Annotated in this window: 56 protein-coding genes and 4 tRNA genes (1 of these 60 cut by a window edge); 34 read left to right on the top strand and 26 right to left on the bottom strand. The window is 48.1% G+C overall.

The window, feature by feature from the left end; all coding sequences use genetic code 11:
• The 6 genes from AK963_RS00285 to AK963_RS00260 all read left to right on the top strand — a co-directional run.
• Window positions 1–722, top strand: partial view of an amino acid permease gene (locus AK963_RS00285; protein ID WP_066013058.1) — the 3' portion only. Its footprint begins 541 nt before the window's first position; the window shows 722 of its 1263 coding nt (coding positions 542–1263); its start codon lies off the left edge, out of view; its stop codon occupies window positions 720–722.
• A gap of 147 nt (window positions 723–869) precedes the next feature.
• Window positions 870–1961, top strand: a complete 1092-nt coding sequence (gene ychF, locus AK963_RS00280; protein ID WP_066013055.1) for a redox-regulated ATPase YchF — start codon at window positions 870–872, stop codon at window positions 1959–1961.
• A 167-nt stretch (window positions 1962–2128) separates the two neighbouring features.
• Window positions 2129–2205: transfer RNA gene (locus tag AK963_RS00275), tRNA-Met, on the top strand.
• Window positions 2206–2308: 103 nt separating this feature from the next.
• Window positions 2309–2383 (top strand) — tRNA-Gln (locus tag AK963_RS00270).
• Window positions 2384–2474: 91 nt separating this feature from the next.
• Window positions 2475–2551, top strand: a tRNA-Met gene (locus AK963_RS00265).
• Window positions 2552–2582: 31 nt separating this feature from the next.
• Window positions 2583–2657: transfer RNA gene (locus tag AK963_RS00260), tRNA-Gln, on the top strand.
• A gap of 34 nt (window positions 2658–2691) precedes the next feature.
• Here the strand turns inward: AK963_RS00260 and AK963_RS00255 are convergent.
• Window positions 2692–3909, bottom strand: coding sequence for a dipeptidase (locus AK963_RS00255; protein WP_066013054.1), 1218 nt, complete (start codon window positions 3907–3909; stop codon window positions 2692–2694).
• 238 nt (window positions 3910–4147) lie between these two features.
• Here AK963_RS00255 and AK963_RS00250 point away from each other — a divergent pair, with 238 nt between their 5' ends.
• On the top strand, window positions 4148–5020 hold the full coding sequence (locus AK963_RS00250; RefSeq protein WP_066013053.1) for a hypothetical protein: 873 nt from the start codon (window positions 4148–4150) through the stop codon (window positions 5018–5020).
• A 391-nt stretch (window positions 5021–5411) separates the two neighbouring features.
• Here AK963_RS00250 and AK963_RS00245 read toward each other — a convergent pair whose 3' ends face one another.
• Entirely contained in the window at window positions 5412–5888 is a 477-nt protein-coding gene (locus tag AK963_RS00245; RefSeq protein ID WP_066013051.1) for an Lrp/AsnC family transcriptional regulator, read from the bottom strand.
• A gap of 366 nt (window positions 5889–6254) precedes the next feature.
• Window positions 6255–7472, bottom strand: a complete 1218-nt coding sequence (locus AK963_RS00240; protein ID WP_066013049.1) for an OmpP1/FadL family transporter — start codon at window positions 7470–7472, stop codon at window positions 6255–6257.
• A 202-nt stretch (window positions 7473–7674) separates the two neighbouring features.
• Here AK963_RS00240 and AK963_RS00235 point away from each other — a divergent pair, with 202 nt between their 5' ends.
• Entirely contained in the window at window positions 7675–8598 is a 924-nt protein-coding gene (locus AK963_RS00235) for a LysR family transcriptional regulator (RefSeq protein ID WP_066013047.1), read from the top strand.
• Window positions 8599–8629: 31 nt separating this feature from the next.
• Here AK963_RS00235 and AK963_RS00230 read toward each other — a convergent pair whose 3' ends face one another.
• Window positions 8630–10150, bottom strand: coding sequence for a carotenoid oxygenase family protein (locus AK963_RS00230; protein ID WP_066013045.1), 1521 nt, complete (start codon window positions 10148–10150; stop codon window positions 8630–8632).
• 143 nt (window positions 10151–10293) lie between these two features.
• Here AK963_RS00230 and AK963_RS00225 point away from each other — a divergent pair, with 143 nt between their 5' ends.
• The 3 genes from AK963_RS00225 (at window position 10294) to brnQ (ending at window position 14444) form a co-directional block, all read left to right on the top strand.
• The gene (locus AK963_RS00225) at window positions 10294–11070 is read left to right on the top strand and encodes a TSUP family transporter (RefSeq protein ID WP_066013148.1); all 777 of its coding nucleotides are present in this window, start codon (window positions 10294–10296) and stop codon (window positions 11068–11070) included.
• Window positions 11071–11351: 281 nt separating this feature from the next.
• Window positions 11352–12818: a cardiolipin synthase gene (cls, locus tag AK963_RS00220; RefSeq protein WP_066013044.1), complete on the top strand. Its 1467-nt coding sequence runs from the start codon at window positions 11352–11354 to the stop codon at window positions 12816–12818.
• Between the two features lie 294 nt (window positions 12819–13112).
• Entirely contained in the window at window positions 13113–14444 is a 1332-nt protein-coding gene (brnQ, locus tag AK963_RS00215; RefSeq protein ID WP_083232361.1) for a branched-chain amino acid transport system II carrier protein, read from the top strand.
• 54 nt (window positions 14445–14498) lie between these two features.
• Here the strand turns inward: brnQ and AK963_RS00210 are convergent, their stop codons facing one another.
• On the bottom strand, window positions 14499–14789 hold the full coding sequence (locus AK963_RS00210) for a PA4642 family protein (protein WP_066013039.1): 291 nt from the start codon (window positions 14787–14789) through the stop codon (window positions 14499–14501).
• A gap of 302 nt (window positions 14790–15091) precedes the next feature.
• Between AK963_RS00210 and AK963_RS00205 the strand changes: the two genes are divergently transcribed.
• Window positions 15092–16408, top strand: a complete 1317-nt coding sequence (locus AK963_RS00205; RefSeq protein WP_066013037.1) for an amino acid permease — start codon at window positions 15092–15094, stop codon at window positions 16406–16408.
• A gap of 173 nt (window positions 16409–16581) precedes the next feature.
• A complete protein-coding gene (locus tag AK963_RS00200) occupies window positions 16582–17934 on the top strand; it encodes a hypothetical protein (protein WP_066013034.1) in 1353 nt (450 codons plus the stop codon).
• 105 nt (window positions 17935–18039) lie between these two features.
• On the opposite strand, the gene AK963_RS00195 is transcribed toward AK963_RS00200, so the two are convergent.
• Window positions 18040–18597, bottom strand: a complete 558-nt coding sequence (locus AK963_RS00195; protein WP_066013030.1) for a hypoxanthine-guanine phosphoribosyltransferase — start codon at window positions 18595–18597, stop codon at window positions 18040–18042.
• Between the two features lie 511 nt (window positions 18598–19108).
• Here AK963_RS00195 and upp point away from each other — a divergent pair.
• Together upp and AK963_RS00185 are read left to right on the top strand one after the other, a co-directional pair.
• On the top strand, window positions 19109–19735 hold the full coding sequence (gene upp / locus AK963_RS00190) for a uracil phosphoribosyltransferase (protein ID WP_066013028.1): 627 nt from the start codon (window positions 19109–19111) through the stop codon (window positions 19733–19735).
• A 23-nt stretch (window positions 19736–19758) separates the two neighbouring features.
• Window positions 19759–21060, top strand: coding sequence for a uracil-xanthine permease family protein (locus AK963_RS00185; protein WP_083232351.1), 1302 nt, complete (start codon window positions 19759–19761; stop codon window positions 21058–21060).
• 46 nt (window positions 21061–21106) lie between these two features.
• Here the strand turns inward: AK963_RS00185 and AK963_RS00180 are convergent, their stop codons facing one another.
• Window positions 21107–21451 (bottom strand): STAS domain-containing protein, encoded by a 345-nt coding sequence (locus AK963_RS00180; RefSeq protein WP_066013022.1) that lies wholly within the window; start codon window positions 21449–21451, stop codon window positions 21107–21109.
• Between the two features lie 276 nt (window positions 21452–21727).
• Between AK963_RS00180 and AK963_RS31730 the strand changes: the two genes are divergently transcribed.
• Window positions 21728–21910: a hypothetical protein gene (locus AK963_RS31730; RefSeq protein ID WP_139117174.1), complete on the top strand. Its 183-nt coding sequence runs from the start codon at window positions 21728–21730 to the stop codon at window positions 21908–21910.
• Window positions 21911–22131: 221 nt separating this feature from the next.
• On the top strand, window positions 22132–23244 hold the full coding sequence (locus tag AK963_RS00170) for a hypothetical protein (protein WP_066013019.1): 1113 nt from the start codon (window positions 22132–22134) through the stop codon (window positions 23242–23244).
• Between the two features lie 248 nt (window positions 23245–23492).
• On the opposite strand, the gene AK963_RS00165 is transcribed toward AK963_RS00170, so the two are convergent.
• Complete coding sequence (locus tag AK963_RS00165; protein WP_066013017.1) at window positions 23493–24959, bottom strand: PhoPQ-activated protein PqaA family protein; 1467 nt, start codon at window positions 24957–24959, stop codon at window positions 23493–23495.
• A gap of 179 nt (window positions 24960–25138) precedes the next feature.
• On the opposite strand from AK963_RS00165, the gene AK963_RS00160 reads away from it, so the two are divergent.
• The gene (locus tag AK963_RS00160; protein ID WP_066013015.1) at window positions 25139–26179 is read left to right on the top strand and encodes a threonine aldolase family protein; all 1041 of its coding nucleotides are present in this window, start codon (window positions 25139–25141) and stop codon (window positions 26177–26179) included.
• Between the two features lie 264 nt (window positions 26180–26443).
• Entirely contained in the window at window positions 26444–27871 is a 1428-nt protein-coding gene (nhaC, locus tag AK963_RS00155) for a Na+/H+ antiporter NhaC (protein ID WP_066013013.1), read from the top strand.
• Window positions 27872–27913: 42 nt separating this feature from the next.
• Here nhaC and AK963_RS00150 read toward each other — a convergent pair whose 3' ends face one another.
• The 3 genes from AK963_RS00150 to AK963_RS00140 form a co-directional block, all read right to left on the bottom strand.
• Window positions 27914–28918 carry a phospholipase A gene (locus AK963_RS00150; protein WP_066013011.1) on the bottom strand — a complete coding sequence of 335 codons (1005 nt, stop codon included), beginning with the start codon at window positions 28916–28918 and terminating at the stop codon, window positions 27914–27916.
• A gap of 193 nt (window positions 28919–29111) precedes the next feature.
• Window positions 29112–30458 carry an MFS transporter gene (locus AK963_RS00145; RefSeq protein ID WP_083232350.1) on the bottom strand — a complete coding sequence of 449 codons (1347 nt, stop codon included), beginning with the start codon at window positions 30456–30458 and terminating at the stop codon, window positions 29112–29114.
• Window positions 30458–30877, bottom strand: a complete 420-nt coding sequence (locus tag AK963_RS00140) for a YybH family protein (protein WP_066013006.1) — start codon at window positions 30875–30877, stop codon at window positions 30458–30460. The genes AK963_RS00145 and AK963_RS00140 overlap by 1 nt, the downstream gene beginning before the upstream one ends.
• 382 nt (window positions 30878–31259) lie before the next feature.
• Here AK963_RS00140 and AK963_RS00135 point away from each other — a divergent pair, with 382 nt between their 5' ends.
• Window positions 31260–32633 (top strand): hypothetical protein, encoded by a 1374-nt coding sequence (locus AK963_RS00135; protein WP_066013004.1) that lies wholly within the window; start codon window positions 31260–31262, stop codon window positions 32631–32633.
• 48 nt (window positions 32634–32681) lie between these two features.
• Complete coding sequence (locus AK963_RS00130) at window positions 32682–33347, top strand: metallophosphoesterase (RefSeq protein ID WP_066013002.1); 666 nt, start codon at window positions 32682–32684, stop codon at window positions 33345–33347.
• Window positions 33348–33355: 8 nt separating this feature from the next.
• Here AK963_RS00130 and AK963_RS00125 read toward each other — a convergent pair whose 3' ends face one another.
• The gene (locus AK963_RS00125) at window positions 33356–34024 is read right to left on the bottom strand and encodes an NAD(P)H-dependent oxidoreductase (protein WP_066012999.1); all 669 of its coding nucleotides are present in this window, start codon (window positions 34022–34024) and stop codon (window positions 33356–33358) included.
• Between the two features lie 157 nt (window positions 34025–34181).
• Between AK963_RS00125 and AK963_RS00120 the strand changes: the two genes are divergently transcribed.
• The 3 genes from AK963_RS00120 (at window position 34182) to AK963_RS00110 (ending at window position 35711) form a co-directional block, all read left to right on the top strand.
• Window positions 34182–34571, top strand: coding sequence for a winged helix-turn-helix transcriptional regulator (locus tag AK963_RS00120; RefSeq protein ID WP_066012997.1), 390 nt, complete (start codon window positions 34182–34184; stop codon window positions 34569–34571).
• Between the two features lie 28 nt (window positions 34572–34599).
• Window positions 34600–35103: an 8-oxo-dGTP diphosphatase gene (locus tag AK963_RS00115; protein ID WP_066012995.1), complete on the top strand. Its 504-nt coding sequence runs from the start codon at window positions 34600–34602 to the stop codon at window positions 35101–35103.
• Window positions 35104–35246: 143 nt separating this feature from the next.
• Window positions 35247–35711: an Hsp20 family protein gene (locus tag AK963_RS00110; protein ID WP_066012993.1), complete on the top strand. Its 465-nt coding sequence runs from the start codon at window positions 35247–35249 to the stop codon at window positions 35709–35711.
• 3 nt (window positions 35712–35714) lie between these two features.
• On the opposite strand, the gene AK963_RS00105 is transcribed toward AK963_RS00110, so the two are convergent.
• Window positions 35715–36530, bottom strand: a complete 816-nt coding sequence (locus tag AK963_RS00105; protein ID WP_066012990.1) for a TatD family hydrolase — start codon at window positions 36528–36530, stop codon at window positions 35715–35717.
• A gap of 114 nt (window positions 36531–36644) precedes the next feature.
• On the opposite strand from AK963_RS00105, the gene AK963_RS00100 reads away from it, so the two are divergent.
• The gene (locus AK963_RS00100; RefSeq protein ID WP_139117173.1) at window positions 36645–37142 is read left to right on the top strand and encodes a hypothetical protein; all 498 of its coding nucleotides are present in this window, start codon (window positions 36645–36647) and stop codon (window positions 37140–37142) included.
• A 339-nt stretch (window positions 37143–37481) separates the two neighbouring features.
• Window positions 37482–37946, top strand: a complete 465-nt coding sequence (locus AK963_RS00095) for a copper chaperone PCu(A)C (RefSeq protein ID WP_238593600.1) — start codon at window positions 37482–37484, stop codon at window positions 37944–37946.
• Window positions 37947–38041: 95 nt separating this feature from the next.
• Here the strand turns inward: AK963_RS00095 and AK963_RS00090 are convergent, their stop codons facing one another.
• On the bottom strand, window positions 38042–38434 hold the full coding sequence (locus tag AK963_RS00090) for a DUF2750 domain-containing protein (RefSeq protein ID WP_066012983.1): 393 nt from the start codon (window positions 38432–38434) through the stop codon (window positions 38042–38044).
• Between the two features lie 123 nt (window positions 38435–38557).
• Here AK963_RS00090 and AK963_RS00085 point away from each other — a divergent pair, with 123 nt between their 5' ends.
• Window positions 38558–39022: a methyltransferase family protein gene (locus tag AK963_RS00085; RefSeq protein WP_066012981.1), complete on the top strand. Its 465-nt coding sequence runs from the start codon at window positions 38558–38560 to the stop codon at window positions 39020–39022.
• Window positions 39023–39117: 95 nt separating this feature from the next.
• A complete protein-coding gene (locus AK963_RS00080; RefSeq protein WP_066012980.1) occupies window positions 39118–39705 on the top strand; it encodes a hypothetical protein in 588 nt (195 codons plus the stop codon).
• A gap of 134 nt (window positions 39706–39839) precedes the next feature.
• Here AK963_RS00080 and AK963_RS00075 read toward each other — a convergent pair whose 3' ends face one another.
• The 6 genes from AK963_RS00075 to trhO form a co-directional block, all read right to left on the bottom strand.
• Window positions 39840–40379 carry a nuclear transport factor 2 family protein gene (locus AK963_RS00075; RefSeq protein WP_066012979.1) on the bottom strand — a complete coding sequence of 180 codons (540 nt, stop codon included), beginning with the start codon at window positions 40377–40379 and terminating at the stop codon, window positions 39840–39842.
• A 504-nt stretch (window positions 40380–40883) separates the two neighbouring features.
• Entirely contained in the window at window positions 40884–42830 is a 1947-nt protein-coding gene (locus AK963_RS00070) for a hypothetical protein (protein ID WP_066012978.1), read from the bottom strand.
• Window positions 42831–42931: 101 nt separating this feature from the next.
• Entirely contained in the window at window positions 42932–43339 is a 408-nt protein-coding gene (locus AK963_RS00065) for a DUF4345 family protein (RefSeq protein WP_066012976.1), read from the bottom strand.
• Window positions 43340–43543: 204 nt separating this feature from the next.
• Complete coding sequence (locus AK963_RS00060; protein WP_066012974.1) at window positions 43544–44128, bottom strand: TetR/AcrR family transcriptional regulator; 585 nt, start codon at window positions 44126–44128, stop codon at window positions 43544–43546.
• Between the two features lie 264 nt (window positions 44129–44392).
• The gene (locus AK963_RS00055; protein ID WP_066012973.1) at window positions 44393–44587 is read right to left on the bottom strand and encodes a DUF4250 domain-containing protein; all 195 of its coding nucleotides are present in this window, start codon (window positions 44585–44587) and stop codon (window positions 44393–44395) included.
• Window positions 44588–44693: 106 nt separating this feature from the next.
• A complete protein-coding gene (trhO, locus tag AK963_RS00050) occupies window positions 44694–45722 on the bottom strand; it encodes an oxygen-dependent tRNA uridine(34) hydroxylase TrhO (protein ID WP_066012971.1) in 1029 nt (342 codons plus the stop codon).
• 142 nt (window positions 45723–45864) lie between these two features.
• Here trhO and nfsA point away from each other — a divergent pair, with 142 nt between their 5' ends.
• Window positions 45865–46602 (top strand): oxygen-insensitive NADPH nitroreductase, encoded by a 738-nt coding sequence (gene nfsA, locus AK963_RS00045; RefSeq protein ID WP_066013145.1) that lies wholly within the window; start codon window positions 45865–45867, stop codon window positions 46600–46602.
• A 99-nt stretch (window positions 46603–46701) separates the two neighbouring features.
• Here nfsA and AK963_RS33050 read toward each other — a convergent pair whose 3' ends face one another.
• Window positions 46702–46857, bottom strand: a complete 156-nt coding sequence (locus tag AK963_RS33050) for a hypothetical protein (protein WP_175404396.1) — start codon at window positions 46855–46857, stop codon at window positions 46702–46704.
• A gap of 184 nt (window positions 46858–47041) precedes the next feature.
• On the opposite strand from AK963_RS33050, the gene AK963_RS00040 reads away from it, so the two are divergent.
• Both AK963_RS00040 and AK963_RS00035 read left to right on the top strand, forming a co-directional pair.
• Entirely contained in the window at window positions 47042–48247 is a 1206-nt protein-coding gene (locus AK963_RS00040) for an MFS transporter (protein WP_066012969.1), read from the top strand.
• A gap of 125 nt (window positions 48248–48372) precedes the next feature.
• The gene (locus AK963_RS00035) at window positions 48373–49713 is read left to right on the top strand and encodes an amidohydrolase (protein ID WP_066012965.1); all 1341 of its coding nucleotides are present in this window, start codon (window positions 48373–48375) and stop codon (window positions 49711–49713) included.
• Window positions 49714–49785: 72 nt separating this feature from the next.
• On the opposite strand, the gene AK963_RS36520 is transcribed toward AK963_RS00035, so the two are convergent.
• Entirely contained in the window at window positions 49786–49914 is a 129-nt protein-coding gene (locus tag AK963_RS36520) for a hypothetical protein (protein ID WP_274520477.1), read from the bottom strand.
• A 142-nt stretch (window positions 49915–50056) separates the two neighbouring features.
• On the opposite strand from AK963_RS36520, the gene AK963_RS33045 reads away from it, so the two are divergent.
• The 3 genes from AK963_RS33045 (at window position 50057) to AK963_RS00025 (ending at window position 52782) form a co-directional block, all read left to right on the top strand.
• The gene (locus AK963_RS33045) at window positions 50057–50194 is read left to right on the top strand and encodes a hypothetical protein (RefSeq protein WP_175404395.1); all 138 of its coding nucleotides are present in this window, start codon (window positions 50057–50059) and stop codon (window positions 50192–50194) included.
• A gap of 24 nt (window positions 50195–50218) precedes the next feature.
• On the top strand, window positions 50219–51583 hold the full coding sequence (locus AK963_RS00030; RefSeq protein ID WP_066012963.1) for a nucleobase:cation symporter-2 family protein: 1365 nt from the start codon (window positions 50219–50221) through the stop codon (window positions 51581–51583).
• A 305-nt stretch (window positions 51584–51888) separates the two neighbouring features.
• Window positions 51889–52782, top strand: coding sequence for a LysR family transcriptional regulator (locus tag AK963_RS00025; protein ID WP_066012962.1), 894 nt, complete (start codon window positions 51889–51891; stop codon window positions 52780–52782).
• A gap of 79 nt (window positions 52783–52861) precedes the next feature.
• Here AK963_RS00025 and AK963_RS00020 read toward each other — a convergent pair whose 3' ends face one another.
• The 4 genes from AK963_RS00020 to AK963_RS00005 form a co-directional block, all read right to left on the bottom strand.
• Window positions 52862–53569, bottom strand: coding sequence for a phosphorylase family protein (locus AK963_RS00020; RefSeq protein WP_066012961.1), 708 nt, complete (start codon window positions 53567–53569; stop codon window positions 52862–52864).
• Window positions 53569–53970: an SMI1/KNR4 family protein gene (locus AK963_RS00015; RefSeq protein ID WP_066012959.1), complete on the bottom strand. Its 402-nt coding sequence runs from the start codon at window positions 53968–53970 to the stop codon at window positions 53569–53571. The genes AK963_RS00020 and AK963_RS00015 overlap by 1 nt, the downstream gene beginning before the upstream one ends.
• A gap of 112 nt (window positions 53971–54082) precedes the next feature.
• Window positions 54083–55423: a DEAD/DEAH box helicase gene (locus tag AK963_RS00010; RefSeq protein ID WP_066012957.1), complete on the bottom strand. Its 1341-nt coding sequence runs from the start codon at window positions 55421–55423 to the stop codon at window positions 54083–54085.
• A 7-nt stretch (window positions 55424–55430) separates the two neighbouring features.
• Window positions 55431–56789 carry a DEAD/DEAH box helicase gene (locus tag AK963_RS00005; RefSeq protein WP_066012956.1) on the bottom strand — a complete coding sequence of 453 codons (1359 nt, stop codon included), beginning with the start codon at window positions 56787–56789 and terminating at the stop codon, window positions 55431–55433.
• Window positions 56790–57232: the final 443 nt, after the last annotated feature.

Genomic DNA, 57232 nt, shown 5'->3' with positions numbered 1-57232 from the left:
GCAATGCTTCGTCTGACTATTTGATGCCGGGTCTGTCCTTTTCTGAAGTCTTTCCTTTCTCTTTCGGGGCATTGGGCTTTCTGACGGTCAGCTTTGGTATGCAGACTGCGGTACCCAGTATTACCCGTTACCTCAATAAAGATGGAAAGCAGGTAAGGTTTGCTCTTTTGACGGGCTCTCTGCTGGCTCTGGCGTTTTATGCTCTGTGGCAGTTCAGCTTCTTCGGAAACCTGCCACGAGAAGCGTTCCCTGCCATTATTGCTGCTGGAGGCAATATTGGCGATATGCTGGGTGCACTTTCCGAGTCTGGTCTTGCTATGAATATTTCGAATGTGCTGCAGTGGTTTGCCAATATGGCGGTGGCCAGCTCATTCCTGGGAGTAGCGCTGTGCCTGTTCGATTACATCGCTGACCTGTTTGGCTTCGACAATAGCTTTGTCGGTCGTTTAAAAACAGCTGCGATTACCTTTATTCCACCAACCCTGTTGGGGGTATTCCTGCCAAATGGCTTTATCACTGCCATTGGCTTTGCCGGGCTGGTACTGGTTGTATTCTGCATTCTGTCCCCGGTGGTCATGGCCTGGGTTGGCCGTCAGCGAGGAGAGGGTGGCTATCAGGTACCGGGTGGAACCTTGAGAATGGCCCTGATCTTCCTCTTTGGTATTGCTGCCATGATCCTTGCGGGGCTGGATTTGATGGGGGCTCTGCCAAAGTTTGGCTGACTCTTCTTTTATGTGATTTTATTGATCGCCCAGAGAGTCACTCTCTGGGCGTTTTTTTATCTGCAGGTACTAAAAGTTCTGAAATTTTTTCCCCCAGTCTTTATAATTCGCCCCCATTAGGTATCTTCAGGAGCGAGCAGAAGCGCTATGGGTTTCAAATGTGGCATCGTTGGATTGCCAAACGTTGGTAAATCAACGCTATTTAATGCCTTAACCAAGGCGGGTATTGATGCAGAAAACTTCCCATTCTGTACCATTGAGCCCAATGCCGGTGTTGTTGCCATGCCAGATCCCCGTCTGGATAAGCTGGCGGCAATCGTTAAACCTCAGCGAGTGTTGCCGACCACCATGGAGTTCGTGGACATCGCGGGCCTTGTTGAGGGGGCTTCCAAAGGAGAAGGCCTGGGTAACAAATTTCTGGCGAATATCCGTGAAACGGATGCGATTGCCCATGTGGTTCGCTGCTTTGCTAATGACAACGTCATTCATGTGGCCAACAAGATTGACCCCCGTGCTGATATTGAAATCATCAATATGGAACTGGTGCTGGCGGATCTTGAAAGCTGTGAAAAGCAACTGCAGCGTGTTGCCCGTTCTGCCAAGGGTGGTGATAAGGATTCAGTAGCCCAGAAGGGGCTGCTGGAAAAAGTCATTCCTCACCTTGAGGCGGGTAGCCCAGTTCGCTCTCTTGAAATGAGTGATGATGAGCGGAAGTTGGTTCGTTTATTCCACCTGCTGACTATCAAGCCCACCATTTATATTGCCAATGTGGATGAGGATGGTTTTGAGGATAACGAATACTTGGATACCGTTCGGGAAATTGCTGCCCAGGAAGGGGCGGTGGTGGTGCCGATCTGCAACAAGCTGGAATCAGAAATCGCTGAACTGGATGATGAAGAGCGTGCGGAGTTCCTGACCGATCTGGGGATGGAAGAGCCTGGTCTGGATCGTGTAATCCGAGCCGGTTATGAACTGCTTGGTCTGCAAACCTACTTTACTGCAGGGGTGAAAGAGGTCAGAGCATGGACAGTGAAGGTAGGTGCAACTGCGCCTCAGGCCGCCGGTGTGATTCACACTGATTTTGAGCGTGGTTTTATTCGTGCGGAAGTCACCAGCTATGATGATTTCATCAAATACAATGGTGAGCAGGGTGCCAAAGAAGCAGGCCGGCTGCGCGTAGAAGGCAAGGCATATATTGTTCAGGACGGTGATGTTATGCACTTCCTGTTTAATGTCTGAAACTTGCTGAAAAACTGCTATAAAGAAGGCATGCGAAAGCGTGCCTTTTTTCGTTGTGCTACCGAATCGCGTATTTGCCGGTCGTCGTATTATGAATCTGCTCTGCTTATATGCTTTTTGCTTGACAGGTTCGGGTGAAATCACTAAAGTGCGCACCATCTTTCGGCGGCTAGGTAGCTCAGTTGGTTAGAGCACAGCACTCATAATGCTGGGGTCGGCAGTTCGAATCTGCCCCTAGCTACCATCTAATCTTTTCAACAAGATACATGGTGGTTGCTAAAACGAGTTTTCGTATAGTAGCATCGGAAGTCCTTTGTGAGCGAAGAGTTAACTGTTCGCTTCTTTGCTGGGGTGTCGCCAAGCGGTAAGGCATCAGGTTTTGATCCTGACATGCGGGGGTTCGAATCCCTCCACCCCAGCCATTTATCCTGTTGTTGTGAAGTCGATGTAACAAAGGCTGGCATGTTTCTTGACATGAACGTTCGGAATCACGACAATAGCGACCGATTTAGTGGCTAGGTAGCTCAGTTGGTTAGAGCGCAGCACTCATAATGCTGGGGTCGGCAGTTCGAATCTGCCCCTAGCTACCACTTATTCGGATATGCATCCTGCATAAATAATTGGGGTGTCGCCAAGCGGTAAGGCATCAGGTTTTGATCCTGACATGCGGGGGTTCGAATCCCTCCACCCCAGCCATATAGAACCTTCCTGATTGCTCAGGAAGGTTTTTTTATGCCTCTGTTTTTTCTTCTGGAAGGTGTTTCATCAGAAACTTCTGAACGTTCTCACCCATAACTTTTCTGATTTCTGTTTCAGAGAAGCCTTTTCTTATCATCAATTCTGTCAAAACAGCCAGCTCAGACGCATCCAGGCTGACCTTTGTTCCTCCATCAAAATCTGAGCCCAGGGCAATATGATCCTCTCCCACCAGATCAATCGCATAACGCAGAGTATTAACAATCCCTTCTGGAGAGGTGTCGCAGATGGCGTCCCAGAATCCAATACCAATTAATCCGCCTTTCTCGGCGATACGCTGGATCAAGTTATCTGAAATGTTTCTGGGGGAGTCGCAGGTACCGAGAATACCGGTGTGAGAGATCACCACAGGACGTTTTGCCAGCTTCAGAACTTCATCAACCACGGATTCTGAAGAGTGGGCCAGGTCGACGATCATATTTAACGCTTCCATTCTGGCCAGAGCCCGGCGGCCAAAGAGGCTAAGACGGGAGCCGCTGACGCCGTGCAGAGAGCCGCCCAGTCGGTTGTCAAAGAAGTGGTGAAGACCAATCATGCGGTATCCAGCTTCGTAAAGGCCTTCCAGGTTATCAAGGTTGCCTTCAAAGGCGTGGGCTCCTTCCAGTGCCAGCAGTGCTGCAACTTGTTGGCTGCCTTGTTGGCGAGCAGTAAGAACCATTCCCAGATCCGACTGATTGCGAATAATTTTCAGGTCTTCAGGGTTGCTCTGTTCGAGTTTATGCAGCTTTCCAGACTGGTAAAGAGCCCTTTGATAAAGACTGTTCCAGGTGGCCGGTGGCCAGGCTTGAATCATTGCCAGCATGGTGATGCCGTCGGGTGCATCACTTTCATTTCGACTGTAATTCTGCCCTCTTGGGGATTTGGTCGGGACTGCAAATGTCTGTATGGCCACATTGCCTTGCTGGAGCCTTGGGAGGTCCACATGTCCATAGTTTTCTTGCTGACTCAGGTCTCGATTCCATAGCAGGCTATCTGCATGAAGGTCTGCAACGGTCAGCTGCTGATGGAGCCTGGAGGCTTCCTGAGAAATGGGATAAGGGGGGTGGGCGTTAATTTGGTTGGTGCCTTTTTCAATAGCGGCGGGGGCAAAGATCAGGGTGAATCCCAGCGCGATAATGATGAATATGGAAGTGATTGAGGCGGTGAGTTGCCACCCTTTGCTGATGCGGCGGTTTTGGTTTTCTTTCGTCATAGCCTGAAGCCTGTATACGACAAGTTGTTATTTTTATTAAGTGGTGTCAGGACGCGCTGTTAGTGTATCAGTGGAGTACCAAGGATAGCTAATGGAAAAACTGTGTTTTGGGTTAATAAACTCTGTATAGAAAACCACCTTTTTAAATTTATTTGAGATATTAAAAGGCGATTTTTTTAATCCCTAAATACACTGATAGCTGTGCATATAGTTTTGTCTATTCAGTTGGAGTCGTCTGATGCGGACATTGATATCCCAAAAGAAGGTTTTCCGGGCCCTGGCTTTTCTATGCCCTTTCCTGGTCGCGAGTGCTTTTGCTGGTCATCATGGTAAGGGGCCTTTAACGTTACAAAAAGAGCGAACACTGTCGGAGAGGGTTGAGGCTCTGCAAAAAGTCAGGCTTGCTGAAAGGCCTTCGCTCTATGCTGAAGAGCTGTTTATGATGCAGGCACCTGATTACAGTAAGCGGTTGTTTGTAGACAGTGGCAGCTTTGTTGCAGTCTCTCAGCATGTAGGTCAGCAGGCGACGGAAGATGTTATTAACTCCACACTGTTTGCACAGTTAGCTGCCAGCCATGACTACGACAAAAATACCCAGCTGACCCAGTGGTATGAAAGGTACACAGATGTTATGAGTCTACAGGGCTGGGATATCAGTGATTTTGAAGAAAGTTCGCTGTCTTCTGCTTCCACTGATCTAAGCGTCAGTGAGGTCATTTTCGATATATTGAAGGCAGCGCTGAAAGACCCTTCTGAACAGGCAATGGTGAATGCTGCTGTGGCTGCATTGAAAAAACTGGAGAAAGAGGGGCCGTTTATTTCACTGTTTAATCATTCTGCCATTGGTGCCAACCGTGCAAATTTTCAATCATCTTTTGTGACTCATGATGAGCATGGGTTGGTCAGTATGAATCTGGGGTATCTTGTGGTGGGCTTCAGAGACATCAGCTCTACCATTCTGTTTCTTCGAGTAAAGGAGGGCGAGTCCTGGATAAAGAGTCACAGTGAAACGATAAAGCTGGATTATGATGTTTTTAACCAAATACGTGATCAGATCATTGAAAAGCTGGGTGACAATGCCCGCTCGCAAGTAGCAGGCATTGATATATAAGTACCCAGTCATATGAAATCATATTTTTTGATTCAGTGGTCAGCCACTCCCGGTAACTGCTCCATGCGTTGCTCTAACTCCTGCATCCATGCAGTTGTGCAGCGTTACCGCTACGATCACATAGCTACGGCTATGCTCACTCCGCTGAGCTTTGCATAGTAACTAGGGGGCGTTACCAACTGGTTGAATGGCCACCCATTATTTGCACCATACAGCGTTGCTCACTGCTCATGTGGAGTAACCACACTACGCAGCTCGCGCCTTATCTGGCGCAAATAATGGGTGGCTGGTTGTATGTCCAGTTGGTAACGCCCCCTAGCCACTAAGCCAGAAATATTCGATTTCATATGATCAGATACTTAGAGCGTAATTTTTTTTATTCTTAGATCCATTAAGGCCTGAGATGGTTCAGCGGTAAAGCTGTCTTTCGAATGGGTTGCCGGAGAACAAAGCTGGAATGTACGCCGGTCACGCCCGGAATTCGTGTCACCTTGTTAAGCAGGAAATCCTGATAGTAATTCATATCAGGCACCATCACCTTGACCATATAGTCTGCTGATTGTCCGGTAATCAGCAGGCATTCAATTACTTCGTCATAACTGTTGATGGTTTCTTCAAAGTGCTCAAATCGCTCTGGCGTGTGTCTATCCATGCTGATATGAATCAGTACGGTAAGGTTTAGTCCCAGTTTTTCCGGGTTTAGCAGTGTTACTCTGTCTTTTATTAACCCTGACTCCTCCAGTTGCCTGACCCTACGTAAGCATGGGGAAGGCGTCAGCCCGATCAGGTCAGCCAGATCCTGATTACTGATGTGGGCGTTTTTCTGCAGCTCCTGAAGTATCCGGATATCGTAGCGATCGAGCTTCATGATATTTTCTTTTAATAATAGATGAGTTGTTGGCAGATTATTGCGTTATTTCAGGGTTTTATCCATTAATTCGCAATCTTTTGCCAAGCTGTTTTTTCTATACTTATCCCGTACTAAAGAGTGTCGCCAAAAGTGACATCCAGTCATCCCGGCCAAAAGCCTATGATGAAATAAGTATTCCCAACCAGGAATGCAGGTCAGAGTAACTCACAAGGTTCGATGATAGAGAGCAGAGAGCGTATTAACAGGCTAGGTGTTATGAGCTCAAACAAGATTACAGACCGCTGATTATCTGGGGAGATGATCAGCGGTTTTTGCTTTTTGATATGAATACTTCTTTATTCTGGGCGTTGCCAGGTATACGGATCAGAAGCGATAGTTGTACTGCAGGCTCAGAATATGAACGTCTGCAGCAGGTACTTCGGCGTGCATCATGCCCACTGGGCTGTGTTCATTGATGTCGACTTTCTGGCTTTTCAGATAGGCGTAACCGAAGTCAATACTCTGTGCTCTATCTACCTTGTAGCTTCCGCCTACACTGATCCAGATACGGTCTGCATCGGGAATCCGGAAGGTGCGGTACTCATTTCGAACCGGGCTGTTATCTCTGGCAATACCGGTTCGCCAGATCCATTGGTCGTTGTGCTGGTAAGTCATACCCACAGCGTAGCGCCAGCTTTCTGTCCACTGTTCCTGAATGGTGGGAAAAGCCTGACCATTGTCCAGATCGGTTGCCAGCTTATCAAAACTGGACCAGCCGGTGTGTAATGCACTGGCGTGGATCGCCAGCTGGTCATTGAACTGATGGTGAACGGACAGTTCTGCGATAGAGGGCAGTGTCAGATCAACAGAGCCTCCGGTATTCCAGTTTGGGTTGATATCGGATGAGACTTTTCCTTCCAGTGTCATTTTGACTTCAGAGCGATAACTCAATCCCATCCGGGTGGCTTCAGTAGCCTGCCAGATAATGCCGGCATTCCAGCCATAGCCCAGGTCATCGCCGGTCAGTTTTGACAACGTCATTGGGCTATGGGGTGTGGTCAGTGTTGAGGTCAGTGTTGCATCGGCATAAACAATGTTCACACCAAAACCAATACTCAGGTCATCTCTAACCTGGTAAGCAACGGATGGATTCAGATTGTAGGTCATCAGCTCGGTCTTATCCGCTGCTGGAGTGATACCGGAGGCGCTGCCGTAATGGGTTGCCAGACCGAAATTGCTGAAGCCTCCAATGCCAACTGTCCAGCGCTCATCTATCGGGCGTACGTAGTAAAATGTCGGAACTACTGCCTCATCAGCTACATTCTCTGCTATTTCGTAGCCATCCCGCTTCACATCTACTTCTGGCTTGATATAACTGATCGCTGTCGTAAAAACCTGCTTGTTCAGCAGGGACATGCCTGCTGCATTTCTTGCAATGACGGATGCGTCGTCAGCTATCGCCGCTTCACCTGCAAATGCGCGGCCCAGACCTGCAGCACTGTGCTCATTGACCTGGAAACCGGCAGCATTGGCGAGCATGGGGAGTGCTGCCAGTACTGCTGTTGAAAATGATGTACGGCTAAAATGTGTTCTGCGTGACATATAGGAATGGTCTTTTAGATGTATGTCTGCTCCTGCCGAGTTTTGTCGCCGATGGCAGGATACTTGAAAGTGCAGGCACTTTACCCAGACAAAGGTTTTCTTCCTATTGATTTATCTGGCTACCAGATTTGCGTTTTATGCATATCTCAAATGATGTCCGTTTTGCTTATACTGTCGCTCCCTTTGTCGAACCGGCCGCTCTATGGATATCGATGAGCTAAGGCGCTATGACCTGAACCTGCTGGTTCACCTGCATGTCCTGCTTGAAGAGTGCAGTGTGAGTCGTGCTGCCCGACACCTCAATCTGAGTCAGTCAGCCATCAGTCGCTCCCTTCAGCGTTTGCGCGAGCACTTTCAAGATGAGCTCTTTATTCGACGCCCTCACGGACTTCAGCCCACTGCCCGGGCGCTGGCCTTACAAAGTGAGCTTGCAGTTCTGCTTAAGCAGCTCTCATTGCTGGTGCGACCGGGTAACTTTGAGCCTGCACTGTGCAAGCGTCAATTTACCCTCAGCGCCATGGATCACATCGCTATTCAATTAATACCCGGGCTTCTGTCCTGGCTTGGACGAGTAGCACCGGATGTCCGATTAAGACTGCATTCCTGGAATAACGACAGTATCCGGGACATGGCTTCTGGCCGTCTCGATCTGGCGATCAACTTTGTTGCCCAGGATCGACCCGACCTGTACCAGCGAATACTTTGCCCGGCAACACCGGTCGGTATGGTCGGTCATGATCACCCTCTGGCCAGCAGACAGGCGCTGACAATGGCAGAGCTGATTTCTGTACCGCATGTGATGGTGGATATCGCTGAATTTTCCGAAATGGGGCGGTTTGATCGTGAGCTTGCCCGTAAAGGATTGTCGAGAACCATTATTCTGGAAACCAGTGATATCCAGCTTGGCCTGGAAGTCGCAGCGAGTAATCAGGCGCTGATGATTGGCACCCGTGAAATGTCAAAGACCCTCACCAAAAGGCACCATCTGGTGTTGCTGGAACTACCTGCAGGTGTCACCTTCATGCAGCTGAACTATCTGCTGACCTGGCATCGGTTACAGCATCAGGATCCAGGCCAGTGCTGGTTCCGGCAGGTAGTATACGATCACTGTCTGGCATTACGTTGAAGCGTTATACCCATTAAATTTTCTATGTCAGTTATGAGATGTTGAACGGTTCAGCGTATCCTTTACCTGACCATGTGCCATGGAATGAGAGCGGGCTATGGTGACGCAAATGAATCAGAGCCATTGGGCCTGCACTCACATGTGCTGCATCCAGTATGGCGAGAAAGCTTTTTCCTGTCTGGCCATTTAAGGCCATTGACAGTAGAAAGCCCCTGTTTTCTGCCATTCCCTCCGGGACAAATATTGCCTCACCGACATGAACCTGTTGGCCGAAATCGTATTGGTCCTGTACACCTGTACTCAAATTAATTCGGGTAACCCCGCTGTGAAAGAAGTTGCCCGGTGAGCCAAAGGTGGCGTAGCCAAACTGGCTTCGCAGGCCTCCCAGTTCAGGATGGATAATCGGGAACTCAAGGTTACCATCGGTGATTGGCTCTTCACTTAGCGTTAATTGTTGCATATTAATGATGTAGCGGTAGGCGATTCCGGAGTTGAAAGTCTGGGTGAGCCTTCCCTGCATAATGGCACGCATCTGAGGGTCTTTGCCTATGAAGTGGTCTGGTGAGTCATAGGCAATAAAATCAGCAATGAGTTCACTGCCTTTCTCCCAGGCGTTGAAACTGTGCCACATAAATCGTGCAGGTGCTCTGAAGTGTCTTACGGGCATTGCCGGGTCCCTGGGAATAACAACGACCTGGTTGCCAAGGGCTGGGTTCCATTTCAGGCAGTCAGTGAAGCTGTAAAGCCCGGCGAGCATTGGAAGTGGGCTGAATTCGATGGCATGCAGGCAGATTATTGTGAACTGATCGGTTGCGAAAAAGTCATGGATGTAGCAATCCCGTGGCATGGATACTTTCCGATGATCGATGACTTGCCCTTTCGGGGATCGCACAATAACTTCTGCGGAAGGAGCGGGCCCATGATTCCAGCCGATAAATGTCCAGTTTCCAGTTGCTCCGGATCGTTTGGCATGGGCTTTCAGGTTTGTGGGTGCCGTTGTTGGTGAAATGCGGTGCTCGCCTAAATCTTTCAGGGACAGGGGGTCCAGTGCAAATGGTTGGTTCACTTCGTCATGTGCGGTCAGAACGCCATCCATCAGATAGGTGGTAATGCCAGCCTGGGAGAGTGGTGGGCTGCCGGGAATATTCTCCCAAAGCCCGGGAGCCAGTGTTGTCCATGTTGGAAAAAGAAATCGCCCTGCGGCCTGCTCCCTGAGGTATTTAGGTGTTCTTACAAAATGGTTGCGATAGCGAGCTTTGCCATCCATCAGGTCTATGGCCTGAATCATGCCATCACCATCCAGAATATGCTGCTTTCTATATCCGCCGCGTTCAAACAGGCCCGGGCCATTTCTGTATAGTGTCCCCGCCAGTCTGTCAGGAATATCTCCTTCTACTTCGGCAAGATAATCGTACTCACCGCACAGACTGACGCCCAGTAAGGCCTGCCATGGATATTCAATGGTTTGCCGTGCGAGAAGGCTTAACGATGATGTAGAACCTAAAGCCATCAGGCCAAGAGACTTGATGCAATGCCTGCGGGTTATTGCCATGTCTGTCCAGAGCGTCAGGTAAGGGGTTGGTCATAAGTAAGTAGATTCCGTTGGGCTTGGCGTCAAATTTGCCTGAATATTTTTTTCTGGACGTTCTATTATTACGCTTCAATGAACCCACCCTCGATCAGCAAGGATTGACCTTGGACGTAACTATCACTCTGGATCTTGTCGTTTTCCTTTTTGCTGTGGCCTCGGTGGCTGGATTTGTTGACTCTATTGCAGGTGGAGGGGGATTGATTTCAATGCCTGCACTTCTTGCTGCGGGGCTTCCACCGGTTCAGGCACTGGCAACCAATAAACTCCAGGGGGCTGCTGGTACATTGTCCGCCAGTGTTTATTTTATCTCCAAGGGTGCGGTTAATCTCAGAGAGATACGCCTGGCAATCGTCATGACCTTTATTGGCAGCATGATGGGGACGCTGCTGGTGCAGAGAATTGATGCCGGGGTGTTGGATCAGGCCATTCCATTCCTGCTGATTGGTATCGTTCTCTACTTTCTTTTTTCACCTCGACTGAGCAGTGACCAGTCACGACAGCTTATATCTCTACCGGTGTTTTCATTTACAGTTGCCGTGGTGATTGGTTTTTATGATGGCTTCTTTGGTCCAGGTACCGGCTCGTTTTTTACCATGGCGTTTGCAGGGTTGCTGGGTTATTCCATCACCAGTGCTACCGCTCATACCAAAGTACTGAATTGCACCAGTAATTTGGCAGCTCTGCTATTTTTTATCATTGGTGGGCATGTGGTCTGGGCAGTTGGTCTGGTGATGATGCTTGGCCAGGTTATTGGTGCCAGGCTTGGCTCTCATGTAGTACTTAGCCGCGGCGAGTCTTTGATTCGTCCAATGATTGTCTGCGTTTCTCTGGCTATGACGGCCAAACTTCTTTGGGGAGATTATGGACATTTGCTCCAGTGAAAGGCATCTTGTCTGAAACCATTGTCCTTTTTCCCTGTTAAGGTTTTCCGCTACCGGGTGGCCTTTCAGGTAATGCCAATTTCGTTTTCGAACTCCGTTATCTGTCGGGAGGCAGGTTAGAAAGGTATTGCTCCAGGCTCTGTTGACATAAGTTTGCAGGCTCAGCTCTAAAGGCCGGGTTCATGGCCGGAATAATAACGAAATGTTGTCGTTGAGTACTTCTGGCCAGAATGCCTGAACCGTTAGAAAATGCAGTTGGCGTAATTTTGGAACCTTAGTGCATGGAAACAACCTGGTATAGCTGGCTGTTTGGTGCTGCCTATTTAAGCGCCATTGTTGCTTTTGCGGTTGTGGTGATCATGACCCGAAGGCCTGTGGGCGTTTCCCTGGCCTGGCTTGTGCTGCTTTTTGCACTGCCTGTAGCGGGATTTGTTCTGTATCTTTTATTTGGTTCCCCCCGTCTGGGTATCCGTCGTTTAAAGCGCATGCGTGCACTCTATCCGGATTATGCACAATGGTATCAGCACTTGTCCCGGATTATCTCAGACAGTGAACCATCCCGCTGTCCGGTGACCACTCATCATGGCATTTTTTCATTGGCAGAAAAGAGCATGAGCATCCCCCTTCTGCCAGGCAATCATCTCCAGCTTTTCTCAGGTTTTGAAAACATTATCGAACACCTGCTGCGTGATATAGAAAATGCCAGGCAGAGTGTCGTGATTGAGTTCTACATATGGGAGCCGGTCGGCCGAGCAGAAGAAGTGGCGGAAGCAGTTATCCGTGCTTCCAGGCGAGGGGTTGATTGTCTGGTCGTGCTGGATAATGTCGGCAGCCGGGGATTTTTGAATGGTTTATGGGCCCGTCGTTTTCGCCTGGAAGGAATCAGTGTTACTGCATCTATGGCAGCAGGACCTTTTCGAATGCTGGTGGAACGTATCGACATTCGTAACCATCGGAAAATACTGGTTGTTGATGATCAGGTAGCCTGGACTGGCAGTTTTAACCTGGTTGATCCTTCCCTGTTTAAACAGGACGCTCAGGTCGGGCAGTGGGTGGATGCCATGGTCAGAATTGATGGTGTAGCTGCTCATGTGCTCGGTGCCATCGTACAGTGGGATAAAGCACTGGAAACCGGGCAGGGGCATCCATCGTTTAATCGACAGTATGAGTACCCCTCGGCTGAGCACCGTGGGCGGGACGGTGCGTTTGTGCACGTTCTGCCATCCGGACCTGATGTGGATCGGGAAATGCTGCAGCAGGTTCTATTGACTGCTATCTATGAGAGTCGTCAGGAACTCTTGATCAGTACACCGTATTTTGTGCCCGATGAATCTTTGCTGACAGCATTGAAGTCGGCAGCTATGCGTGGTGTTGATGTCCAGTTACTGGTTCCCGAGAAAAATGACTCGAAAATGGTTCATCATGCCAGTCGCTCCTATTACCAGGAGTTGCTTCAGGCTGGAGTCACCATTCAGCAGTTTAGAGGAGGGTTGCTGCATACCAAGTGTGTTCTGGTAGACCGTGAAACCGCTCTGTTTGGTACCGTAAATCTGGATATGCGCAGCGTCTGGTTGAATTATGAAGTGACGTTGATTGTCTATGATGACGGTTTTGGTCAGCAGATTTTCCACGTGCTCCAGTCATACATGAGTCAGGCGGGTGAGGTGGATATCAACCGTTGGGCAAAAAGACCTTTTCGACGGAAACTGCTGGAGAATACTCTGCAATTGTTAAGCCCACTGTTGTGACAGGATCCTGCGTACAGCGTTGATAGTGATTGCTATTGACGTTAGGCACTTACTTCAGGAAATGTTCCTTTAATATCGATTAAATCTCAATAAATCCTGCTTTTTTGTAATTTTTAGGTGAAAACACTGATACGGCTAAAGTCTCATCTGTGAAATAAAGGCTACCCTCAGGAGGCCTTTATTTCGCCTCTCCAAGCTCACTTCTAACAATATATTTTTTCTGGTTATAGGGTTTGCCGGCCTCGTATGGTCAGCTGGCAGGTTTCCAGAAAGAATGGGTACAGGGGACAGGTTTTGCCGCAGACGTTAAAAGCCACAGACATCATGGCCACGGGCCTGATGACATTTGCTCTCTTTCTGGGAGCAGGAAATATCATCTTTCCTCCATTTCTGGGGCATATGGCCGGCACTGAGCTGATTATTGCGATGCTGGGATTCCTTCTGACCGGTGTAGGCCTGCCGCTGCTGGGGGTGATCGCCTGTGCCCGTGCCGGTGGTGGCCTGGAAAAACTGACAGCCATTTTTCCTCCAAAAATTGCATTGTCTTTTGCGGTTGTTCTCTTTCTTGCCATCGGCCCCTTGTTTGCTGCTCCCAGAACAGCCGTAGTTTCTTATGAACTGGGTCTGCTCCCCTTTATTGGTGAGTCTGGCAAGGTTTCGCTGGCACTGTTTTCGGTAGCATTTTTTGCTGTTGCACTGTATCTGGCGTTATTTCCGGGCAGGCTGGTTGAGACGGTTGGTAAGCTGATTACACCTCTGCTGGTGGTTGTTCTGGGGATTATCGCAATTGGTGCTTTTCTATTTCCCCAGAGTGAAGCAGGCGCAGCCACTGAGTCCATGGTCAGTCAGGGGTTCTTTAATGGCTTCCGCGAAGGTTACCAGACTATGGACACCCTGGGTGCCCTGGTATTTGGTGTCGTAATTATCAATGCCATTCAAAGTAAAGGTGTGACTGATACACGACAGGTTGCACGTTATACATTTATCGCAGGTCTGATTGCTTCTGCTGGTTTGTCGTTGGTTTATCTGGTGTTGGGTTACATTGGTTCCACCAGTCATCAACTGGTGGCAGCTCCGCAAAATGGTGCAGAGATTATCAGCCTGTTTGTCAACGCTGTTTTTGGCTCCTGGGGTAAGGTGGTACTGGCTATTACGGTTATTCTGGCCTGTTTGACCACTGCTATTGGCTTGCTCAGTGCCTGTGGTGAATATTTCTCCCGTGTGTTTCCTGCGCTGAATTATCGCACTTGGGTAATTATCTGTGCCCTGTCCAGCGCACTGATTGCCAACGTTGGATTGAATACGCTGCTGAAGGTGACCATTCCAGCGCTTCTGATTATCTATCCTGTAGCGATCGCTTTGATTGTTGTGACACTGCTGAAGTCGTTGCTGGCAAAACCAGAGCGGGTAATGACGTTTGTTCTTATTCCAGTTGGTCTTATCAGCATCGTAGAAGGACTGCATGCAGCTGGCCTGTCTTTTGTTGAGCCAGCCTACGCTTTGCTTGCGTATTTGCCTCTGCAGAAAGAAGGTCTGGTCTGGCTGTTGCCCGGGATTCTGGGGGGCGTGCTCGGTATGATAACGTCAGTTCGTTCCTCAGAAGCTGCTAAGCCTGTTCAGGGATAACAGGCTGAACCACATATCAGGCTGCCCGGCGAACAGTCGGGTAGCCTGTGTGTTTTAATGCCTGACTGCGTCAGTGAGGGCTTTAAGGTACGGTTCACCATGATGATGTTGTGTGATGGTTTCGGCCAGTGCTTTTCCATCACTGTCCTGGGCATTCAGATCCAGGCCTGCTTCCAGATAAAATGGAATAAAGCGGGCAAAATCATCCGCTCGCAGGTAGCGGTAGGCTCTTAACAGAATGTGATAGTCTCGACTGCTGCCAGCTGCTGGCTGCAGTGTCAATAACGCTTTCAAGCGCTCATCACTTAATTCCTCTCCAATGACTTTCTGTTTATCTTTCTTCATGGCTGATTCACTGTTCAGTGTTTTTTATGGGGCGCTGGGTGAAATCAATAAGCAGGTTGATATTTTACTGCGCTGGAAGCAAAGGTATATAACCTGGATAGGATTTTTTGAGATTACATTAAGCGTAAAAAGAATAAGAGAAGGTATGAGAGCCTCTTTTTCTGTATAGCCTTTGTTAGAAATGTGTTTTTCAGAGAAAAACGCATACAACTCATCCCTGCATCTATAATTGTTGCTGTTAAAAAGGAATTTTCGAAATTACTGCCTGGATAGCACCGATTTACCAGCAATTTGGGTGATGTATGTCGGATAGCTCAGTAGACAGTCTTGAAAGCCTGAAGCCTATGAAGGACAAGGAGTTAGATCAGGCAGCGGAAGTTCGATGGACTTCCAGGGATACTGGCTGGATGTTGAACCTGTTTGGTACGGCAATAGGTGCTGGTGTTCTTTATCTGCCCATTACCGCCGGTTCCGGTGGAATCTGGCCACTGATTATTATGTCAGTGCTTGCTGGGCCCATGGTCTGGTTGGCTCATCGTAATCTGGTGCGTTTCTGCCTATCTTCCTCCAGTCAGGAAGGAAATATCACCACAACCGTAAGAGAACATTTTGGCGAGCGGACAGGGCGCATACTGACTCTGGCTTATTTTCTTTCTGTTTATCCCATCTTGCTGCTGTATGCCATTGGTATCACTAATGTGGTTATCAGTTACCTGGAGTATCAACTTCAGATAATGCCTCCTGACAGGGGCTTGTTGAGTTTAGGGCTGGTCAGTATGTTGGTGCTGGCAATGCATACGGGTGAAGCCTGGATGCTCCGGGCGGTGAAGATCATGGTTTACCCACTGGTCTTTACCTTGGTAGCCGTCTCCATCTACCTTATTCCACAATGGAACGGTGCTGTTTTTGATCAGCCGGTGAATCTTAAGGACTCGCTTCTGGTGCTGTTTATCACCACACCTTTATTGATATTTTCATTCAACCATTCGCCAGCCTGTTCTGCGTTTGCCCATGCCTATCGGGTTCGTTTTAGTGATGCTGGCACCTGCCATAAGAAAACGGGTCAGATATTAAAGCGGACTACCCTGCTATTACTGGCAGTTATCCTGCTGTTTGTATTCTCCTGTGTGTTGAGCCTGACGCCTCAGGAGCTGCTGCAGGCACGTGAAGAAAATGTCCCAGTACTTTCTGTGCTGGCTTACCGGTCTGATAATACGATTTTCTCCATCATTGCCCCTGTTATTGCTTTTCTGGCCATTGCCAGCTCCTTCTTTGGTGTTTACCTGGGGGCTCTGGAAGGGTTACAGGGTTTTATAACCCAGCAGTGGGTTCGACATAATATCCACCGCCCTCTGCCACATGGCGCTCTGCATAGAGGCTGCATCCTGTTTATTCTTATGACCTGCTGGGGGGCTGGTTATGCCAACTGGGATGTTATCAATATGGTGGAAATGCTGGTGGTTCCCGTTCTGGCAACGATTCTTTATCTGATGCCGGTGTATGCTTTTTATCGGGTTAATTCGCTGAAATTATTTAGAAATCCTGCTCTGGATGCCTTTATTTTTCTGGTTGGGGTGATCGCTATAACTGGTTTTTTGTTCAGCCAGTTACTCTCTTAAAGCATTACTGGGAAAAGTGGTTTCTAGGTGACATGATTTTGACGTAGCCCATGCTTTACAGAGTCATTATGTTCGGTTGTCTGTTTTTTCGAAGCAGGCTACTGCTTTTTTAATTGAGCCTTCTGGTACAGCTACAATTAATTGAGTGATTAAAGGAATATTTGAGGGCGCATATGGAAAGTGCATCTGGAGCTGGTTCGGCTAATTTACAACAATTGCAGACGATTCAAGACCTTGCAGACAAGGGGATGAAGTGTGAGGTTAAATTTGGTGTTAACGGTGAGATTACCAGTATAGAGGTAATGAAGGATGTTCAGCCGACACCAGGTCTTAAGCTATCAGACCAGCAACCTGATGTATCCGTACCCAGAAAAATTCCGCTTAAGCAGAGAAAGGCTGAGATAGCTGCAGAGAAGGATACGGTAACCGTTCGGGAAGCCATATTTAATAAGCTGAAGTCTGTAAAGAACTATTTTCAAACTAAATTCGAGAGCAAATTTCCAAAGGCTGCAGAGCGGAATAGGAATTTTGAGGCGTCAGTTAGTAAGGCGTTTAGTGATTTTAAGAAGGCTGTCAAACATGAAAACTGGGAGAAAATACCAGAAGATTCAGTAAAGGCTGGATCTGATCAGTTAAAGACAGAGGTGGAGGTTCATAATGAGTCTATTGACCAACTTGAAAGCCTTGAGAGCCAAAAGGCTGAGAGGAAAACAGAGCTTGATACTCTAAACAAGGTCTACAAAAACACACGTAAGGTGTGTGAAGATCCTGAAGGCGTGATTCAGAGCAAAGCTAGAATTACTGTTCCAATTCCTATTGAAGGGGTTGATCCTGTGGTTATTGAATCATCAGATCCGCTGGTTCGTAGAGAACAGGTGAATGAGGTCATGGCACAGTTTAAAGAGTCAGGCTTTGTTGACCGAATTAGGCAGCTTGATTCAGAAATTCAACATGCGAAATCTGAACAAAAGCAGCTGAAAGAGTCAATGAAAGAAAGTGGCAATAGAATTCTTGAACTTTTTATGGAAGAACAAAACACACTGAGCCAGGCTGAGGACAGAAATACCAAACTATCTCAATTTCAGGGCACGTTGACTGAACAGCGCCTTGAGCTGGATTCCGAGGTTGAGCAGTTGCAGAGTGAAATTAGAGCTCTTAAAAATGAGAAGCAACAAGCAGAGCAATACGTTTCTGAGCAAAAAAATCTTCTGCCAGCACTGAATAAAAAACTGAAATCACTCAGTAAGCTTGGTTTAGACGACCCAGGAATTAAAAAAGTGCATGATGAAAAGATGGGTGAGTTACAGGACGCTCAAGAGGTAATTGATATTGGTAATGCCAGGTTGAAATCAATACCAGGTGAGATGAAAGAAAAAAAAGCGCAGCTTGAGACCAAGATGAAGGCTATTGAAGATCTGCAAAAAGGGAAAGAACTAAATAAACAGGAAAAGACTTATTCTAAAGAAGTTGATGCTGAGCGAGCCAGGTTGGAAAGTCAGCTTGGTAAAAGACTGCGGAAAAAATAGGTAGGCAGCTTTAAATTTTACGCTCTGTTTTGAAAGGGTGCTTAAAGTGATTCCATTAAAAAAGCTTCCCACCGGAAGCTTTTTTAATGGATGATAAATGGCCTCTTAATGACCTTTCAGTGCATAAATGCCATTGGCATTGCGCCAGTACCCTTGGTAGTCCAGTCCGTAACCAAAGATATAGCGATCTTCGATTTCCAGTCCAGTGAAGTCTGCCTTCAGGTCTGGGCGGGCTTTACGGTCATGCTTTTTATCCACCAGAACGGCGGTAAGAACGCTGGCGGCGCCTTCTTCCTTGCAGAAGTCGACTATGGCGTCCAAGGTGTGCCCTTCGTCCAGAATATCATCGATGATCAGGACAGTACGGTCTTTGATGCTCTGGGTAGGACGAACTTTCCACTCCAGGCGGCCACCGGTCAGCTGGTCCCGGTAACGAGTTGCATGGACGTAGGAGGCCTCCAGGGGAAACTGCATATGAGTCAGCAGTTTGCCGGTAATCACCAGACCACCATTCATTACGCAGAATACCAGCGGGTTGCTGTCCGCCAGCTTGTTGGTGATGTTGCGTCCCATTGTGGCGATGGCGTCTTCAATCTGCTGCTCGTTATAGAGGCAGTCGGCTTCATCCATCACTTGCCGGATATGGTCGAGATCAACAGACATGTTGTGCAAACCCTGATCGTTTGATTGGCAGCCGGTCACTCCAGTGAGTCAACATCATGATTTGCAGGTGTTGTGTATCCTGGCGATCGGCGGTCCATTTCTGGTTAAAAAACCATTTTTTACTCTCCTGTGGAGAGTTGTAAACAGTTTTCACGAAAAACAAAGCAGGAAAAAATACCGCTGTTGTCCTTAATGGGCAAGTGAAAACTACACGGTCGTTATGGTTGTAAAAACCTATGGGCAGGTCAGACATCCTGTGGGACAATAAGAAGGTTTAGGCTGTAGCCACTGATTTATGTGGTTTATTTGCTCTGTTAGAGGACATGAGCCCTGCAGGTATAGAGATGAATCTACTCAGGGGCGAACTATACCATTTTCAGCAAAAGCGATAGTTGAAAGCTTTTGAATGATCGTTTTCTCAATGAGTGCTTCCTCAGAAACGTTTTATCTCAGCCATTCATTTTTTTGATTAATTATCCATCCATCTCCATTCAGACAGTTGAGGTCATGCATGAGCGTACAGGAAATCAAGCATCCGCTGGTACAACACAAGCTGGGACTGATGCGTTCCCACGATATCAGTACCAAGGGTTTCCGAACCCTGGCCAGTGAGGTTGGCAGCCTGCTGACGTATGAAGCGACCAAAGATCTGGAGCTGGAAGATACGGTAATTAAAGGCTGGAATGGTCAGGTGACCGTTCAGCAGATCAAGGGTAAGAAAATTACTATTGTTCCGATCCTGCGTGCGGGCATTGGTATGATGGATGGTGTTCTGGATATGATCCCGAATGCCAAGGTCAGTGTGGTTGGCCTCTACCGTGATGAAGAAACGCTGGAGCCAGTGCCTTACTTTGAAAAGCTGGTTAGCAATATTGATGAGCGCATTGCCCTGATCTTGGATCCAATGCTGGCCACTGGTGGTTCCATGCTGGCGACTATTGATATGCTGAAGAAGGCGGGTTGTAAGGAAATCCGTTGCCTGGTTCTGGTGGCTGCGCCGGAAGGTATTGATAAGATCCATTCAGCCCATCCTGACGTTAAGATTTTCACAGCGTCTGTTGATCAGGGGCTTAATGAAAACGGTTATATCATCCCGGGCCTGGGTGATGCCGGCGACAAGATTTTTGGTACAAAATAAATAACAAATAAGGATATCCAAAAATGAATCATACAGCACAGTCGGGGGAAACCCTCCAGTCAGAGATGTCGCTCTGGCGGCAGGCGCTGATGGGGGGGCAGATGCTGTTTGTTGCCTTTGGTGCTCTGGTTCTAGTGCCATTGCTGACTGGGTTGGACGCCAATGTTGCGTTCTTTACCGCAGGTATTGGTACTCTGATTTTCCAGCTGATCACCCGTCGGCAGGTGCCTGTTTTTCTGGCATCGTCTTTTGCCTTCATTGCGCCAATTACGTTCAGTATCCAATCCTGGGGGTTGGCTGCCACCATGGGCGGTATCATGGCAGCCGGTGTGCTTTATGCCGCATTGAGTGTGCTGGTGAGATTACGCGGATCAGGCATACTATACCGGCTGTTTCCACCTGTGGTGGTTGGGCCGGTGATTATGGTTATTGGCCTTGGCCTGGCGCCTGCTGCCGTTGGGATGGCAACATCACCTGTTGAAGGGCTGATTTCTGCTGATCAGGCTCTGTTCCTTGCCGCGATCTCGCTGTTGGCAACTCTGCTGGTGGCTACCATGGCCGGTGGGATTCTGCGACTGATTCCCATCATCTGTGGTATTGGCACAGGGTATGTGTCAGCGGTGATCATGGGCGTTGTGGACTTTCAGCCTTTGATTGACCGCCCCTGGTTTGCTATTCCGAATTTTACGACTCCCGAATTCAACTGGAATGCGGTGCTTTATATGATTCCGGTAGCGATTGCACCAGCTATTGAACACATTGGTGATATGCTGGCCATCAGTTCGGTGACCGGGAAAAAGTATCTGGAAAAACCAGGGCTGAAAAATACTCTTCTGGGGGATGGTCTGGCGACAACCGCTGCGGGTATGCTGGGTGGGCCACCCAATACCACTTATTCAGAAGTTACCGGTGCGGTGATGCTGACCAAAGCCTACAATCCAGTGATCATGACCTGGGCGGCAGTGATTGCGATTGGTGTGGCGTTTATTGGAAAAATTGGTGGGTTCCTGTCAACTATTCCAGTGCCAGTGATGGGCGGTATTATGATGCTGCTGTTTGGCTCCATTGCGGTCGTTGGCCTTAACACGCTTATTAAGGCAAGGGTTGACTTGGGACAGCCGCGAAACCTGGTGATTGTATCCATCGTGCTGGTGTTTGGTATCGGCAATATGGGGATCTCACTGGGAGATTTTTCACTGAAGGGCGTCAGTCTTTGCGCGCTGACAGCTGTCATTCTGAATTTGCTGCTGCCTCATCGTTCCGGGGAAGATCGATACCAGTCTTCTGAAGTGTGCAAAGAAGACGTTGCAGAAAACGCAGGATAAAAACTGAAAAAGGCGGTAGTGATTTTAATACCGCCTTTTTTATGGATCAGGTTGATGCTGACTGTTTTTGTTGATTCTGCTCCTGAGTGTTCATCTGGATGAAATACGTAATGCCGCTTAACTCCATAAGTGAGGCAACACTGTTGGGGACGTTATAGAGCGAGAGGTAGAAATGACCTGCCAGTTGTACCTGACAATGAAGGAGTAATTTCAACCCATCACTGCTGATGCTTTTAAGTAGCGAACAATCAATTACAATATGACTGTTGTTGATTCTTGTTGCATTCCCTAACGCATTCTCCAGGATTTGGATGGTACTGGTATTAATATCACCATCCAGAATCATCAGTGTGTAGTTTTGATAGCTTTCGAGATTAATGGTTAATTCCATACTTCTTCTCCCGGCTTGATCCCTTAATGATGGGAATATTAAGGGCAGGGGCTGTGTTTTTGCATAACATTCTGGTTACAGGGTCTGACAATATTGCAGATCCACAGTTCATTTCAGGTGGGTGTTTTTCTAAGGTGGTATTTTTGTAATTGATTGAAATATAGTTGCTTTTTTGGTTTTTTTTGTTACTGATTCTGACAGTATTGTTATTGGTAGTGCAGGTAAGTTCCCGTAGCATTATCGATATCGTATTCAATGTAATGAAAGGATGTCATTATGTTAAGAAGAATCCGAACAAGCGCACAGATAATGATTACCGTGGTTAGCTTTCTGGGATGCTATAGCTCAGGGAATGCATCAGAATCGGTTCTGGCTGCCCAGTATCGCTGCATGAGTCACCGCTACGAAACCAGAAAAGATGATTGTGAAGGCGATCGCTTCAGTTTTCAGGGAGATTGATGTCAACTTTTTAGCCTGTTTTTGTAAATTAAGAATCCACTTTTTCTTTCCAACTACACTATTGCTCTGAACCTTTGATGGTAATCGTTATTCCATCAGAGGTTCTTGCAATAGTCTGGCCTTATTACTTTATTTTTTCGAATGTTTATATGGAAAAATATTAAATTAACCCAATCTTTATCTGGATAATTACTCATAAAACAAATTGTGGGATAAGTACTATGGGTTTTGGTATTGATATAGCGCCAATAATTCACTGGGTAAGATCCCCGGCTGCTCCGGAGAGTATTAAGTCTCATACCCTTGATGGGATCTCAAAAGCGATGGCCTTTGGTCGCAAATGTGCTGAGGCAGTCATGGGTACATTGACCTCATACTTGGGCTCAGGTACTGAAGTTGATCGGGTAGTTGTTGAACGTCAGAGCCTTTCTGACAGAAGTGGGGAACAATCAGAGAAATGTGAAAATCATTTTCAGGCTGCTTTCCCAACAGTTAATGCTCAGAATACTTCACGAGACACTAATCCTGCAGGTAGTTCTGATATTGAGATGAGTACAGAAGAACAACAAAGAGTTTGTGAAATAGCTGAAGAGTTAACGTATAAATTTTGGACGGCAGTTGACCCATGGCATAAATGGTTATGGGACAAAAAGCTTAGAGCAGAAATTGCAGAAGATAACTTTATTTCTGATTTGTTAAACGGTGAAGGAAAGTCTGAGGAAGAGATGCAAAGGGAGTTGGAACAAATAACTGACGAGTATGGTTTATCGGCTGTTCTTCCCAGGGAGCGTGTTTCTGATACAGACAGTTTTATTTCTGAGCATTCCAGTCTTGGCGATAATGCAGAAGGCACAGGGGTATCGCAAAAAACTGAAGTTATGACGGGAGAAACCCGCTTGCCTGCAGAAGCCCAAAAAGCTCACCCTATACCGATTAGTACAACATTGATTCCACAGATTACTCCAAACAGTAGTCAGTATATTTGGAAGGAAACTGTTGCTCCTGAAAATCCAAGTGAAATACCTGAAAAAATACCGATACGCTCAAATTTTTCTCATGAAGTTAATAATCAGGTGAGAAGGGTGAGAACCAGTAAACCAGCACAAAAAATGGTTGATATTCAACTGGAGTTTGCAGATAGCGTCTCCAGTAAGGGGCCCGCGAAGTTGAAGAATAAGACTCGTGTAACGAAACCACTGGCAGTATCAAGCCGGTTGTTGAAAATACCAGAGCATAGAAAACCTACGGGCCAGAAGCTTGTGCACCAGCCTTTAGCTGAGGGTTGTGCCAAGTGGCCTGATAACCTTCGCAAGACGATAACAAAAGAAAAGTAAGTGAATAATCAATAATATGCGACTGATATTGTGGATTTGTAAAAAGAGATACCAAAGGGGCGCAGCAAAGGGTGCTACCAACTGGCCATATAACCAGTTCGTAACGCACTTTAGCTGTGATATCAGTTGATCTCAAAATCACTTAACTCACTCTATAGGGCATGGTTCCAGTCGTTCAATGTGGCATGAGAGTACATCAGCTAAAAGTTTCCAGTAATTAAAAGAAGCACCGGAGCTGGAAAAAACGGCTATTGGTAGCTGTCTGGATTTACAAATACCCGAGTGGTGAACGTCAAGTCGGTAAAGGGAGCATTGCTGAAATGCATTTCCACAAAGCTGGCAGTCCAGCCTCTTTTATCTTGAGGCAGCTCTATCGTGCTGTTGCAGTTTTTACCCTGACAGGTGAATTTCACCTTGGTACGAGTATAGGGTGAAAGGTCTTTATTTGACGGTACTCTGCGGAAGTCTCTTTCAGATGCATTATTGGCCTGCCAGAGCCAGGCCTCTTTTGGTCGTCTTGATGTATTCACTATGAGAGACCTTCCTTCCTGCTTCCATATTACCTGAGGCATGGCGCGACCTTGAAGAAAAGCGCCGTAGAAAGATTCGGTCAAATCAGTGATCAAATGAGCGCTATCATGGTTGATATAATGTCCCTGATTTGGCAGAACTCTCATCCATTTATCCCCCGGTAATTGGTCAAAAAACACTTTGCTGGTATCGGGTGGAATGAAGTGATCACCGGATGCAGTGACAAAGAACTTGGGAAGTTTGAGAAACCGTTTGTACTGATAAGGGTCAACGATAGAAATTAATTGATCCATTTCTGGTCTTTCGAACAGGGCCTTGAGAGGAAGGTAAGGTGATATGGCTGGGTTGCCTTGCGGATAAACATTGAAAATATGATCAATCATGTCTTTCAAGTTCATAAAATCGGCAACCTGAGGGATTAAAGCCACGATTCGACTATCCTGGGTAGCTGTCAGAGAGGCTGTCCAGCCTCGCTTGGATGCACCAGCGATGACGAAACCATTAATGGCTATTTTATGCCGCTGCAGAATTTCTTCGCTGGCGTTCATCCCATAAATTGCCGCTTTCACCATAGGAAGTCGCAGAGGCCAGTTGAAGTTTTCCTGCGGGTTATTCAAAAACTGCTTCCAGGTAAAAACGATCAGGTTATCTTCTTTTAATGGCGGCGTATCTTTGAACTGCAGAAACTGGTTTGGAACATCTTTCAGGTCAATAACAATGGATTTGGTTCGAGCGGCTATCCGGGCAAAATCCAGCTCAGGTTCCGAGTTGGTTTGCGGGATTTCGCTGGACGAGTGAATGGTTCCACCATTGATGTATAGCAGTGCTGTATTGTGCTTCAATTGCTGAGGTTTAAAAATGGTCAATCGGTGTTGCCATAAAGGGAAATCAACGGAGGCCTTCTCTCCTTGCTGCCAACGGAGGGAGGTCAGGGCAGCATGGATGATCTCCACCTCAGTGGATAAGTCTTTATGCTTGACGGTTGTTGAAGAGGTCTGGGTTATCGTCCATCCAGAATCTGGCTCTTCTTTTAGAAGGTAGCAGGGAAGTACGTGCTCCATATGATTGATTAGCCACTCGTTATTACACTGTAAGGGAGTCTCCCTGAGACTGTTTTCGGCTGATATATCCGCAGTTGAGATAATCAGGGTGCATGTGAATAACCAGCGTATTATTTTTGTCATTGCATTATATTGCTTGTTAACTCGATCGAGTGGAATGTTAATAATTTAATTTCATAAAGTAGCTTAGTTTGATCCAGACAGTTGGATACATATATCTGGCTATTTGCCCATGATCCGGGTTTCAGTAATATTGCCTGTTTCCCATATAAATCATAGATAGAAGGCAGGTCATAATTGCCATGACACGATTCTTTACCAGTGATAACGCTTCCGGGGTTTGTCCGGAGGTCATGAACGCTTTGATTGAAGCAAATGCTGGCCACATGGGCGCTTATGGCAATGATGCCCTGACCCGGGAAGCGATAAATATGGTTGAGCAGGCTTTGGGCAGGCCTGCCGACGTGTTCTTCGTCTATAACGGTACGGCCGCGAATACCCTGGCCTGCAAGGCCACTCTACGCAGCATTGACAGCATCATCTGCCCGGATACGGCCCATATTGTTACCAATGAAGTCGGGGCACCGGTGAATGCTACCGGTAGTCGGATGATTACCGTTGAGTCCTCCCATGGAAAAATTTCACCTGAGCAGATACGAAAAGCCTGTCAGAATGAAAGCTGGTGGGGGATGCATGCAACTCGTCCAAGGCTGGTCAGTATCTCCCAGTCAACGGAATGGGGAACGGTTTATTCTCTGGATGAGCTGGCAGCCATTAAAGCGGTTTGTATTGAGCTGGGCATGTTGCTGCATGTTGATGGTTGTCGTATCTACAATGCTGCGGTGGCACTGGATTGCCCTCTGGCTGAGATGTGTGAGCACATAGACATCCTCTCGCTTGGAGGGACCAAAAACGGCTTGATGTTTGGAGAGGCCCTCGTATTTTTCAATGCTGAAGCTGCTGATGGTTTTCTGCACATGCGGAAACAGGGACTTCAACTCCATTCTAAAATGCGCTTTATCAGCGCCCAGTTCAAAGCGCTGTTTACTGATGAGTTATGGAAGAAGAATGCGGCTCAGGCCAATCGTATGATGAGCCTGTTGGCTGAAGGATTAAGAGAATGCCCGGATATTGAATTAGTCTGCCCCGTGCAAACTAACCAGGCCTTTTTCTCAATCCCAACAGCGTTGGCCGTTCAGCTGCAAACCATTAAAGACTTTTATCAAAATGGGCCACAGCCTGGAGTGTATCGAATGGTCACCTCATTCGATACCACTGAAGAAGATGTTGAGTCCTTTGTTCAGGAAGCTAAAGCACTGAACAAGCAGTGGCGAATGGCTTGATACATAAGTAACTAACCATATGAAATCATATTTTCTGAGTAAGTGGTTAGTCACCCTGCTGCGTTACAACTTTGGTCACATAGCTACGGCTATGCTCCCGCTGTTGTGCCTTGCATAGTAACTATCCACTCACCCAGAAATTTCGATTCCATATGGCCAGCTACTTAGCATGCTCCAGCGGGTGCGGTGATGCGTACAAACCGCTATCATTGCCCCCCCCCTGTTTCTCAGGAATGCTGCCCTTGTACCCAAAGGAGTTTCGGTTTGACTGTATCGACACAGCCAGAAACATCATGGAAAGAGCCCGGTTTTCTCCATGCTTTTATCACCCTTGCTTTAATTATTAGCGTCATCAGTACTGGCCTTTTTGTACTGGAAACCAGTCTGCACAGCTTGATTCTGATTTCTCTGATGATCGCTTCCATCAGTGCCTTTTCTCTTGGCTATGATTTTCGAGCTATTCGGGATGCCATGAATTCCGGGATTACCGGGGCGCTGACGGCGATTTATATTTTTATCTTAATCGGAGTGCTGATTGCTGCCTTTATTCAAAGTGGTACGCTGGCAACATTGATTTACTATGGAATTGAATTTGTCAGCCCTGCGATTTTTCTGCCAGCCGGGCTGATTCTCTGTAGCCTGATGTCCCTTGCCACCGGTACCAGCTGGGGAACGGTTGGCACTATTGGGGTTGTCCTGATGGGGGTTGGGACGACGATGGGGATACCGGCTCCTCTGGTTGCTGGTATGGTCATCTCTGGTGCCTGCTTCGGTGACAAGATGTCACCGGTTTCCGATACCACCAACCTGGCTTCCATGACCTCAAAAGTTGATCTCTATTCTCATATTCGGGGCATGCTGTTTACTACTGGACCGGCTTATATTCTTGCCCTGGTCGTATTCTCTCTGATGGGGATGGGGTACGTTGACAACCAGTTACCTGCTGAACAGTTGTCAGCCATGCAGGCTGCTCTAAAAGATACGTTCACAGTCAATGCTCTGACTTTGTTACCGCTGATCGTCATGTTGGTTCTCAGCATTGCTCGTGTTGCCGCAGAACCCAGCATGATGATGGCATCTTCAGTCGCTGTAGTACTGGCTATCTTCATGCAGGATCAGAGTTTGACGACGGTACTTAACAGCCTCTATGGCGGCGGCAGTGTCCGTACTGGTCTGGAGAGTATGGACTCATTACTTGGACGAGGGGGGATCACATCGATGATGTGGACTCTTTCATTATCGCTTATGGCCCTGGCGTTGGGGGGTATCCTTGAGCGTTGCAGCTTTTTGCGGGTGCTCATTCATACCGTTGTTATAAAAATAAAAAGGGCGTCCGCTCTGGTGGCTACCACTGTCATTGCCTGCTTTGCTGGAAATATGACCATGGGTGAAGCTTACATGTCGATCATATTGGGTGGTCAGCTGTTCAGTGATGCCTATGATCAAAAGGGTGTAGATCGTCGTGTTCTTTCGCGCTCTCTGGAAGAAGGGGCTACACTCACAACAGCACTTATTCCATGGACTACCGGAGGTGCTTTTTTTGCCTCGACCCTGGGCGTTGCAGTGATTGAATATGCACCCTGGGCTCTTTTAAACTGGCTCAGTCCGGTTCTTGCCATTGCATTTGCGATGTTAGGTTTTGGTCTATTCCGTAAAGATCCTGAGCTTCAACAAACCAGCCCTGCTGTTTGATCAGTAAAAGGGAAGAGCTGACTTCTTCCCTTGTTTCCGATTTTATAGCCAGTCGGTCAACATGACACCAACGCTCAGTCGATTAGCGCTGTCATTGTAATCAATCAGGCTTTCACCGTAGCCATTGAAGTATTGAATATAACCTCTAAACCTTTTGTTGATTGGAAAAGACCAGTCCAGTTGAACGGCACCTTTGTTATCACTTCTCAAATTATTTCTTAACGTCATGCCAAGGTTGTGCTCCTGGATCTGGTAACCCAGATGTAGCTCTCCATGCCCCATATATTTTTCGATATCAGGGTTATCATCCCCCTGGGAACTATTTTCCTGACCCGGCTCTTTTTCCGGCTCTGGAATCCGCCACCAAGGTTTAATACTGACGACAAAATTGTCCCTGGAAAAAATAAACTGTGTGTAGATTCTATTCCAGCTTCTGGAAAGCTCTCCGCTACGGCCATTGGACTGGTGAGTTAGCCCTGCAAGAACCGCATTCAAATCAAACCCCCAGAGCTGATAGTCGGTGGGGAAAACCATAAACACTTCCGGCTCATGGTTGGTTTCCCGGAAGGGGGCAGAGTTACTGTTATAAGCCTGCCACCAGGAGGTGTTGGTATAGGCTACATAGATATCACCGTAACCATTGAATACCCCTTGGGCCAGGGGAGCTTTCATGCTGAGCTGAAACTTGATCTCAGTGTTGGAGAAACCATCAATATTCTGAATTTCGAAGGGACGCTCGTTAGGGCTTTTGTTGTAGGAGATAGGCAATAGATAGTTCGGTCGGTGAGGCGTGATGGCAAAGCGGTTATCCAGGGTTTCTTCTTCTTCCTGTACCCGCTGTTCAACGACATTATCAACTTCTTCTGCACTCTCTATGACAATTGTCCTGCATTGCTGGCGGATATCAGCCAGGGTCAGTGAATCATCACCTTCTTTAATCTGCTGGTATAAACAGTCCTCATAAGCATCAGAGTAGGCCGCTGTTGGAAACAGGCACAGTGTTAGCACTGAAATAACAGTACTTTTCCCCCAGATCAAAGAGTTCATTCTTAAGCCTTGTATTTATTATCTGAAGCTGATTTCTACAGGGAATTATCCGGTTAGCTATTGATTATTACAATACATAAGATAAGTGGTAAGCAGTTGTCAGCTCTACCTATTTTTCTGCGCTCTTTGTGGTTACTTTCAAGAGCACAGTGTGTAGATATTATGGCTTTATTGAAAAATGTTTTTTTGATTGTCAGCGGTGTATATCTGTTACCTGACTCTGGCTATCTTCATCGAGTTTATCTGTGGTCAGCTGAACTTTTGGCCAGGGAATAAATAGTGCTATCAGGCTGATGACGGCAATGAGAGAAAGGTAAATAGCCGGTCCCGAAGTATTATCCGAGTATTTGGCCAGTAGTGTCGATGTAAAGGGTGCGATGCCTCCAAAAATTGCGAACCCTATGTTGTAGCAGGTGGCAATGCCGGTATAGCGAACCTCCGTTGGAAAAAAGCTGATCAGCAGTGGCGGAAGTGCACCCGAGGCTGTTGCTGCCAGAAGGCCACAGATCAACATGATCTTATTCAGCTCGGCGGCAGGTGAAGAGAAGTATTGAAACGCTGGCCAGGAAATCGTGGCGATAACAACGGCCATAACGCCAAGAATCAGTTTGTGATTAATCAGATCGGATAGCATCCCGAATATCAGACAGAGCGGAGATAGCATCAGAAACGCCAGGGTAGTGTGCCAGGCGACGGCTTCCCGGGAAAAACCAAGTAGTGAAGAAAGGTAACTTGGCATGTAAATGCTGTAGATAGTTACGGTTGCTCCGCACAGACCAATGGTCATAAATCCGCAGATCACCCCCCGGGTATGTTGCTTGAAAAGGAGTACAATGGGTATGGAGGCTTGTGCCTTGGTCTGGTCGAGTGCTTCGAATAAGCCGGACTCGGAAAAGTGTTTGCGGATGTGATAGCTGATGATTCCCAGAGACCCTCCGACCCAGAACGGGACGCGCCAGCCCCATTCCTTCATATCATCTGCGGAAAGATGCATTTCCAATATTCCATGCACAAATGTACCGAGCGATATGCCAATCATAATTGCCAGAAACAGAATGCCAATTACCAGCCCGCGCCTTTCCGGCGTACTTTCACTCAGGTAGGTGATCGCTCCTGGAATTTCTCCGCCTAGAGAGAAACCCTGAAGTAGCCGTAATATGATTAATGCGATAGGGGCTGCTGCGCCAATGCTTTCCCATCCGGGTAAGCAGCCCATCAAGGTTGTCGTTACTGCCATCAGAAAGATGGAAAAGGTAAATGTCTTTTTACGGCCGTAGCGATCCCCAAAGTGTCCAAAGACAATACCACCCAAAGGGCGGGTTAGATAACCAATGGCAAATGTAGCAAACGTGCTGAGCAATGACGTGATATGGTCTTCTGCAGGAAAAAAATTCTCGGCAATATAGCTGGCCATCAAGCCATATATCAGGAAATCATAAATCTCCAGCATGCCCCCCAGTGATACGGAAGAGGCCAGCTTGTATTGACTGGAAGATGCTGTAATGCATCGTTTGGGTTGTGTGGGTGTTGTTTGAGTCATCAGTCAGGTAGAAAGTGGGTTGGTGAAACATGCAGATGATGGATAAACCATCTGCCATCGTGTTGTTTAAGCAGGTGAGTAGCCCTCAGGGACTGTTCTTCTTCAAGTTCTTCTTCCCCAAGCGTTCTAAGTGTGGAAAGCACCCATAGGCTCCCGGAAACAATGGTGCTTTCATCTGCATATATCTCTTCAACCCGGAAGTTGACCGATTTGATTTCAAAAAGTCTGAACAGTTCTTCATACCAGAGAGTTAACTGGTCAATAGACCTAATGGTGTCTCCCTCAGCGTTCCAGAAAAGAAGACCTGAGCTGGGCTTGTAATGACCGATGATTGAATCAAGATCCTTACGGCAATAGCTGTCGGCTATCTCTGAGAAAAACTGGTCTACCAGCTTAGTGGCCAGGTCGAGGTCAGCCATGGCTGTCTTCCCCCCTGTCAATGGATTTCAATGCCAAGTGGTTATCGGGTTTGGAATATCGATTAAGAATAGCCCTGTTTTGGGAGCCGGCCGCTTTAAAAAAGCATTGCGGCTAATAATGAAAAATCGGTGGTAGTTACGGCGGATGGGAGGCTTAAGTTATATATCTTTAAGAAATAATGACGCTTTCATGTGGCTGACTAAACCAGCAGCATCTATCTTTCTTAACATCCCTGAGGCCTGTTGCTGCAAGCTTTGGAGACAGATATTGGCTCTGGCAGATATTAACAAATAGGTTGTTGCCTTATGGGGGCTCATTCCCGGGCAGCCTGCTCACATCTGTTTCCAGCCATAGCAACCTTTCCAGAAAAGAAAACTCACTATGAGAACAAAGACCTTACCTTGGGCTTCGCTGGTACTGCTGCTGTTGGTCAGTCTGTCAATTGTGGCTGAAAACCGGCTGGATCCCATAAGGCAGTATATCCACAAGCATTTTTCGGATCAGCTGGAGATTACCCAGGAGCAGATAGAGCAACTCTCATGGGTGCTCGATAATCCAGTATTTACTCCTGAGTTAGCTACACAACTGTCATCAGCGCCAATCCATCAGGAAGTTCCAAGAGCTCTGTCCCGATTATATTGTTTGCAGCTGTTAAGAAATGGGTCACATGAGGCCTATGAAGCATTTGTGGCACCTCAGACGGATCCTGACACCCCCAGGTTGACAGAGCCGTCCTTCCGACAGCTTTCCAGGGAGATTGCGGGGTTGGACTCTGTCTCTTATGAAGTTATCCAGACGACAGCCATTCTGGATGCGGTTACGTTATCTCCGGAGGCACGCAGGCGTGCTTCAAAAGTTCTGGGTAAGCCTTTTCCTGAAGATACGGTAGACTTTCTATCTGTTACAGCACCCTATGCTGAGAAGATTTACCCGCTGGCTCGCTCGATTATTACAAAACACCCCTCTGCAGCCCGGTTGTTCGAAATTGTCTATCTGCCCCATAGCCACCTTCGCCATATGATGTATAACGAGGGCTCTTTGTCCATGTATACCGTGCTTAACACCGGGATACAGAACAAGAGTATCAGTAAAAATGACCTGAACCTATGGTACGACCATTGGGTAGTCAATATCGCCGGGTTCCGTGGTCATTCAGAGCCTGCAGGTTCCGTTTATCTCACCCAGAATACCTGGCGCTCCATGAATCAACTGAAGTTACTGCTGGACAGACTGTTCAGGGAGCCGAAGATGAACCCCATGCAGGTCTACCTGCAAAAGCGGGGACAGTGGCTGCACCTGAATACTTTGACCAGAAACCCTAATGAATTTCTGACCCTTGCTTCCCTCGGGGCTTCTGCAAGGTTGTTTACACCTGCCGAAGGAAGAGAATTGTATGCCAGTTTTAAAAGTCTTCCAGAGAATGAGCAGAAACAGTGGATTCAGCACAGCAGGCTTCAGTTAACCGCTTTGGATACGCCATCTCCAACCTACGGGCCGGCTGTCTATGCCAATGCCATTGCGGTTGCCGGGTTGCCGGAAACCGTTCGTAAAGTGTTGCCAGTAATGCTCAGGGTTTATGAAGAAGCGGAACGGATGAGAATAGAGGGACGGTTAGCCGCTGAGGTGCCCTTGTCGTTTCGGGAGCTGGCCCGGGAGCCGATGCTTAACCACATTTTGTTTAGTCAGCGCCAATTTACCACTTCCATCAATCCTGATGATGGAGTGGCTAAACTGGTAATGAGGGACGAACCATAAACTTGGACGTATAAACCTAAACTCCAATCAAAAATCCAGGGAGGATTTATGTTTTACCAGCACTTTCGTCAGAATGAAGTTGGTCGTGATTTTGTTATTGGCGATTTGCATGGAATGTATGATCTTCTGATGTCCCTGCTGGCTAGCGCTGGCTTCGACCGTGAAAAAGATCGCTGTTTCAGTTGTGGTGACCTGATTGATCGGGGGCCCGCTTCTGAAAAGTGTCTTTCCCTGATGGATGAGCCATGGTTCCACTGCGTCCGTGGCAATCATGAGCAGTGCATGATTGATACGGTAAGACACCCATCATCCCGTGAGATTGCAAAATGGGTGCTTTGTGGCGGTGACTGGCACCTGCAGGTTTCATCAGAAAAAATGAATAGGTATGCGGACAGGGCCTCAGAGCAGCCGGTTCTGATCTCGGTTGACCTGCCTGGAGGCAGGATGGCGGCAATTTGTCATGCAGAATACCCGTTGCTCGCCTGGGATCCGGAGAAAATAGAATCTGATCCTGACCTGGTATGGGCGATGCAATGGTCCAGGTCCCGGATTCAAAGTGGTGACGAGTCAGCGGTTAAAGGCATTGACCACATATTCTGTGGCCATACCATTGTTGATCAACCCGTCACTCTGGGAAATACCCATTTTATTGATACGGGCGGATTTGAGAGCAACAATCTAACGCTGCTATGCCTCAGCGAACTTGCTGAGTGAGCTGGCGCTCAGTGCCATTCGACAACGGCTTCCTGCCCGTGACGAGTTTTTGGGTAAGGCTCGTTTTCCCGGTAGCCGAAAGCGACCATGACACTGACGCCAAACTCGCGGCTGTCCAACAGGCCTTCCTGTGCCATTAGTGGCTCCAGCTTTTCCCGGTCAAAACCTTCAATCGGGCAGGAGTCAATGCCAATCTGAGCAGCTACGCTCATCATATTACCGAGTGCGATATAAGTCTGTTTACAGGCCCAGTCAAACATGGCTCTGGGAGATTCGGTCAGCCGGAAGTCACTGTTTTGAAAGTCACGGTAGAACTCGCTGATCATATCCACAACATCTTCAGGCAGCTGTTTCACATGACGCATATGGTCCAGGATATATTCAGACTCATAATGCATGCTGTTTTCTTTGCGGGCCAGAATGATGACAAAATGACTGGCTGTTGGTAACTGTCCCTGGGCCCCCCAGCTGACGGTTTTGATCTTTTCCCTCAATTCCGGATTCTGGATCACCAGAAACTTCCAGGGCTCAAAGCCAAATGAACTGGGGGAAAGGCGTCCGGCTTCCAGAATGAAATCAAAATCCTCATCGGATATTTTCCGGCTTGCATCAAAGCTTTTGCAGGCGTGACGGAAGTTGAAAGCATCCAGAATTTGTTTACGCAGGGAAGTGTTCATTGTTCAGACCATATACAACAGTAGTCAAGGGCTGCATTCTATTGTCGTCAGGATAAAATAGGAAGAAAGCACAAAAATGATAGGTAGTATATTGAATTGTATTTAAGTACCAATTTTATACTATTGAGTGGCTTTATCGACATCAGGAGTATCAGAAGTGCGGGGAGAGCAGGAATATCTTGCGGGTAGTAAACCCTGTCCAGTGGAAGTGACGCAGGAAATTATTGGGGGAAAGTGGAAGGGGGTGATTCTCTATAAGCTGCTGGAATCTGGCTGTCTGCGGTTCAGCGAGCTGAAGAGACGACTGCCACGAATAACGCAGAGAATGCTGACTCTTCAGTTGCGAAGTCTGGAGGACGATGGGCTGGTGATACGAACGATTTATCCGGAAGTACCGCCCAGAGTGGAGTATCAGCTGACGGAACTGGGCAAAACCCTCAGGCCGGTTATCGACAGTCTGATGCAGTGGGGGTTGTTTTACGAGGAGGCAAAAGCTGCCACAGATAGCAATAATGCTGCCTCCAAACGTGAAGCTGAGGTATGTTAAATATCTTTAAACAGGCAGGAATTGATTCATGCAAACATTGCAGGATATTGACTGGGACTCCTGGCAGGCCAAAGACCCCGCTACGCTGACGTTTGTTATCAAGGATGAGCAAATTCTGCTGATTCGGAAAAAACGTGGATTAGGGGCTGGAAAAATCAATGGGCCAGGAGGGCGGCTTGAGTCTGGTGAAACCCTGCTGGAGTGTGCGATCCGTGAAGTGCAGGAAGAGCTGTGCATCACTCCGGTTAATCCTGAGTTCTGTGGGGAGAGCCTTTTCCAGTTCACTGATGGTTACTCCATTCATGTGCATACCTATGTGGCAAGAGATTTCACCGGCTCACCGGAAGAGACGGATGAAGCCATACCGTTGTGGTTCTCCCTGGATCAGATCCCCTATGACGAGATGTGGGCAGACGACATTATCTGGATACCTGAGATGTTGAAGGGGAACACGTTCAAAGGACGCTATCTGTTCGATGGTGACCGGATGCTGGACCACCATCTGGACGTTGTTTTAAAAAAGATGGGTTAAAAAAAATCTGTCTGCAGGGTTGGAATCGGAATAAACGTACACATATTAGAGTTAACAGTGGCTCAAAGCAGCACTGTGAACCACGGCTTGTTCATTATGAAAAGCCGACTTAATCAACATATTGCTCTATTGAGGATATGACTATGCGTACTTTCGATTTTGATTTCACTCCCCTGTACCGCTCTGCTATCGGCTTTGACCGGATGGCTCACCTTCTGGAGTCCATGAACGCCGGGCACTCTCAGACTCCCAAAAATAATGGTTATCCTCCTTACAACATCGAACTGCTGGATGAGAACGAATACCGTATCACCATGGCGGTTGCCGGCTTTGCGGAAGATGAGCTGGAAATAGAAAGCCGTGAGGGCGTACTGATTGTTCAGGGTAAGAAAAAGCCAGACGATGCAGAGCGCAAATACCTGTATCAGGGCATTGCCGAGCGTAACTTTGAGCGCCGTTTCCAGCTGGCCGACTACGTTCGTGTAACCGGTGCGACCATGGACAATGGTCTCCTGCATATCGATCTTGAACGTGAAATTCCAGAGGCGATGAAGCCAAGGAAAATCAATATCGGCCAGAACAAGTTACTGGAAGCCGAAGGCGCTTAAACGTCATATTCTGAATAGCGTACGACAGTTGTGAGAGGTGGCTTCTGCCACCTCCATTAAAGAGATTCCTCTCAGCTCTGCCAGGCACTCAGCAACCTGCTTCACTCTTCCTGGCTCATTTCTTTCTCCCTGATAGCCATTCAATGGCATATCCGGTGCATCGGTCTCAAGAACAATACTGTCGATTGGCAGGGTAGCTGCCAGATGTCTTGTTTTGCTGGCTCTTGGGTAGGTTATGCCACCACCAAATCCCAGTTTAAATCCCAACTTCAGGTATTCTTTAGCCTGTTGTTCACTGCCTGAAAAGGCGTGAATAATTCCGGTGCTCTCGGGTTTGAATTTTCGCAGTACTTTCAGTATCTCATCATGGCTTTTCCGGCTATGAATAATCAGCGGCATCTGGTGTAGACAGGCCAGTTTTACATGACCAGTAAACAAAGTGAGTTGTTTGTTCTTTGCCTGTGGGGTGATGTTACGGTCAAAAAAATCCAGCCCCGTTTCTCCTATGGCAACAACTCTTGAGGGACGTTGTTTTAGCAGCTTATCCAATACGTCAAGTTGCTCGAGACTGTGCTCAGCAATAAACCAGGGGTGAAGCCCAAGGGCCGTTACGACGCTTACAGAGCTCTCTTTAGAAATCACTTCTAATTCTTTGATGAGAGAGAGCCATTCTTGGTGTTTTGTCGCGGGAATACAAAGGTGACTGACGCTTTCCTTTTTTGCCTGACTCAATACCTTTGCACGATCAGTATCAAAATCCGAAAAATTAAGATGGCAATGGCTATCAAAAAGTGAGAGTTGATCGTTCCCTTGTGCCACGGTCTGTGCTTCCTCAAAAAGTGATTTCAGGAGAACGTTCTTCTGTTCTCTATAAGTAAAAAGCCTATAATGCGTACCTGCAAGTTAATTTTGATTCTAATAATGATGAAAAACGTGTCAAAGCACTTATCCCAGTTTCTCCTCTCGATAGCACTATTGCTTGGCTTACTGCTGGTATTTTATTTATCACGTTCGCTGAACAAGAGTGAAACGTCTGTCGATAAGCAGGCATTTCAAACCGTCAGTTACTGCAACACGTTCAAAGGGTGTCAGACCAGAGTAGGGGATGGTTCGATAACACTTAGCATTTTGCCAGCGTCAATGCCGACGGGGCAGCCACTGGATATAAAGGCAGAAGTTTCCGGGCTTGCTGCTGAAAAGGTCAGCATGGAATTTGTCGGGCGTGATATGCCCATGGGATTAATGCCCTTCAACTTAGAGAAACAATCTGGACACGCTTCAGGCACTGACCTGTATACTGGTACCGGCAGTATCACTTTTTGTACAACTGACAGCAAAATGGTCTGGGTCGCAAGGTTGAAAATTGAAACCAGAGAAGCGGTTCATACCATTCTTTTTGAGTTGGATAATGTAGGGGGCGTTCTCAATTAGCCATGTGACCAGTCACCCATGTTTTTTGCCAGGCAATACCCTCAGGGCATAAAGGCGCGAACTACGTAGTGTGGTTATTCCACATAAAGTAGTGATGGCACAAACCATGGGCGGCCCTTCGGGTTGGTCACACACTCATTCATGCTGTGTGATCAACTGTACTCATGGCTAATTGAGAACGCCCCCTATAAGCAAGCTCACAGTAGATTGCTATTCTCCCATAATACTTCTAATGACGAGTGGAGTTGAGTAATGGAAGGTGGAACGATTTTGTATTCCAGAGTAGTCAGGGTTATGCGAACAGCCGTCAAGAGTATGATGGCTCTGATGGTGCTAATAATGGCGCACACTGCTGCGGCTGCACAGAATGGACACAGTCATTCGCATTCCCACGCTCACTCAAAAGAGCATTCTAAACAAGAGTTGCAGTTACTGAATGCCAGTGCCCGTGCTACTAAGCCCGGGATGTCCTCATCGGCTGCTTATATGACTATCCAGAATGGTACTCATGAGGCTGTTCAGATTCGGTCGTTAAGCAGCCCTGTTGCCAAGAAAACAGAGCTTCATACCACAGAAATGAACAATGGCATGATGAAAATGCGCCGTGTGGATAACATTACCATCAAGCCGGGTGATCAGTTGGAGCTAAAGCCGGGTGGCTATCATGTGATGTTGATGGGACTTAAGAAGCCTATAGCGACCAACAGTAAAGTCCCGGTGACGATCACCTTCAGTAATGGTGATAAGAAGACTGTCGTTGCTCATGCAATGGATGAAATCAAAGGCCAGCATATGGCGCATTGAGTATGATGAATAAGAGGGGGATATTCCTTGGCGTTCACTTCAAAGGCACAGGAACCAATGTGTCTCTTGTGCCTTTGAAGTTAATAAGAGCAAGATTATCCCTGCTCTAACTCTCCAAGAATGGCTTCCTGCAATTCAGAAGGTGTTACAACAAGCCCCTCTTCTTCATCCACTGGGAATACTGCCAGCATGGTGTTATCACGCTCCAGGCCTGGAGTCCAGCGCTCCAGCCATACTTCCAGATTAATGGCCTTTGGCTGGCAGTCAGACCAGTCATCCACGGCCCAGGCTTTGGCGAAATCCGGATGGGGCCAGACAGGCAGACACTCTTCACCATCGCTGGATGACAGCTCTACCCAACCTTCCGGGCTGTGCAGGCTCCAGATCTCTTCCCAGTCCGCCACCTTTTTCAGAAAGTAGTCATAACGCTCATGGTCAGCCAGTTTCTGAATGGATTCAAACTGTTTGTCGTTGAGTTTGTAAGTCATCAGTCATCAACGCTAGTGCAGTAAATAGTGGGGGGAGTGTATTACCTGCGTAGGATTGAAAGCAAATGGTGCGGTAGAATGGTGTTCTAAATTCTGGATAAAAAATAAGACAAGGAAAATCCCGTGAAAAGCCTTGAACTGAAAATCCCCCCATTACTATTGGTTTTACTGTTTGGGGCTGCCATGTGGCTTGCCAGAAAGTATATTCCTCTGGGCTTTGACCTGAGCCGTGAGATTCGGTTGGGGCTCTTCATATTGTTTTCCTTACTGGCGTTTGGCATAGCACTGGCTGGAGTGATTAGTTTCAGAAAACAGAAAACGACGGTTAACCCAGTCAATCCTGAGGCTGCATCATCCCTGGTAACCAGAGGTATCTATCAGTTTACGAGAAACCCCATGTACCTTGGGTTTGCTATTTTTCTTATTGGTTGGGGGCTTTGGCTGACCAATATCGTGGCACTGGCATTGATTCCATGCTTCATCCTTTACATGACACGCTTTCAAATAATACCGGAAGAAAAAGTGCTGGAAACTCTATTTGGAGATGGATTTGTAAACTACGAACGGTCAGTGAGGCGTTGGCTGTAGTAGACTGGCTTTAATGATACCAAAACGGTTATAGTCCATCCCCCCTGTTCTGTATGCCTGTTTTGTGATCTATGAAGTTGTATGGTGCACCGCTGATGGCTTTTCTGTTGGCGGGTTTGGTTCTGGCAGCCAGAGAATTTTGCCCATTCTGGCCCACCATGGCCTTCATGGAAGAGATTCTACTTTTTCTTGCCGGCCTGATTGCCGGTATTCGTTTGCCGGATCTGGACTTATTGACACCGGGACTCTCTCATCGTTCAGCAATAACGCACTCCTGTTTTCCTGCACTGATTGTCTGGGCTTTCGGTCTTTCACCCATTGCCGCGGGTCTGGCCCTGGGGATTGCCTTTCACCTGTCATCGGATCTTCAACCCAAATCCTGGACGGGTGGTGCACTGATCAAGTTTCCGGTTCTGGGTAGCATTGGTATGCTGTCACCGATCTGGCTGATTGCCAATGTGATTGGCTGTCTGGCAATTTTTATGGAGGTGGTTTCCGGCGAGCCTGTGGACGCCCGACAGGTAATACTGGCAATCTGCTTAATGGGGGCTGGCTGGTATTTTCTCCAGGAGGAAAAGCGCCCACTGTTGCCATTGATGACCCTGGGGTTTGCTATTTTACTGGTGCATGCGGTTAGAGGTGGAACGTTATCCGTGAAACTGGTCTGGCAGTATTTTGCATAGTTGGCGTTACCAACCGGTTTTATGGCCTTTGGTAACGCCCCTTGGCAGAGCCATTCTGAAAATCAAAAATAAAGGATAGCAATACCCTTGAAGGTATCTCAGAGAGGCGTTTTATTCCTCTTCAGATATTTTAATCAACACTTTTTCAGGTAGCTGTAGCTTTCATCTGACCGGTCTCGTTTTCCACGATATTTATCATCGTATTTTTCGCTCCAGATGGCTGTGGAGTTTTGATTCTGATTCCAGTCAAAAACTGTTGAGCGGTGTTTTATACGCCATTCACCATTTCTCCGTTCAAATTTGAAGTGATGACGTCCTCCAAGAATGCCTTCTTTATCGATGCCGTTCTCATCATGCAGATGATAGGCCCAGACATAACATTCAGCGGTGGCATTGTCTCCTTCCAGTTCAATCAGGGGATTACTGACCCGGTGCTGTGTTGCCTTTAACTGTCTGAACCCTTCCATAGCAGGCTCGACAAATTTCCACGCATTGTCGTTATAGAAAAACAGCTCTGGAAAGATGGGGTCTTGGTGTTCTTCAATAGCGTCTTCCCAGTAGGTTGATTTCATCAGTTCACCATCAACGCGATCCAGTGCACGGGCAAACTTATACATGATCTCAGTGATTTCCTGTTTATCAAGGAGCTCTTGCAGCTTAGGGTGGATATCCATGTGACTGTCCTTTCTAAAAGATAAAGGTATCGGCGAGAGGGGCTATAGTGCAGGTGGAGATGAAATGGAAAGCTGAGTTACTTATGGGGACTTTTCTTGGCAGATATAGCCAAATCAGCTCTCAAAGCCCTGGTTAGACTTTCAGAAGCACCTGGTCGACTCATATCCATCTCATTGCATAGCTGATCCAGTGAGTTGCAGTTAAGCTGTCGCTTTTCGTCGACATACCCAGAAGAGTAAAGGGGTTGAGATGTTCAGGGTGTTCGAGTTCAACGGCGACTCTCCGTTCAAACCAACCTTTAGAACATAGCTTAGCCAGAGGGTATTCACCATTTTACGAGAGACTGGTTGAATACCCAAAGGGGGGGGAGAGGCTATTGATCCAGATTCCTTTTCAAGTCGTTCGACGTGGTGTGATTGCATGCGCAAAGAGCCGTCTATAGCTCGTAGCATGCTGTGCTGATCTCTGCTTTGTGGAACAAACATACCGCACATTTTGCGCCTTTATGGCCTAATCAGCCCAGGTTTGAATTCATAGAATTCAAGACCTGCCTGCTCGGATAAATTACACCAGGTTGATGTGGCAAAATATATTCTATTGCCGAGTTCTTCGGCATTCCGTATACCGTTTACACAGGGGTTGCCAAAGCCATTATTCGTGAGCGTGTGTGGGATACCATCATTATCAAAATAGATCAGGTCTCCACCGGCAATAAACTCGTGGAGCCTGCCATTTCGTGTCATTTCTTCTCTTGCCCAGCTAAACAGGCTGGATGTCGGGCTGGTATCCCGGAAATGCTCCCAGAATGGAACGGGAACAGAAAAACCAGGATAGAGCAGCATACGACTGGAGTCGGCTTCTCCCAACAGGTCGTGGACACCACTGAAGGCATCAAAAAAGCCCCAGAAAAGGCGGCCATCTTTGCTGAGTGATGTCCAGGAGTAGATATTGCCGGGATTTCCCATTCCGGCTTTGCCAAAGAGGGGAGGAACCCCCATATTGTTGGGTACGCTTTGCCACTTACCGTGTTCATTGGCGATTTGAAAATGCTCGTAACCGTAGAGCAGCTCAGGCTCTGTTTCTCCTGAGGCCATTTCATCCAGTTGCTGGAGGGGGATTCGAAAGATGGAGGTGGCACGCCACTGGTTTTGTAAGAAGGTCTGTTCTTGACTCCGGGTTTCTGTGAGCTGATTGTAGAGTTTACTGTCCGCTATTTCGAAGTGGCTGTGCCCTGCCTGAGTCCCCTGGTGATAGGTGCCAAAATACAATGTGTCATGATGGATGTTGACGGTTCCCCACTTTGCCCCCCATCGACCTTTCTCATCAGGGTCATAGCGATCCATACTGAAAATGATTTGAAACTGCATTGGGTTCTCTGAGGTCCAACCACCCACCGGTATTTTGTCCGATAACAACATAACGGACTCCTGTCGATCATTGTCCCTTACGCCTGACTCCGGATCATACAACAACGGGTGTGCAGCAGATGACATAATCAGGCGTTCTGTCCCATCGACATGGGTAAACTGAATGAAGTCGCCAATCATGCCAAAACGGTGGTTGAGCGCTGGGGCGGAAACCACATCCCAGCCAGCCCCTTCGCCATTGAGCGTTTCACGATAGTTTCCTCCCTTGAAGGGATCTTCAGGCGTACCAACCCAGCGCAGCATCACGGTAGACCCATTACCATTCTGGGTCATGCCGGTTTCAGCACCCAGAATGGTGTAAAAGCCGACATTCCCATCCGCGTCTTTAAGAACCTTGAAACGTCGTGTTGTATCTCCCTTGATATCCCGATAGCCAAGGAATGAACGTTCCCGGGCATTGAATACCAGCAGCCTGATCCAACCCTCTCCACCTTTATGCAGGTGATGGCCGGCAAAAAATACCAGGTCTTTGTAGGTTCCAGCGGCGCGGAGTCCCATGATGGAAAAGAAGGACATTTCATCGTGAGGCTCCAGAGCCTCTTTGAATAACGCACCTCCGGCGGTTAATGTTTGCTCATTCACCAATTCACGCGTACCGCGTTCAAAGTTGTAGATGTAGATCTGTGATTGACTGGACAGCACGCTCTGCGGTGAGCAACCGGTGTATGTGCTCTGGTAGGTACTGAGATAAAAAGGGTAATCCAGGTTTTGTACCGGCCAGACACACCAGCCCTGAGAAATGGTGCCAACCCAGACTTCCCGGTCATCATACGTTGTGGTTGCCCATGGATAGGATGCATTTCGTTTTGCCTGAAAACCCTCAGGCATCTGGCTTTTCCAATCTACACTGGCATCTTGAATATTATTACCACTGGTTACACTGTCGAAGGCTTCATCAATAGGTGATCTGGCAGAGAGTTGAAACGGACCATCAACAGCATTCGGAATGCTGGCCTCTGTTCCAGAAGGACTGACCAATAAGCAAAGTGTCAGATAGGTGAGCAAAACCGTATTTAATTTCATGCTGTGTGACTTTTATTATTGTAAAAATGGCATTATCGATACTGGTTGAAACAGGAAAACCTGTTTCTTTGATCAAGCTGTTTTCAACTGGATGCCTGGTATCACCCGCTTGCTTTGTTGCTGGTGGTTTGACCAGAGAGTAAGTAAAGCCATATCAGTCCTGAGATTCCCGCAAATAATTCATAACCCAGTACTCCCAGGGTATAAGTGGTAAAACTGTCGTCTATAAACAGGCCGTAGGTTCGACTGAGCGCAAGGCAGGAGCCAATAACTCCCAGGGCATAGACGAACGACCTAAAGAAGCGTGGGTTAACAAGTGCATGAAGGGCCATCAGTCCCATGGCCAGCTGAAAGCCACCGTACATGGCCCTCATATCCGTTTCCCCGCTGGGGTGCAGGCTTTTAACGCCAATAATGTCAGTGATCAGAAAGGGGGCCAGTGTGCAGGCTAATCCCCACGGTGTCCAAACAGCGATATTGAAAATCAGATAGAGTGTTTTTTTATTCATAGTATTGTCCGTGTTTTTTTTAGTGTTGTTTAGGTTCTGTTGACATGATGCTCCTTTCTCAGCTTAAGCCCGTAGGATGGCTCGTGAAGCCGCCTTCCAGCTTCGTTGAGCTGGTTTGATGTAGAACCACTACACCTTCACCAGCTCGCCTAGTGGAATACGGCTTTACGAACCACTGAGCTTGGAACCTCATGTCAACAGAACCTAGGTTCTGTTGACTATTACAGGCACCAGAATGGTTTCCAGGAATTGCCTCAGGGCTTTTTCATCATTGATAAACTGCGCTGGAAACGTCATAAGAGAGAGTGTTATCCGGCAAATCAACTCAGTGGCCATTTCAAGGGTTACACCGGGGCGGATGTTGTTTTTCTCTTGCTCACGCTGAAAAAATGGCTCGAGTATCTTTATCGTCATCGGTCGGAACATGTCCGGTGTCAGCCTGAGTTTGCTGTTGACATCGGACTGTTGGTTCTCAAAAAGGAGTTGAAAGACCGGACGACTAGATCTGCCACGCATAAAGAAAAGAATACTGTCTACCAGTGTGCTGGCCAGGTTGTTGTGGTAACGCATAGCCTGCTCACATTCCGTTAGGCGTTCACCGGCATCTCGAATGAGTACCTGGTGTAACAGGTCGTCACCGTTTTTTATATATCGATAGAGAGTCGTCCGACTGACATTACCCTTTCTGGCAACATCATCCAGTGTCGTTCGGTTAACCCCCTTTGCAAGATAGCAGGCCATGGCACTATCCAGTATATGGTGAAAGGTTTGCTGTGCCTTTGGACTCATTGTTGGCTGGAACTCTAACTATCAGGTTATGAAGACATTGTATTCGCTATTTATTGTTTCTATATCATCCAAAAATATTACAGATCATCTTTTTTTGTAATATTTTTGGAAGATTGAATAGGGGAGTCGCAATATTGGTAAAGAGGAAAGAGGAAAGAGGAAAGAGGAAAGAGGAAAGAGGAAAGAGGAAAGAGGAAAGAGGAAAGAGGAAAGAGGAAAGAGGAAAGAGCTTATTGGCAAACAACAAGCTCTATAGAGCATCTGTTAGTCTTGAACAAACTGATTATTGACCGGCTGATAATGAAAACGGATTTTATGAAGCTGGTTCTCGATTTCCTGTTTGCTCATGTCCATCTCATCGGCCAGCTGATCCAGTGAGTTACACGTAAGCCTTAGCTTTTCGTTGACAATACCCAACAGGATAAAAGGGTTGAGATGCTCGGGGTGTTCGAGTTCCATGGTGACTCTCCGTTCAAGTCAGCTGTTGATAAAAAATACCACCCTCTTCATTGCCTAATGTGGGGTGGTATTTTTAGTTCGTGGCTGTCCTTAAAACATAGCTTAGCTAGTCAGTTTTGCCTGCCTGGGTTCTCAGCTGCTGTTGCCGGCGCTCGTCTTCCTTTACCTGGCGACGGTGCACAACAGTCTCGGCAACCTCTGCACCCATATGGGCGTCACCTCGAGATCTGGCCAACTGCATCTGCTTTTCACGCTCCATAAACCGCGCTTTCTGCTTTTCGGTCAGCTTGTCAAAACAGTGTGGGCAGCTGACACCCTGCTGAAACTTTTCACTTTGTTTGTCTGCTTCAGTAATGGGTAAGCGACAGGCGTTGCACTGGTCGTAGGAGCCTGGCTCAAGGTCATGGTTAACCGTTACCCGGTCATCAAAGACAAAGCATTCGCCTTCCCAGAGTGACTCCGCCTTCGGTACTTCTTCCAGGTATTTCAGGATGCCGCCTTTCAGGTGGTAAACCTCTTCAAAGCCTTTTTCCTTGAGCAGGGCAGTGGACTTCTCGCAGCGTATGCCGCCAGTGCAGAACATGGCCACTTTTTTATGAGTCCCGGGATTCATGTTGGTGTCAACGTATTCCGGAAACTGCCGGAAAGAGTCTGTTTTTGGGTTGATGGCGTGCTTGAAGGTCCCGACCTGTATTTCGTAATCGTTCCGGGTATCCACAACAATGACATCCGGATTACTGATCAGGTTATTCCAGTCTTTGGGATCGACATAGGTCCCCACGACTTGCTTAGGATCGATGCCTTCTACTCCCATGGTGACAATCTCATTCTTGAGTTTGACCTTGGTTCTTTTGAAAGGCATGGATGCACTCAGGGATTCTTTGAACTCAATGGGGTTCAGATGTGTATCCTGATTAAGCCAGGCCAGCAGTGCATCAATGCCTTCCCGGGTACTGGCTACGGTACCGTTAATGCCTTCCTGAGCCAGCAGCAGCGTTCCTCTGACATGGTTTGCTTCCATGGTTCTGAGCAGGGGTTCCCGCAGGCTGGTGAAATTCTTCAGGGTAACGAATTTATAGAGGGCACAGACCACAATGGGGGCGCCTGTTTGAGCGTCTTTTGGAGAGTGAGTCATTGTCTTTATTGTCCTTTAATCAGCGATCCGGAGCGTAAATCCAGAGCCAGGCTAGGAAGTCTAGCAGAGGCTTAAAGCCTTGAAAAATCCAGCCACTGCTATGATATTGCAGAATAATAATGACCGGATGAAGAATAACACCATGACTCAACCCGTACTTGAACTGCTCCGATCACACCGCTCTATTCGCAAATTTACTGAGCAGCCGGTTGAAGAGAGTTTGTTAAGAGACTTAATTACCGCAGGGCAGAGCGCTGCCACATCCAGTAATCTGCAAGGGGTGAGCGTTATTCGGGTTCGAAACTCTGAAACCCGCAGAGCAATGGCAGAGCTGGCGGGTGGGCAGGCCTATGTGCAGGAAGCTGCCGAGTTTCTGGTGTTTTGTGCCGACCTGAAGCGTGCTGACTGGTGCTGTGAACAGTCGGGCAAAATCATGGCAGACGGTATGACCGAGCATTTCATCATTGCGACGGTTGACGTTGCGCTGTTTGCCCAGAACGTTGTAGTTGCCGCTGAGTCAGAAGGGCTGGGCATCTGCTACATTGGTGGCCTGCGCAATGACCCGCAACAGGTCAGCGATTTGCTGGCCTTGCCGGAAAATGTCTATCCCGTTTTTGGGCTCTGTCTGGGCTACCCTGATCAGGATCCGGAGCGTAAGCCCAGATTGCCGCTGGATGCTGTGCTGATGGAAGAGCATTACCAGCCAGTGAATAAGGCACTATTGGCTCAGTACGATGACACCATGAGAGCCTATTACCAGCAGCGAACTGGAGGTAAGTTGGATCGGGTCTGGTCTCAGGATATATCGTCTTTATTGGAGGAAAAATCCCGGCCTCATATGAGGGAGTTCCTGAAGAAAAAAGGGTTTAAGATGAATTGACCTCCAATGGTCAATCCAGATAGGTATATGCTACATCTCCGGGTGAGCCAATTCGCAATGGTTTACCCATACCGGTAGCGATAGACTGCGCGATCTTTTTTAATCGCTGCCGGCCATATCATCATGTTCTCTCAATCCATCCGGGCTCAGCTCTGTCGTATGACATTGCTGCTGGCCGTAACCCTGCTTGTGGTTCATAACACGCCCGGTCTGATTGATCTGCTGGCTGGTCAGGCTGCTTCTTCTGGTTGTCATCAGCACTCAGATACCCTGTCCAGTTATTAAAACCGCTGCCCGCCACCCGCTGCCCGCTACCCGTAAAAGCTCACGTCTGGTCTTTTTCGGGAGACGGGCAGCGGGCGACGAAGACAGATGATTAACAGGCAGGGCGTTTCCTCCCCCCGGAAACGCGGCTTTAACACTTTATATTGAGACCTTTATGAGTATTTTCCGGTTTCCCCTGCTGGTATGGCTGGGTATAGGGATTCTGATTATCTGCCTTGGCATACGTCAGTCGTTTGGTATTTTCATGCTGCCGGTTTCAGAGCATTTTGGCACTGGACGGGAATTTTTCAGTTTTGCCATTGCATTGCAAAACCTGATGTTCGGCTTGTTTCAGCCCTTTGTTGGTATGGCGGCGGATCGCTTTGGTGCTAAAAGGGTGGTTTTCCTGGGTGCGATTGCCTACGCGCTTGGACTTTATCTGACGTCTATTGCAACGGCTCCGGGCATTCTGTACCTCTCCCTGGGGACACTGGTTGGCCTTGGGCTGAGTGCCACCAGTTATGTGATTGTGCTGGGAGCCGTTGCCAAGGTGGTTCCGGCAGAACACTCTGCCAAGGCATTTGGTTTGACGACGGCAGCGGGTTCGTTCGGTATGTTTGCCATGATACCGGGTGCCCAGTACCTGCTGAGTGAATTTGGCTGGCAGCAGGCGCTGGCGGTGTTTGCAGCACTCTGCTCAATCATGGCGGCTTTTGCCCTGTTTATGAATACGGCCAGAGGACAGCAGACGTCGACTCAGTCAGCACAGTCTGAGCAAACTCTGAAGCAGGCACTGAAAGAAGCGTTTGCCCACAGAGGCTACTGGCTGATACATGCCGGCTTCTTTGTCTGTGGTTTCCATGTGATGTTTATTGCGACACATCTGCCCAGCTACCTGGCTGATAAACACCTGCCGGCTTCCAGTGCCGCCATGGCGCTGGCTTATGTTGGCATCTTCAATATTTTTGGCTCTTACTTCTGGGGTGTGATGGGTGATCGTTTCAGTAAACGACATGTGATGTCAGCACTTTATCTGATGCGTACGCTGGTGATTGGCGCCTTTGTTGTTCTGCCGGTAACGGTGGATACCGCCGCTATATTTGGTGCAGCGATTGGCTTCTGCTGGTTGGGCACGGTGCCACTGACCTCCGGGCTGGTTCGACAGATCTTTGGTTCCCGTTATATGTCGACATTGTATGGGCTGGTGTTCTTTACCCATCAGGTGGGCAGCTTCCTGGGCGCCTGGGCTGGTGGAAGAATTTACGACTTTACCGGCTCCTATGAACCGATCTGGTGGTCTACTGTGGCACTTGCCTTTCTGGCAGCACTGATTCATTTGCCGATAGATGACAGGCCTGTGGTTCGGTTGGCAACCGCATAATAACTCATGTCTGTGAACCTATCGGCCCAGCCGATAGGTTCTATCAAATCTTCACAAAAAATATCGTCAATAATCCCTTCCGACTTTCCTATAAAGCTGAATAACAACGGGTATCGGGGGATTCTATGTTAACTGAGCCAATGCAGGCAGACATCGCCATCACACAGGCTTATGTCCTGCCCATGAATGGACAGCAGCCGATCCAGAATGGAACGGTATTAATAAAAGGTCAGAAAATTTCCGCCATTGGCGCTTCCGAGACACTGGGCAACTGGCAGGCCAAACGGGTTATTGATGTGGCCGGTAACGTGGTGATGCCCGGGTTTGTGAACTGTCATACCCACATCGCCTCTAATATCCTGCTCCGCGGCTTGAATGAAGATGCCAAGCTGTTTGAATGGCTTCAGTTTATGTGGAAGATGAAAAAGAATTTTGATCCGGAAATTCTTTACTGGGCGAGCCTGGCGGGACTGATTGAGATGACCCGTTCCGGGATGACCTGTTTTAATGAACACTTTGATGCCTATATTGTTGAGCCTCAGATTGAGGCCCTCAAGACACTGCCACTGAGAGCAACCCTTGGCTATGGATTTGCCGACAGGGGACTGTACAGTGACATCACGGAAAGCTCCTGGAAGATACTGGATACTTTTGCCGAAAAGGTTGAGTTGCATCACCGCTCCCAGGATGGACGGCTGGAGCTGGCGCTATCCCCGCATGCCACCTACTCCTGCACCGAGAAGATGTGGCGTCTGAACCGGAAAGTGGCTGATGAGTTGAATGTCCCGATTCATACTCATCTGGCTGAAGGGGTTCAGGAACTGAAGTTTGTCGGAGAAAACTACGGTACAACGCCTACCCAGTGGCTTACATCGCTTGGCGTTCTGGGCCCTGATGTGACCCTGGCGCACTGCACAAAACTCAATGCCGAGGATATACGGCTGCTGGCTGATACTGGTGCTCATGTTGCTCACTGCCCGATCAGCAATGCCAAACTCTGTTCAGGAAATATGCCCATCAGGGAGATGCTGGAAGCCGGTGTCCAGATTGGCCTGGCGACCGATGGTCCTGCCAGTCATAACACACTGGATATGTTCCAGGAAATGAAGTTCGCGGCCATTATTCATAAAAATAACAACACCAACCCAGAGCTACTGCCATTGCAGCAGATGCTGGAAATGGCGACCTGTCAGTCTGCCATTGCCATGAATCGAAATGAGACCGGCTATCTGGCCGAAGGTCAGGCGGCAGATATGATTGTGGTGGATATTCATCGCCCACATACCACCCCTGTCTACAACCCGGAAGCTGCCCTTGTCTATTCCAGCCGTGCAGATGACGTCGTGCACACCATCGTTGATGGCCAGATCCTGATGGAAAATAAACAGATTGCCGGGATCAATGAGCAGAAGGTAATGACTGAACTGAGAAAGCGTGCACTGGCACTGAAAGCCCGGAGCCTTTAGGAGGCCGTCCGAGAATAGCGCCCCTAGGGGGTGTTACCAACTGGCCATTCAACCAGTTGGTCATACAAGCACTCAGGCAAGGCGAACGGCGCAGGACATGGTGGTTCCCTGTTCAAGGCGTTCAACACGGCATGAGTGCTTGTATGACCAACCCGAAGGGCCACCCATTATTTGCACCATACAGCGTTGCTCACTGCTCATGTGGAGCAACCACACTACGCAGCTCGCGCCTTGTCTGGCACAAATAATGGGTGGCTGGTTGTATGTCCAGTTGGTAACACCCCCTAGCGAGGATGGCAGAAAAAGGATTTTTTAGACCAATGTGCTGCCACCGCACGACTGCATGGATGCAGGAGCTAGAGCAACGCAGGAGCAGTTGCCGGTAGGGCCGTCTATTCTTGGTCAGCCTCCCAGGTCTGAAGTGATGATTGCATCCACTGGGGAAGTGTCTGGCTATTGCATCTCCAGTGGTGACGTATAAATACGCTCATAAGAGAGAACAAGCATGTTTAGACAGAGAGTGAGTAAGCAAGAGGCAGTACACCCTGTAGAACAAATGCTCCCCCCTGGCCCTTCGACGGCACTGGCTATCCAGCATCTGCTGGCTGCATATGCCAGTCTGGTGGTAACCCCCATGGTCATTGCCGGTGCGCTGGGCTGGTCCTCCAGTGAGCTGGTCTTTATGATCAGTGCCTGTCTTGTAACCAGTGGTATCTGCACCATTATTCAATGCCTTGGTATTGGTGTTGCCAGAAACCATATTGGCATCCGTCTCCCGGTTGTTCAGGGTACCACGGTCGTCGCTATTCCTGCCTTGATCATGATCGGTTCCAGTTATGGGTTTAATGCCATGTTCGGGGCAACCATTGCTGCTGGCGCCTTTACCTTTCTGATTGCGGGATACTGGAGCCAGTTGTTGCGTTTCTTTCCACCCGTGGTGACCGGCACACTGATCACGGTGCTTGGGGTATCCCTGTTGCCCATTGCCGCCATGTGGATGGGAGGGGGAAAAGGTCCCGGTGCTCAGGAGGTTGCCATGGACGATTTTGTGCTGGCAGCCTTCAGCATGATACTGGTTGCCACCATCATGATGTGGGGAAAAGGCGCGTTGCCACGTGTTGCCATTCTGATCGGTTTGATTGCCGGCTCGATTCTGGCGTTTCTGATGGGAAAAATCAGCTTTGACGGCGTCGCCAGCGCAGAATGGTTTGGTATTGTGACCCCGTTTGCCCTTGGGTTACCGGAATTCAAGCTGGCCGCCATTATCAGTATGTTACTGGCAATGCTGGTGACCATGATTGAATCCACCGGGGGATACATTGCCATTGGAGAAGTCTGCGAAAAACAGGTGGAACCTGAAAATATTGCAGCAGGCCTCAGGGCAGAAGGCCTTGGCACGATGCTTGGCGGGATTATGTGCTCCTTCCCCTACACGACCTATTCACAAAATACCGGGGTCTTGAGGGTTTCTGGTGTGCGCAGTCGCTGGGTGGTGGCATTATGCGGTGTTTTCCTGATTGTGCTGGGTATCTTTCCCAAGCTTTCTGCCCTGGCGGCCTGTGTCCCTCTGCCGGTTCTGGGAGGTGCATCCATGGTATTATTTGGCAGCATTGCCTGTACCGGTCTGAAAATCCTCGGTCAGGTGGATATGGACAATAAAAGCAACCTTCTGATTGTTTCTATCAGTCTGGGTTTGGCCATGCTTTCTATTACCAACCCGATTTTCTTTAACTTCCTGCCTGGCAGCTTACAAATGTTGCTGAACAACCCAATCACTCTGGCAGGTGTTTCGGCCTTGCTGCTGAACTACCTCTTTAATATGTTCCGACAGTCAGCGAATCACGGTGCGCCGTTAGTGGCTGATCTCTAAACTGGGATATATTCTGGCTCAATCGCTGTCCCTTTTCCTCATGCGCTGTGCGTGGGTAAAAGGGGCATTGCAGTAACTGACATACGTCAGAGTAATGGTATTGATAACCCACTATTCTTGCCAGCCAGACCTTTAAAACCAATGTGCTGATATACCCGTCGCCTTTCAAGTTGCTACTTTGTTGGCTACGTTCGCTCACCCCGATCACTTACTGTTTGTAAGCTCACGGGGCTTTGCTTACTTGTCGCCGCGTAGCAACTTGAAATCCTTTGGGTATAGTCACTCCTACCGGCTGGGGAAAAGAAATGGCATTGACGCTGGATCAGCTGTTAATCATAAAAACAGCGGCAGAGTGTGGCTCCTTTTCAGCAGCGGCCAGAAGGTTGGGAAAGGCACAGTCAACTGTATCGTCGACGATCTGCAATATTGAACGGGAGGCGGGGGTTGTTCTTTTTGAGCGGGGTAGTAAGTTTCTGGCTCTGACATCGGTTGGTCAGGACTTATTGAAGCACATCAACAATATCATCAGTCAGGCTAATAACCTTGAAGGCAAGTTAAATGCCTGTGCGGCAGAGATTGAAGATAACCTGTCCATTATTATTGATCCTGCAATCCCTTACACACTCGTTGCACCGACGGTTCGGGCATTCTGTGAGCAGTTTCCTTACGTAAACCTTCACATCGAAAGCATGAACCTGAATGATGCTCTGGCCAGTCTCCATTGTGGAAGAGTAAAGCTGGCTCTGCTGATTACGCTTCCGAATTATCCCACCGATATTGGTTTTTGTCGGCTGGGGACATTACAAATAGCGGAAGTTGCCCATATTCATCACCCACTGAGTCAACTGTCGTCAATCTCTTTTGCAGACTTAAGTAATTATCGTCAGCTGGTGTTCAGTCCCCACGGCGATAATCTGGTTACCTCAGAATACCTTCGCTCTTCCCAGCGCATTTATATTGATAACTACACTACGTTGATCCAAATGACACTGGCGGGGTTCGGCTGGTCCATCCTGCCCAGGCCGATTGTGAATGACTATGTTGCCAGAGGGCAGATGGTAGAATTGCCATTGGAGTCTTACCCATATACAAAATGGGAAGTTGGTGTTGATTTGCTATGGAACGTAAAAGCTCGGCCTGGACCTGCTGCTGAGTGGTTGAAAGAAATTTTTTCTACCCAATTTTTTCACACAAAGTGAAGAGAGTATTCAGTTAAGTTTCATTTTATGGGGAAGATTTGATGCAGATGCTACTGCATCAAATCAGTTCTCCCCAGTGCTAATCGATATTGGTTAATACCCTGATTAAGGTGTCGCTCAACTTATGGCTGGCCTTGCTCAGGTTGTTAAGGAATTGTTCAACATTATCCAGTTCAATATCAATATGATCTGTCACGGATTTAATGGGCAGGAAATCGATGCCGTAAAGGTGGGCGGTTGAAGCAACGGCGGCACACTCCATCTCTTTGGCCATACCCCGGTTTTGAATAATCCACTGCTTGTCTACATCGGGCATATCGAGAGAGTTGCCAGTCGTTACCACGCCAAGTTTATGCTCAATACTTTGGAAGTATTTGGGGCGGTAAGCGGTTGGATAAGAGCCCATGGCAAATCGGTCAAAGCCCTCCAGTGGCACCCGGTGGTCATGATACACCACGGGCTGGTCGGAAGTGATGATATCAGCGATGTCAGCATCGGCTGAAAAAGCACCACAGGTTCCCGCGTTAATGATCAGGTCCGGAGCAAACTCAAGAATAGCGGATTGAGTATTCAGAGCAGCAAACTCGGTGCCTATCCTGTCGACACCATGCTCAACGGATTTGCCGTTCAGAGAGATAACGATGTCCTTACCTTCAAACTCACCTTGAAAGCGAGGGAAGTGGCTTCTCAACTGAGGGCTGGCGGGAATTTCTTTCAGGCCGAGTTTGTCAATGACTGGTCTGGCCTCCGCTTCCATGGCCATAATGATCAGAATTCGTTTAGACATTAGCTCTCCAGCCAGATATCCCGGGCCCATAACCAGATGGATGGCCAGCTGTCGTCGGTGACTTCTCCGTCGGCCCAGCGAACCACTTCCCCCTCTTCAGAAATGCCATAGTATTCACCATCGCATTCACAGATGGGAATCAGTTCTCTTGGCAGCCCCTCAGCCCAGGCATTGGCCGCGACTTCAGGCAGATAGGTGTGCGACTGTGGATCTGTTACCGTGACTGGCTCAATGGAACCATAAATGACATCACTGACCTGAAGCAGAAACTCCCTGAGTTCATAGGGAAGGGAGATCAGGATCTGTTCTTCCACTTCAACCAGCTGGTCTTCATCCGGTAATTCCAGTGGGACTGAGACATCAAGCGCGCGTTCCCGCAGTTCTTCAATAACATCTTCCATCGTATGCGACCTTTTTCACCCGCTTTCTACTGTGGAAATACCCGGCCAGCAGAGGCAGGGTATTTCCAACTTATTGCTTTTTCATCTGGCTGACATCAGTCAGCGGTTCTAATCAGGACTTTCGTTTTTTCCCGGAGGAGACAGAAGGCCTTTTCTTTCCTTTAGGCATAGTACCTGAAGGTTTTCTGGCTCTTCCATTCCCCGATTTATTGCCTGAATGATGTTTTATAGCAGGCTTTCCAGCTTTCAGGTCAGGTTTTGTCCGTTTATTTCGGCTTTTACTAACAGGTTCATTGACTTCAGCTGGACGAACCTCTCCATCCTCAAAGTAGGGCAGAGGCTCAATGTCCAGTGGTTTTTTGATCAGTTGCTGGATGGCGGACAATAACTTTTTCTCTTCAGGGTTAACCAGAGAGATAGCTCTGCCTTTCTGTCCGGCACGACCGGTTCGGCCAATGCGGTGAACGTAATCTTGCGGAACTTTAGGAAGATCATAATTGATGACCAGTGGCAGCTGTTCGATGTCCAGCCCTCTGGCGGCAACATCGGTTGCTACCAGAACATCAAAATAGTTATCTTTAAAGTCTTCCAGTGTGCGAATACGCAGGTACTGACTTTTATCGCTGTGAATGGCCTGAGCGTTGATACCATCTTCTTCCAGCAGCTCGGCAACCTTGTTGGCGGCTTTTTTGGTGCGGACAAACACCAGCACTTTCTTCCAACGACCACCGTGGATGAGATAGCTGAGAATCTCCGGTTTGTCCTGCTGGTCTACCGGGTAGAAAGACTGGGTCACTGTTTTTGCCGCCGAGTTTGGGTTCTCCAGTTCAATCTTTACCGGGTGACGCATGAATTCATGGGCCAGCTGTTTGATGTCCTTGGAAAAGGTGGCGGAGAACAGCAGGTTCTGACGTTTTACCGGCGCGTTTTGCAGAATGCGTTCAATATCGTCACGGAAACCCAGATCCAGCATGCGATCGGCTTCATCCAGTACCAGGATTCTCAAACTGTCCAGATGAACATGCTTGCGGTTGATCATGTCCACCAAGCGACCAGGGGTCGCTACCAGAACATCAACGCCCTCATTCAGAACCTGCAACTGCTCTTCAATCTCGACACCGCCATAAACGGCAGCTGTCTTAATGACCGTATGGGTACCATAGGTCTGAAAGCTGTTGTAAACCTGAATTGCCAGTTCACGGGTAGGGACCAGCACCAGTGCGCGGATGGCTTTGCTGGCTCTCATCTGTGCCAGTCGGTGAAGGATTGGCAAGGTAAAACTGGCGGTTTTACCGGTACCTGTCTGGGCCGATGCCATCAGGTCACGGCCGGTCAGCGCCATGGGGATCGCTTTGGCCTGAATCGGCGTAGGGGTCTGGTAGCCAGCTTCATTTACCGCTTGAGTCAATGACTCATCCAGCCCAAGAGCGGAAAAAGGGGTATTGTTGCTCATGTGTGTATTACTTCCTGCGCTTGGGTGGTTCAAAACCGGAATCAGTTGAGGTAGTGGTTGTTGATGCAGCGGGTTTAGGATCGGCCGCCGGTATACGGCGTTTTCCCACATTCTTCTTCACACGCTGGCGTTGTTTATCCGCCGGGTCTTTTTTGCCAGCGCCTTTCTTGCCGGCAGGCTTTTTCTTGCCAGCGGCCTTGCCAGAGCTTTTCAGCTTTTTGGGGCCTTTATAGCTACCTATCAGCTCTTTGATAGCACGCTTTTCAAAGCGCAGCCGGAGATAGCGTTCAATGCTGGACATCCGGTTCCACTCATCGGGACCAATCAGGGAAATGGCCAGACCCTGCTCCCCGGCACGACCTGTTCGGCCAATCCGGTGTACATAGTCATCACCATTGCGGGCCATTTCCAGGTTAATGACCAGCTCGATACCTTTGATATCCAGGCCGCGGGAGGCGACATCTGTAGCAATCAGGATATTGATTTTTCCCTCTTTCAGCAGGTTCATGACGTGCTTGCGTTCACGCTGATCCATATCACCGTGGAGAATCCCTGCTTTTAAGCCTTTTACCCGGATTTTGCCAATAAACTCATCGGCTCTGGCTTTGGTGTTTGTGAAAATCAGGGCTTTTTCATAAGTTTCATTCTTAAGCAGCCAGATCAACAGTTTCTCTTTGTGCGCCGTGTCATCGGCGAGAATCATCTGCTGCTGGATATTGGCATGTTTTTCCCGGGCTGAATTGAGCTTCAGACGGGTTGGGTCGTTCAGAACCTGAGATGCCATGTCACCAAGGCCTTTTGATTCCAGGGTTGCTGAAAACAAAAAGGTCCGGCGCTCTGTATTGCACTCTTCAACGATCGTGAGTACATCGGGGCCAAAGCCCATATCCAGCATGCGGTCGGCTTCATCCAGAATCAGGTATTCCAGGTCGCTGAAATCATGATTGCCATTTTTCATATGCTCTATCAGGCGTCCGGGTGTGGCAATAATGATTTCCGGGTTTTTCCGCAGCGTGTTCACCTGATGGCGGTAGTCTTCACCCCCAACAATCAACCCGGCTTTGATGAACGTGTAACGAGCCAGCGCTTCACACTCTTTCAATACCTGAAGTCCCAGCTCCCGGGTAGGAACGAGCACCAGCCCACGGGTACTGGTTTTGGGCGAAGGGGTTGTGTGCATATGGTTGAGCATGGGTAGCAGAAACGCTGCTGTCTTACCACTGCCGGTTTCTGCGCTGACCATCAGGTCATTGCCGGTCATGGCCAGAGGCAGGGTTTGTTCCTGAACCGGGGTGGCCTGTTCAAACCTGAGTTCAGAGAGTGCTTTTTGCACCCGTTCATGGAGAGCCAGCTCAGAAAATAGCAATGGGGAGTTCCTCGACCATAGGGGAAATACGGTTTTCTAGAAGGGGATAAATGGTGATGCATTTTATGACTGATGGCGTGAAAAGCCAATAGGTATAACAATGAAAGCCAGTGTAGTTGGTATCACGAAGAATAGAGACGATCAGCTCAGGCTCAGAGTTTTGGTAAATGAACTATTCGAATAATCAAATGTCTTAACTAACGTTTTTAATTATTAATAGTTTTGAAGCATTAAGTTCTGATGCTTCGAAACTGTCAAAAACGAGGTTTATAATAATGTTGTCTCCACATACTGATCTTTGTCGACTTCCGGCTGAGGGAATGTAATTTAAATTGTGTAAACGCTTGTCGTTAATACTCCAAAATGGAGAATAACAATGAGCGTTGAAATCAACGAAAAACTGGTAGATCAAATAGCCAGTCAGATTAAAACTCAGGATGATC

Source organism: Endozoicomonas atrinae (assembly GCF_001647025.1).
GTDB lineage: Bacteria > Pseudomonadota > Gammaproteobacteria > Pseudomonadales > Endozoicomonadaceae > Endozoicomonas > Endozoicomonas atrinae.
The sequence above is the reverse complement of the archived record's forward strand: the minus strand, read 5'-3'. Positions and strand labels throughout refer to the sequence as shown.

Coding starts and splice junctions, on each gene's coding strand:
- AK963_RS00145 (WP_083232350.1), bottom strand. CDS start 30,458: ATGACTCAAACAACACCCACACAACCCAAACGATGCATTACAGCATCT.
- AK963_RS00025 (WP_066012962.1), top strand. CDS start 51,889: ATGGCATTGACGCTGGATCAGCTGTTAATCATAAAAACAGCGGCAGAG.
- nfsA (WP_066013145.1), top strand. CDS start 45,865: ATGACTCAACCCGTACTTGAACTGCTCCGATCACACCGCTCTATTCGC.
- AK963_RS00015 (WP_066012959.1), bottom strand. CDS start 53,970: ATGGAAGATGTTATTGAAGAACTGCGGGAACGCGCGCTTGATGTCTCA.
- cls (WP_066013044.1), top strand. CDS start 11,352: ATGGAAACAACCTGGTATAGCTGGCTGTTTGGTGCTGCCTATTTAAGC.
- AK963_RS00125 (WP_066012999.1), bottom strand. CDS start 34,024: ATGAACACTTCCCTGCGTAAACAAATTCTGGATGCTTTCAACTTCCGT.
- AK963_RS36520 (WP_274520477.1), bottom strand. CDS start 49,914: ATGAGCAGTGAGCAACGCTGTATGGTGCAAATAATGGGTGGCCCTTCG.
- AK963_RS00140 (WP_066013006.1), bottom strand. CDS start 30,877: ATGGCTGACCTCGACCTGGCCACTAAGCTGGTAGACCAGTTTTTCTCA.
- AK963_RS00110 (WP_066012993.1), top strand. CDS start 35,247: ATGCGTACTTTCGATTTTGATTTCACTCCCCTGTACCGCTCTGCTATC.
- AK963_RS00090 (WP_066012983.1), bottom strand. CDS start 38,434: ATGACTTACAAACTCAACGACAAACAGTTTGAATCCATTCAGAAACTG.
- AK963_RS00080 (WP_066012980.1), top strand. CDS start 39,118: ATGGCTTTTCTGTTGGCGGGTTTGGTTCTGGCAGCCAGAGAATTTTGC.
- AK963_RS33050 (WP_175404396.1), bottom strand. CDS start 46,857: ATGACAACCAGAAGAAGCAGCCTGACCAGCCAGCAGATCAATCAGACC.
- AK963_RS00070 (WP_066012978.1), bottom strand. CDS start 42,830: ATGAAATTAAATACGGTTTTGCTCACCTATCTGACACTTTGCTTATTG.
- AK963_RS00040 (WP_066012969.1), top strand. CDS start 47,042: ATGAGTATTTTCCGGTTTCCCCTGCTGGTATGGCTGGGTATAGGGATT.
- AK963_RS33045 (WP_175404395.1), top strand. CDS start 50,057: ATGGATGCAGGAGCTAGAGCAACGCAGGAGCAGTTGCCGGTAGGGCCG.
- trhO (WP_066012971.1), bottom strand. CDS start 45,722: ATGACTCACTCTCCAAAAGACGCTCAAACAGGCGCCCCCATTGTGGTC.
- AK963_RS00200 (WP_066013034.1), top strand. CDS start 16,582: ATGGAAAGTGCATCTGGAGCTGGTTCGGCTAATTTACAACAATTGCAG.
- AK963_RS00075 (WP_066012979.1), bottom strand. CDS start 40,379: ATGGATATCCACCCTAAGCTGCAAGAGCTCCTTGATAAACAGGAAATC.
- AK963_RS00195 (WP_066013030.1), bottom strand. CDS start 18,597: ATGTCTGTTGATCTCGACCATATCCGGCAAGTGATGGATGAAGCCGAC.
- AK963_RS00255 (WP_066013054.1), bottom strand. CDS start 3,909: ATGACGAAAGAAAACCAAAACCGCCGCATCAGCAAAGGGTGGCAACTC.
- AK963_RS00130 (WP_066013002.1), top strand. CDS start 32,682: ATGTTTTACCAGCACTTTCGTCAGAATGAAGTTGGTCGTGATTTTGTT.
- AK963_RS00095 (WP_238593600.1), top strand. CDS start 37,482: ATGGCGCACACTGCTGCGGCTGCACAGAATGGACACAGTCATTCGCAT.
- AK963_RS00230 (WP_066013045.1), bottom strand. CDS start 10,150: ATGGCAATAACCCGCAGGCATTGCATCAAGTCTCTTGGCCTGATGGCT.
- ychF (WP_066013055.1), top strand. CDS start 870: ATGGGTTTCAAATGTGGCATCGTTGGATTGCCAAACGTTGGTAAATCA.
- AK963_RS00055 (WP_066012973.1), bottom strand. CDS start 44,587: ATGGAACTCGAACACCCCGAGCATCTCAACCCTTTTATCCTGTTGGGT.
- AK963_RS00065 (WP_066012976.1), bottom strand. CDS start 43,339: ATGAATAAAAAAACACTCTATCTGATTTTCAATATCGCTGTTTGGACA.
- AK963_RS00165 (WP_066013017.1), bottom strand. CDS start 24,959: ATGACAAAAATAATACGCTGGTTATTCACATGCACCCTGATTATCTCA.
- AK963_RS00030 (WP_066012963.1), top strand. CDS start 50,219: ATGTTTAGACAGAGAGTGAGTAAGCAAGAGGCAGTACACCCTGTAGAA.
- AK963_RS00135 (WP_066013004.1), top strand. CDS start 31,260: ATGAGAACAAAGACCTTACCTTGGGCTTCGCTGGTACTGCTGCTGTTG.
- AK963_RS00235 (WP_066013047.1), top strand. CDS start 7,675: ATGGATATCGATGAGCTAAGGCGCTATGACCTGAACCTGCTGGTTCAC.
- AK963_RS00185 (WP_083232351.1), top strand. CDS start 19,759: ATGAATCATACAGCACAGTCGGGGGAAACCCTCCAGTCAGAGATGTCG.
- AK963_RS00170 (WP_066013019.1), top strand. CDS start 22,132: ATGGGTTTTGGTATTGATATAGCGCCAATAATTCACTGGGTAAGATCC.
- AK963_RS00115 (WP_066012995.1), top strand. CDS start 34,600: ATGCAAACATTGCAGGATATTGACTGGGACTCCTGGCAGGCCAAAGAC.
- AK963_RS00245 (WP_066013051.1), bottom strand. CDS start 5,888: ATGAAGCTCGATCGCTACGATATCCGGATACTTCAGGAGCTGCAGAAA.
- AK963_RS00160 (WP_066013015.1), top strand. CDS start 25,139: ATGACACGATTCTTTACCAGTGATAACGCTTCCGGGGTTTGTCCGGAG.
- upp (WP_066013028.1), top strand. CDS start 19,109: ATGAGCGTACAGGAAATCAAGCATCCGCTGGTACAACACAAGCTGGGA.
- AK963_RS00180 (WP_066013022.1), bottom strand. CDS start 21,451: ATGGAATTAACCATTAATCTCGAAAGCTATCAAAACTACACACTGATG.
- AK963_RS00035 (WP_066012965.1), top strand. CDS start 48,373: ATGTTAACTGAGCCAATGCAGGCAGACATCGCCATCACACAGGCTTAT.
- AK963_RS00250 (WP_066013053.1), top strand. CDS start 4,148: ATGCGGACATTGATATCCCAAAAGAAGGTTTTCCGGGCCCTGGCTTTT.
- AK963_RS00210 (WP_066013039.1), bottom strand. CDS start 14,789: ATGAAGAAAGATAAACAGAAAGTCATTGGAGAGGAATTAAGTGATGAG.
- AK963_RS00010 (WP_066012957.1), bottom strand. CDS start 55,423: ATGAGCAACAATACCCCTTTTTCCGCTCTTGGGCTGGATGAGTCATTG.
- AK963_RS00150 (WP_066013011.1), bottom strand. CDS start 28,918: ATGAACTCTTTGATCTGGGGGAAAAGTACTGTTATTTCAGTGCTAACA.
- AK963_RS00060 (WP_066012974.1), bottom strand. CDS start 44,128: ATGAGTCCAAAGGCACAGCAAACCTTTCACCATATACTGGATAGTGCC.
- AK963_RS31730 (WP_139117174.1), top strand. CDS start 21,728: ATGTTAAGAAGAATCCGAACAAGCGCACAGATAATGATTACCGTGGTT.
- AK963_RS00205 (WP_066013037.1), top strand. CDS start 15,092: ATGTCGGATAGCTCAGTAGACAGTCTTGAAAGCCTGAAGCCTATGAAG.
- AK963_RS00240 (WP_066013049.1), bottom strand. CDS start 7,472: ATGTCACGCAGAACACATTTTAGCCGTACATCATTTTCAACAGCAGTA.
- AK963_RS00020 (WP_066012961.1), bottom strand. CDS start 53,569: ATGTCTAAACGAATTCTGATCATTATGGCCATGGAAGCGGAGGCCAGA.